This window comes from Clostridium uliginosum (assembly GCF_900112485.1).
Taxonomy (GTDB): Bacteria; Bacillota; Clostridia; order Clostridiales; family Clostridiaceae; genus Clostridium; species Clostridium uliginosum.
The window spans coordinates 57,672-115,342 of record NZ_FOMG01000009.1 but is presented as its reverse complement, the minus strand read 5'-3'; the positions used below and the strand labels follow the sequence as shown (position 1 = coordinate 115,342).

Genomic DNA, 57,671 nt, shown 5'->3' with positions numbered 1-57,671 from the left:
TGGTTCAAACATATTTACTGATGTATAGTAACCTACACTTATAAATACGATTGCCAATATTGCAGATACAATTGATGCCTTAGGTGGCTTTTCTCCCTTATTTTCTGCCTTAAATAATTCAATTAATTGAAATCTATATGTTAAGCTATATCCATGCAATGATGCTACAATAAATATTATTGCAAAAACTAATATTGTTGCATAAATAGCCTTAGAACTTATACTAAAGTTTATTATGGCACTTATACCCATAATTTTTATAAGTAAATCACTAAATAGCTTTGAAAATATACTTCCTAATATAATACCTATTAGTAAAGCTAAAGCTCCCATACTTATAGTTTCATAAAACAGCATTCTACCTATTTGCTTCTTTTTTACACCCATCATTGAATATAAAGCTACTTCTCTTTTCCTCTTTTTAATAAAGAAAGAATTAGAATACCAAATAAATATAGTTATAAATATTATAAGAATTACTGAAGCTGCATGGAAAGCCGAACTTATTTTTTTTGACCCACCAACCATTTTTTCTATTTGATCATTATACTGTATAGATTGAAATATAAAATATATTATTACGTTAAATACCATTGATAAAAAATATATAAAATAGTTATAAAAATTTCTTTTAACATTTCTTAGTGCTATCTGAAACATATTCACCAGCTACACACCTCCTTCGTAAATTTGATTTATAAAATATCACTCGCTCCACCTAAAGTCGATAAAACATCTAATATCTTATGGAAAAATTCTTTTCTTGAACCACCTCTTACTAACTCAGTGAATAATACTCCATCATTTATAAATATAATTCTTTTACAATAGCTTGCTGCAAAGGCATCATGAGTTACCATTAATATTGTTGCCTTATTACTATTATTAAGCTCAGTTAAGCACTCTAAAAGTTCAGTTGATGACTTTGAATCTAAGGCTCCTGTAGGTTCATCTGCTAATACTAACTCTGGGCTAGTTATAATTGCTCTTGCCGCAGCTACCCTTTGCTTTTGTCCACCTGAAATTTCACAAGGATATTTATTTAATATTTCATATATTCCTAACTTATTTGCTATTTCATTCACCTGTTTTTCTATAGATTTATGATTTACCTTTGATAAAGCTAATGGAAGCACTATATTTTCCTTAACATTTAATGTATCTAACAAATTAAAATCTTGAAAAATAAACCCTAATTTATTTCTTCTAAACTCTGATAATTTATCTTCATTTAGCTTAGTTATATCTTGTCCGCCAATTTCTATAACACCTGATGAAGGCTTATCTATAGTTGAAATGATATTTAAAAGAGTACTCTTTCCAGCTCCTGAAGGTCCCATAATCCCAACAAACTCGCCCTCTTTAATCTCTAAATCTATTCCATTTAATGCAGTATAAGAATTACCTCTTGCACCGTAAACTTTTTTAGCATTTTTAGCTACTAAAACATTTTTCATAATTTTCTCCTCCTAACAATCAACTTTTTTTCCTAAGTATAATACTATTATAAAATCTATTTTCCTAAGAATGGATGAAATAACTTATATCCTTTAAATTCTTTAGTTATTTGATTTACTCTGCCTTCAATCTCTTGATTATCTAACTCATTACCCTCTTTAACATTTCTAACCACCCAAGACTTAATTGCATCTTCTGAATTTTGTTTATTATAAGAATTAGATAAATACCAAGCCTCCATTTTAATACTTAAATCAGTTTTTAGAATGTCCTTATCTTGAAAATCACTTAAATTCATTTTTTTAGCCCAATCAGCAGCAGTATAATCTCTAACTTGTATTAGTCCATTTTTCCCATCTTTAGTATAATCCGTAAACTCCCTAAAACCACTTTCATTGTTTATTATAGCCGCCATTAACTTTGGATCTACCTTGTATTCCTCTGCATATTTTTTTATAGTATCTTCATTTTTTAATGAATATATAACCTTGTTCCCAACAATAAATCCGCCTGCTAATATTATTATTAAACTAGTAATAACTACTTTTAATTTCTTATTCATAATCTTATCCTCCTAAAATTCATATTAATTTTCTTCTTAAGTACAATACTATTATAAAATCTATTTGACTCTTTAACCATCTATTTAACTTACATATTAAACCCTTAACCTTACATTGTTGTCACCTTAAAGTTTATGATTCTATTTTTCATAAGGCTATGTTTTAAGTAAATGTTGATATTGTAATATAAACACTATTTTAAAACATAGCCTTTCATAAAAATAATAAAGATCAAACTATGATTTTATTCCATTATCATAGTCTGATCTTTATTATCTATATTTATTAATTAAATCTATAATAAGCATTAAGCTTAGGGAAGCTTATAATTACCTTTGTATATTTGCCATAAATTGATTCTATAGATATATCATGTCCAAGCTTTTTAGCCAAGGTTTTAGCTAAATAAAGTCCCATGCCAGTAGATTTATATCTGTCCCTACCATTTATTCCTGTAAAACCTTTATTAAATACTCTACTAATATCCTCTTCTTTTATACCTGTACCATTATCCTCTATGCTTAATTTCTTTTGACCATCATCATTAACCATGTTTATTTTTATAATCCCACCATTACCTGTATACTTTAAAGAATTAGTTAAAATTTGATCTATAATAAAACTTAACCATTTCCCGTCACTACTTACAGTTGACCTCTCACCTGTTATTTCTACCCTTATCTGTTTATTAATAAAAGTTTTAGCTTGTTTTTTTACTGCTACTCTTACTAATTTATTAATTTCTAAATCATTTATTAAATAATCACTAGAAAATGAATCACTTCTTGAATAATATAGAGATTGCTCCACATATCCATCTATCTTATCTAATTCATCTTCTAAGCTATCTAAAATATCTGTTATGTATTTGCCTTCACTATTTTGCATTATTAATCTACTAACTGCTATAGGATTTTTTATTTCATGTACCCATGATGTAATAAACTCTTCATTTTCCTTTTTATCATCATATAACGCATTAAGCTTTAATCTCTGCATTTCGTATAAATTTTTAATTAACTCTATATATAACTTTTGCTCATAGTTATTGGGGGTTGGTAAACTAAATACCATATCTTCATCTTCATCTTCTAATAACTTTTTAAGTTCTTTATAATATCTTTGATTCTCTACATAATTCATCAATAAATATATTATAAATAAAACTAATGTAAAGAAATTCATATATATTAAGTTATACAAATTGACATTGTTAGTTTCATATAACTTCACGCTAAAAGATATGAACCCCATAAGGATTAAATAAAATATAATTAATGATGTCTTATCCTTAAAATATTGCTTTATGCTCATATTGTTGTGTACCCATACCCCTTTTTAGTTTCTATAAAGTTATATATACCTATTCCTTCTAATTTTTTTCTTAATCTATTGATGTTAACAGTTAAGGTATTATCGTCCACAAAGCTTTCATCATCCCACAAACTTCTCATTATTTTTTCTCTACTTACTACGTTTCTGCCATTCTTCATAAGCATATGTAAAATTTTAAATTCATTTTTAGTTAATTCTATTTTTTCATCCTTATGAAGTACCGTGTATTCTTTTAAATTTAAAATTACACCTTTATATTCTATAACATCAGATTCTATACTAGTATATGAATAAGTTCTTCTTAATGTAGCATTAATTTTAGCCATTAAAACCTCTATAGAAAAAGGTTTTTGAATAAAGTCATCCCCACCCACATTCATGGCCATAATAATATCCATATTAGTATTTCTTGATGAAACAAATACTATTGGGACCTTTGATACTTCTCTTATTTTATTACACCAATAAAACCCGTCAAAAGAAGGAGTGTTTATATCCATTAGTACTAAGTGAGGCTTCTCCTTTACATAATTATTAAATACATCTGAAAAACATTCTACACAAAATACTTCAAAACCCCACTTAATAATATTCTCACTAACTATTTCTCTTATCTTTACATCATCTTCTACTATCATAATTTTAAACATATAGTCTCCACCTCTTAAAAATCTAATTGCATACTATATTTATCGTATAAAGTGTGATTACTTTATAGCAATATTGTATCATATGATAGGATATTTTATTTCATCTGCTGATACTTGTCAATTGTCTATTTTCTTTAAGATAATTCGTTCACTAACTCATCTTTTTATTTTATTATTAATTCTTCTTATATTTAGTAAAAGTAAAATAAACAAAAGAGAAATTATGAATATCCAAATTGATTTTGGAAGATTAAATTTTAGTGATGCTCCCCCTAATTTCAGTTTATATATACATCCTATTCCTCCATCTAAAATATAAATTGCTCCATTTGAATATTTTATTCCTTTAATTTCGCTTTCATCTCTAAGCTTTAATAATCTATATAATACTCCTCTTTCATCTATAGAACAGATCATATTATCTTCTTTATCATAAAATACTTTCGAATCTTTATCTAATATTGTACCCTCTTTATCTATAGCTAAATTTTCTAAACCTCCTATTTTAGAAAATTGATATAATGGTGCTGAAACTACTTTGTTTGGGGGATTTAAAATAATTGGTGATAATATATTTTCTCCTTTAAATCTTGGCGAAGTTATAGGATCTCCGCCACTAAAATCTGGCCATCCATACCAGTTGCCTTTTTCAAGTTTATAAATATAATCAAAATCTCTTGCTACTGGTCTTACTCCAGTATTTTCAATTCCTCCAGTTATCGCAATTAAATTATTTTTACTATCTATATCCCACCCCTTTATATTTCTTATACCACAAGCATATAGTGAATTTTTATTAGTATTTAAATCAATTTCAATTATTGAAGCATTACCTAACTCTTTTGCACTTATTTTTTGTCCCTTTGTACTAGATTCTTTATATGACATAAATGCACCTGTTTTCTCCTTTCCGTAGTTCTCTCCGCTTAATGTAATATTAATTGGCGTCTTATCATAAGGAATATTCCTTAAAGTAGAATTATCATCTTTTTCTGCTACTCCTGAATTTGTAGCTGCTCCAATAGATAAAAGCAATTTTGAATCTTTAAGTATTAAATGTCTATCTAAGTACTTTCCTTGAGTTGGTATATCTTTTAAAATTACTTCTAAAAATTTATTTTGTGTATTATAATGATAAATTTCTCCCTTTGATATAAAATATAAATTTTCATCATTGCAAACCAAACTTTCTATAGATAATGATTTATCTTGAACTAATATCTCTTCTCTTCCATCTTTTTTTAATACTTTTATAGAATTCTCATAAGCTACATATGTATTGTCATCTTTGTCTTTGTCAAATGTTAATGCATCATTACAATTTTTAGCTACAATGCTCCAATCTATATTATCTTTTAAAAGACTTACTCTATATATTCCTGAAAATTTAAACACTAAAAAAGCTGCACTTACTATAACTACTGAAATAATTAAAAACTGACAAAATCTTTTCAACTTTATATCCCCCTCTATATGCCCTAATGATTAGTTTATCCAATTGCTACCTGTAATTTTATATAATCCCTTGTTAAATTTATATTTCTAATAATGCAAAATATTCCATTTAACATAACCTTTTATTTTAGACTATGTTTTAAAATATCAACATTCACTTAAAACATAGCAAAAAAATAAATTTGTATAAAAAAATAGAGGTATGATTTACTCCACATACTAAGGCACATTCAAAAAATAACAAGTCAGTACACTAGTATATTTGACTTGTTATTTTCTTTCATGTGCCTAAGTTAGAGTTTAGGCATATATCTATTTTTATTGTTATTTTTTTAAGTATACCTTAACTTTTAATCTGGAAAGTTCATATTTAACTCTCAATTCGAATATGATTTATAGTAACTTAAAGGAGTGAATGAGCTTTGAATAAGGACAATTTTGTTAAGAATTCTTTTTTGCTAACAGCATCTAATATAACAACTGGCATACTTGGATTTATATTTACAATATATCTTTCCAAAATTCTAGGTCCTGAGGGCATGGGGCTTTATAATTTAGTAATGCCTATTTACAATTTATTTATATGTCTTATGACAGCTGGTGTAGTTGCTTCAATTTCTAAAATGGCCGCTATCTATAGTCAAAAAGGTCAGCATAATAACATAGTTAGAACAATCCGAGTTGTTGCAATTTTTAACATAACTTGGGCCATACTAATAGGAATTATGGTATTTTTTTCAGCTCCCTTTATAGGTAAATATGGAGTTAATGATCTAAGAACAATAGATGCACTTAGAGTAATATGTCCTGCTATGGTGTGTATTGCTATATCTAACATTTTTAAGGGATATTTTTTAGGTACTTCTAAAATAACAGTCCCTGCTATAATAGATATTTCGGAAAAGGCTATGAGAATACTTACTGTAACTATTCTTATTTTCTTTTTAAAAGCTAAAACACTTCAAAACATGGTTACATTAGCAACAGTGGCTTTATGTATCGGTGAGTTCCAGAGTTTATTTTTTCTTTACATCTATTACAAATATTCTATAAATAAAATGCCTATATCTTATGAAAGACCTGAAAATAGAGCGCAGCTTTTATTTGATGTGGTTATTATGTCAATACCTTTATGTTTAAATGGTTTTTTAACTAATATATTATCAACACTTTGTACATTAATTGTTCCTAGACGTCTTGTTACCGCTGGCTTTAATTACACAGAAGCTTTAAGCATGATAGGTAAATATAACGGAATGGCGCTGACTTTAATAGGAATTCCTTTAATCGTAGTTTCTACAATTAATACACTATTAATTCCTGATTTATCTCAAAGCTTAAGTCAAGGAAATCAATATAAAGCTTCGTTAAGAATTAGGAAAGTTATGAAAGTCGCCTTTTTGCTTGGTATTGCAACTACAATAATTTGTAATGTAATTCCAGATTCTTTAGGTGAAATGTTTTATGGAAGAAATGATTTAGGTGTTTATATTAGATTTGCTTCTCTCTCTTCTCCAATATTTTTTACTGCATTTACTATGTTTGGCATACTAAATGGACTTAATAGACAAGGGATAATTCTTAGAAATTCATTAATAGAGGCTGTAATTGAATTGATATGCTTATATATTTTTACATCTATTCCTTCTATCAATATACTTGGACATAGCCTTACAATGTTTATGTCCTCAGGAATTGGATTAATTCTTAATCTCCATGAAGTTAATAAGCATGTTAATCTTAATATAAATAAATCTAATGTAATAATTTATTCACTGCTTGGAATTTTAAGCTTTTTAATTATAAATATATTTGCACATAACATTTTTAATAACTTTCCAGTTTTAAAAAATATTTCAGTTATGGTACTAACATTTTTAATATTTATATACTTAGGAACTTTTGGAGAAAGTGAAAATTAATTTACTGTTTTAAAATACAAATTTAAGAATTAAGCACATTCAAAAAAATAACAAATCAGTATGCTAATCTATTTTGTGTAATATTTCATTGCCATTACATAAAATAGACATAGCATCTTTGACTTGTTATTTTTTTATATTCCTTATTATTTTTTATCTTAATCTTTTTCTTAAAAATCTTGGTAACATATTATACAGTCTAGGAGAAAATGAATTAACATCATTTTTTCTAATACCGCCAAGTACTATCATTAAATATAAATAAACAAATCCCGCTATTCCAATCATAATAATAGTTGTAATGCCTGTTATTATGCCGCCTACATCAAATAATATAAGTAATACTTCTAAAGGCTCTTTAACTAGATATATCACTGCAACCATTCCTAATGAAGAAATGATTGGCTTTAATGTATGTTTAAAAATTGGAAGTTTCATTTTTAATGTTTTGCTAATCTTACGTTGGTTTAATATAAAAGGAATTACAAACCATAAGAAATTTCCAAACACTGCACCTAAAACATTTATATCTTTTATTCCAACTAATATATAATTTGCAGTTATCTTTGTTATTATTCCAATCATAAATGTTCCTAAAACATAATAAAGCTTGTTCATACTTTGTAATATAACATTTTGTATTTGAACTACTGCCATAAAGATTACTACTACAGATCCATATATCATGAGTTCATATCCTCGCTCTGAAGCATATAGTAACTTATAAATTTCTCTGCTTAAAATTGCAAGACCTACTGCAGCTGGTATTGTTACTGCATAAGTTATCCTAAACGCAAAATTAACTTTTTTCTTAACTTCTTTTTTATTTTTTAAAGCAACTGCACTTACTATTGCAGGAAGCACTGTAGTTGCTAAAGCTGTTACTATTACTAAAGGAACTGATAATAATGTTTTATATGTACCTAAAACTCCATAAAGTTCATTTGCTGTACTTTGAGCAAATCCTGCAAAACTTAATCTATTCTTTACATTTACCATATCAACAAGGCTACCTAAATTTTGAAGTCCTGCACTTAAAGTAATAGGAACACCATACTTAACTAATTTTCTAACAATCCTTTTGTTGCTCATTCTTTTTGTAGGAACTTCTATATTTAATGCTTCTTCTTCATAATTTTTCTTGTAATAAATATATATCATATAAAGGCAAGCAATAAATGCACCTAAGGTAGTACCTATTGTTCCTCCTGCACTTCCATAAGGAACACTTATCTTAACTAGTATATATGCAAATATTAAACTTGTTGCAACATTTATAACTTGTTCTAACACTTGAGAAACAGCTATAGCCGTCATATTATTTCTGCCTTGAAAGTATCCTCTATAAGCAGATAATATTGCTGTGACAAATATACTAGGTGATAAAAATAAAATTCCATATGATGCTTCTGGAGTTCCTATAAGATCCCCTATTTTGAATGCAAAAATCATTAAAAGAATACTAAGCACGCCTCCAATGACAGCATAAATTGCTCTTGATATTCTTAATGCCTTTATAGCATCTTTTTTATTTTCTAAAGCTGAAAGTTCAGCGACAACCTTTGCAACTGCAGGCTGTGCTCCTAAAGTAGTTACTGCATATACAAAAAGAAATACTTCATAACACATTTGATATATGCCTAAACCTTCAAGACCTATTGTTCTTCTAAGGAAAGGCACATAAAATACTGACATTAATTTAGCTAATATCCCTGCTGCTGAAAGAATTACAAACCCTTTAGTAGATGATTGTTCTTTCATTTTTGACCCCTATCTAAGTGAAAATTTAAACGCATCCTGTTTTATTTTCTTTAACATTGGAGGTAATGCTTCCACTATAATTTTATTTCTTAAATACTCTAATTTTCCATTCATTTCTTTGAAATTTAATTTATAAGCATATAAGAATTGATAATCTAAGCCATATTTATTTTGGAAGAATGAATTTAACTTCTTATCTCCATATTTATTATCACCAATTATTGGATTTCCAAGTTGTGATAAGTGTGCTCTTATTTGATGACTTCTTCCTGTAATTAAGTTTATTTCAAGTAATGAATAAGCTCCATTTGTTTGTATAGTAGTTACTTCCATTGCTATTTTTTTAGAATCTGGTACTTCTTTATCATATACTTTTGATATATTAGTATCTTCATTTTTTAATATGTATCCTGTATATAAATCATCTCTTATTTTACCCTTAGCTAAAGCTATATAATACTTCTTTACTCTATTTTCTCTAATAGTTTCATTAATCAACTTCAAGCCTTCAAAGTTTTTTCCAAACATAACTATTCCTGATGTATTTCTATCTAATCTATTACATGGAGCTGGCGTAAATGTTATTTCATTTTCTGGTATATATGCTCCTTTTTCATTTAAATAAGAAAGTACATAATCTGTTAATGTTGCTTCCTTTCCATCTTGATCTGCATGAACTAAAAGACCTGGCCATTTTTCAACAACCAACAAATTTTCATCTTCATATGTAATCTTCATTCCAGTAGCATCTACTTTAATGAACTTTTCTTTTTTCTCTGGATTACTTTTAATATATTTTATTTCTACTATATCCCCTTCTTGTAAAAAGTATTTTTCGTTTTCCTTTTTACCATTAACTCTTATATCCTTTTTTCTTAAAGCTTTGAAAATTGCACTTAAAGGTACATCCTTTAATAACTTTCTTAAAAATTTATCTAATCTTTGACCAGCTTCATTCGAACCTATTTCGATTTTCAAATATTATCACTCCTAGTTTTTCTTTTGGTTTAGGCATTGTAGCTTTTACTTGCTATTTTCTTTCATATGCCATAATTTTATAACATTGGTTAGATTAATCTTATTTTGTTACTTTGTCAAGTAATTAAATGCAGATAAACATTGTACTGCTACTCCAAGTGGTATGCAATCTTCATCTATATTGAACAAATTGCTATGTGCAGGTTCTGTAGTTTTCTTATCCTTATTTCCTGAACCTAAAAAATAAAATGCTCCTGGCTTTTCCATAGCAAAATATGCAAAGCTTTCAACACCCATATGAGGTGCCTTTTGCTCTAATACATTGTCTGCTCCCAAAATATGACTTGATGATTCTCTAACTAAACTAACCATATCATCATTATTATAAAGACAAGGATAACTTTCTTCTATTTCTATTTCAGCTTTGGCTCTTGATGCTAATGCAATTCCATTTACAATTTCTTTTAATCTGTCTATTGCAAATTGCCTATCTTCTTTAGTCATCGTTCTAATTATTCCACTTAATTTAACTTCTCCTGGAATAATGTTTTGAGCTGTTCCTCCATGAATAGTTCCAACAGTAATAACAGCTGGGTTTACAGGAGATATTTCTCTACTTACAATACTTTGAAGTGCTATAACTATATGACTTGCTATAACTACAGGATCAACAGTAGTATGAGGTGATGCACCATGTCCCCCTTGACCAGTTATTTTTATAGTAAATGGATTTGATGCTGCATTAACCACACCTTTTTTTATCTCAATACTTCCAACCTTTACGCTTTCATCAACATGAAGTCCTAATATACAGTCAACTTTAGGATTTTCTAAAACATTTTCTTTTATCATATACCTAGCTCCACCAACTGTTTCTTCAGCTGGTTCAAATATAAATTTTATATTTCCACTAAATAAATTCTTATACTTATTTAATATTTTTGCAACTCCAAGAAGTATTGTGGTATGTGCATCATGCCCACATGCATGCATTTTACCACTCACCTTTGAACTATAGTCACAAATCTTTTTATCTTGGATAGGAAGTGCATCCATATCTGCTCTTAATGCTATTGTTTTAGTATCCCCTTCTTTTTCCCCTTTTATAATTCCACAAACTCCAGTTTTAGATACTTCAGTATACAAAATTTCCTGTTTTTTTAAAAAGCTTTTAATAACTTCTGAAGTTCTAACCTCTTCAAATCCAACCTCTGGATGTTCATGCAAGTCTCTTCTTATTTCTATTAACTCATCTTTTATTGCATTTGCTTCTTTATTAAAATCTATCATTATATAGTCCTCCCCAATTAATTTGACCAAAAAATTTCTATAACATCACCCTCATTTATTTTAGCTGTATATGCTGCATTTTCTCCATTTAACTTCACATTTATTATTCCTTTTGAAACTGTTAAATCAAAATCTATATAATCAAATACATCTACAAATACATACTCACTTTTGCCCTGTAATATTACTTCTTTACCATTTACAATAACTTTCATCTTAGAGACTTCTTCTTTAAATTCTTTACTTTTATCATACTTGGTGCTGTCAATAGCTACTTCTAATTTATCTTCATCATCAATTACTATATCTTTATCATCTAAATCCTGTTTAGAAGAATCATAATCTTCTAAATTTTCATCCAAACAAATATTATCTTGTATGTTACCATCTACATAAGTATCACCTTGTATATTATCATCTACATAAGTATTATCTTTCTTAATGATTTTATCCCCTTCTTCAAGTTCATAATCATCTTCTAATAATATATAATCTTTAAACAACATTACGTTTTCTTCATTTAATACATACCTTTTTATATTCGCAATCTTATTAGGTATAAATACATTGACTTCATCACCATTTTTTAAAAATTCACTTATATCTTTTTGTTCTTCATTTACTGTTACTACAGGATCTAAATTTATAAGTTCATCATTAATATAAATTGAAATAGAATTTATATTACTAATATAATCTGCAATTTCAGGCTTAGCATTATTTCCATTTTTAGCATATTCTACAATTAGATTGTCATTAGCCTTAACCTCTGTTTCTAATGTAGCCTCATTTCCATTTATAATTATCTTAGCACTAACTCCATATTCACCAAAAACAATTCTCTTACGTCCATTATATTTAAATCTTACACTCTTTCCATTCTTACCTATTAATAGTGCTGGATTTATTCCTGATTGAAGCAATACATCCATTACGGTATGCTTATGTGAATTAAATAAACTAACAGGTGAATCATTTAATATAACATCAATAAAATCAGTACCTAAATTTCTTAAAGCTATTAATCCTATACCAATAACTGTTACCCCTGCACTTCCTAAATTATTATCAGCTACACATTCTGTAATAGATTTTCTATCCTTAATTGCAATTCTTTGAGCTGGTAAATTTAAATTAGTAGCAATTGCATTTAAAAGTCCTGGAGTATGTGCTCCTCCTCCAACTAAAAATACAGCACTAGGTGACTTATTACCATTTAGCTCTAATATTTTACTGGCAATCTCTTCTGATATTTTTTTAACGATAGGATTAACTAATTTTAAAACACTTTCTGATGGTATTATATTTTCAAGACCTAACACATCCATATATGAAACTTCTTTTGATTCATTTACAGATCTTTTAATAACTTCAGCAGTGTTAAAATCCACTAAATACTCTTGTGCTATAATTTCAGTAACCTCATCGCCAGCCATTGGAACCATTCCATATGCTGATATTGCTTCTTTGTAACTTATAGCAATATCCGAAGTTCCAGCTCCAATATCAACTAAAGCTATATTTAATAATCTTAAATTTTTAGGGATTGCAGCTTCAATTGCTGCAATAGGCTCTAACGTTAAATTAGTAACTTTTAAATTAACCTTATTCATTACTGAATAAAGAGAATCCACAACGGATCTTGGCAAAAATGTTGCAATTACATCACTTTCTATTTTCTCTCCCTTATGTCCTATTAAGTTAGATATAAGAAAACCATTTAAATAAAAACTTTTAACCGAATATCCAACACAATATAGTTTTCCTTCTGTTGCATTATTTATTTCTTCTTCAGCATTTTTTACTGCACTTAGTTCAAGACTCCTTACAAGTTCTTTATCTATCTCTTGATCTGCATCTAATTCAATTTCTGCTTTTGCATTTACAGTTCTTAAAAATCTACCTGCAGCTGCTATAGATACTTCATTTAAATTAATTCCTATTTCTTCTTCAATTCTTTTTTTAACTTTTTCAACAACACTTGCTACTAAAGTAATATCATGAATCTGGCCATCTATCATCGCCCTTTCTTCATGCTCCATATATTCTTCATATACAACTTCAAATTTTTTATCTCTTATTACTCCAACAGTTCCTATAATGGATCTTGTTCCTATATCTAATGAAAAAATTATATCTTTTGGATTAAAATTTTTTAATTCCATCTAAACACAACCTTTATCTTTTAATCTAATATTTATTAACATTTTATGCATCTCTAAATAAATAACTAGTCAGTCTTCTTGTCTTTTTTGTACTATTTTACAATGACTTACACAAATCTACTTTAAATTATATATTATAACGTACTTACATTCAATTAAGGCATATAAAATAAAATAACAGACCAATTATTATCCATCTAATTATACTATATATTTTACTATAAAAAGATTAAAATCAAAAAAGAGTAGATTATTTATTATCATGATTTAAGGCACATTCAAAAAAATAATAGACCAGTATGCTTGTCTATTTAGTATCATACTATGTTGGCAAATTTAGCTAATAGCCGCTATTAACTGAACTTGCCTCCTTGCCCTTACACTAAATATACGACGCATCTTTGATCTATCATTTTCTTTCATGTGCCTAATAATAAATAACCTACTCTTTACATTTAGGAATATGAAATATTTATTTATCAACTTTATCATTTTTTTTAGGGTTAAAAATACTTCTAAAAACACCAAGTATAGCTACAGTTACTACTAATATAATAATCTCTTTATTCATATCCTCACCTTATCTTTCTTAGTATATATATTCTAATTAATATAATTTATTATTTATATGGTTAACCTCTAAATAAATAATAAAGATACTGAATAAATTCAAATAAACAATGATTTCTAGAATATATATATTAAAATTATGTTTAATATTTTTTAAGGTTATATAAAATTTGTAAATGTTTTCACATTCTTCTAAATAATATAATTCTATAAATATTAATCAATCCCTTCTTTTATTCATAAATTCATATAAGACATTTTAATTTATGCATTGTAGTAGTGAACTGTAAAATCAGAAATAGGACAAATAATTGTGAAATAAGCATTGGAAAATCATGCTTAGTATTTCTTTATTTGTAGTTGTTCCAAAATTGTTTGTCCAAAGTTATCTTTGGAGCAAACTGTTTTGGGTACAACTTCAAATATTAGAAGTACTTAGTATGATTTCCCTAGTTTATTGAGCAATATTTGTCCTATTTCTTAATTTATTTATTATATACTATTATCGTTATTATTTTATATAAAAAAGACATCTACTTTGCTATCTCTCAACTTATTAAATTTAGCATGAGATACTTACTATAAAAATGCAAAATGTTTTAATGCTTCTTCATTTATGATAATAATATTTCTATATTCTAATGCAATCCAATTTTCTTTTACAAATTTATTTAATATTTTGGTTACTGTAACTCTGCAACACCCAATAAGCTGTGCAATCTCTTCATGAGTATAATCAATCATATAAGACGTATCATTTTTATTTTTCTTAAAATTAGCACCTAATCTTAACAGTAATTGTGCAACCTTTTTATCTGCTTGTAAAAAGGCCATACTATTAACTTGAATAGATAAATTATGAACCGTCAATGACATAAAATAAAACATTTGAACCATTATATTTGGATATTTAGTTAAGTATGGCAGTAGCTGTTCTAAATCTACCGATACCAACTCTACATCGGTAACTGCATTAACAGAAGTTAGTCGTGATGCATAACTAAAATAAGATGATTCACCAAACAATTTACCTTCTCTTAAAATTTCAATTGTTAATTCAGTTCCTTCTTTAGAAACTAAAAAGATTCTAACACGTCCCGATTTAATAATATAAAACTTTTCTGCTGGATCTTCTTGAAAATAAATAATTTCATTTTTTTTATATCTTTGTATGGTACCCGCTTTTTCAAATATTTCATATAGATTAGAATCAATATGCATAGACGCTTTATGTGAATGTTTATAATGATTAAACATAGCACAACCCCCTTTTTAGGCAAATTCAAAAAACTAACAAGTAAATCAGCTAGTTTCTTTCATGTTCCTTAACTTGTGAATAGATTGTAGCATGGACTACAATCTATTCACAAGTTTAATGTTAAAATCGATAGTGAAATTTTACAATCTAAGGAGATACCTAGAAATGCAACAAAAAGAAAAATTATGGGCTAAACATTTTATATTGGCTCTTATTATTACTATTGGAGTTAACTTAACTTGTAATTTATTATTATCAACTATATCTATTTATGCAAAGAAAATAACGCAGGTTGATTCATATGCAGGATTAATGACAGGTGTATTTACACTGTCTTCTTTAATTATAAGATTATTTGCAGGAAAACTATTAGATAAACTTGGAAGAAAAAAAATATTATTATTAGGTATATTTATTACTGCTTTTGCAACTATTTCTTATGCTTTTACTGACCAAATTTTTTGGATTTTAGTTTTTAGAGCATTACAGGGAATAGGATTTGGTATATCATCCACTGCTATAGCAACTATTGTGACTGATGTTACGCCTGAATCCAGGCTACTTGAAGGAATAGGATATACAGGGGTAGGTCTTACAATAACTACTGCTATAGGTCCTTCTATTGCATTGAAAATTGTAGGAAATGATTATGAAGATTTTCATTTATTATTTATCACCACGTTTATTGTATCTATAATTACACTTGTAATATCTTTTGCTCTTTCATATGAAAATAAAACAAATACAACTATTTACAAAAAGCAAAAAGATGATAAAATAACCATTTCTTCTTGGGGAAGAAAAATAATCATTCCTGGATTAATTCTATTTTTAGCAGCAGTTGCAGAAAGCACAATTCTTTCATTTACTGCTTTATATGGAATTTATTTAGGATTTGGAAGTATTGGACTATTTTTCACTATTAATGCATTAGGAATATTAGTATCAAGATTGTTTATTAATCAGATTGTTAATAGATTAGGTATGAATACAGTATTATTCATTGGATTGCCTGTATTTTCAATGATGATTTTAGGCATATCAATGGTAAAAACCACTTCAATGTTGATTACGTTTGGATTCTTCTGTGGGATTATGATGGGAACTTTATTACCTATTATTAATGTGATGATTATAAATACAGTAAGCAAAGATATGAGAGGCATGGCAAATGCCATCTTTTATGCTTTATTAGATGGTGGATATGGTATTGGATCAATTATGTGGGGAAGTGTTGTAATTAGTTATGGATACCGATATATTTACTTTGGCGCAAGCATTGTTTTAGCAATTGCATCTTTAATTTTCTCTATAAAATTAATATATTCAAAAATAAAAACAAATAAAAGTAAAATTAAATTTAATAATAACTGTACATCTTCTAATAAATTAGGATAAAAAAAGGTAGCATCTCAAAATGTAAATACGAATTTTATATTTTAAGATGCCACATTTTAATTTATTTATATAATACATATTATTTATATTATTGCATTAAATTTTCTTTATCAAATTATTTTCAACTAACACCTTCAAAGAAAAACTTCTATTAACCCCATCATTAAATTTCACACTTATCTTCTCATCTTCAAGAGATTCTATTTCTCCTGCTCCATAAGTGCTATGCATTATCTTATTTCCCACATCGTATCCATAAGTATCCTTAGGTAACTTATCAAATCCTGCTTCCCCTATGAATCTTGAAATCTCTTTTAAATCTCCTCTTCTATTCCTTGGTGCAAATAGATATAAATTATTTATTGCTCTAGTTATCCCAACATAAAATAATCTTCTCTCTTCTTCTAAGTTATCTTCTTTACTAGAAGAATGAGGCATGGTATCTTCATTGCAGTTTATAACATAAACATTTTTAAACTCCATTCCCTTTACACCATGTATTGTACTTAATATTACCCCTTCTCTTTTTTCCTTCCTTTTGCTTAATTCTATTTCTTCTTTAACGTCTTCAATATGAGCTAAAAATTCAAAAATAGTCTTAAATCCTTCAGCTGATAATTTAAAATCTTCTACCACATTTTCCAAATCCTCTAAACTTTGATTAAATTTTTCTCCATAAGATTTTAAGTAATCTATATACTCTAAATCCATAACTATATATGAAATTGCTGAGCCAAGAGAAATTTTATTTAAATAATTAAAATCCTTCTTTAAATAATCAAGCTTCTTTCTTTGGAAAGGGGGTGTATCGTCTTTATCTATTATTATGTCAAAAGGATCTTCTTCAAACTTATATTTCCTTATATAATCTAAGTTACTTTTACTTATATATCTAAATGGCTTATTGATAACTTTCAAAAAGCTCTCTCTATCAAATCTATTTATTGACAATTTCAAATATGCTATTAAATCCTTGCATATAAAATGTTCAAAAAAATTATATTGTCTATCTAATAACGTAAACGGAATATGTCTTTTAGTTAAAGCATCAATTATGCTCATAGATTCCATATTCGTTCTATAAAGAATTGCATTTTCTTCATATTTAGCATCATACTTCTTTTCTTCTTCAATCAATTGGGATAAAATATCACCTTGAGATTTTTCATTATATGGAGTAAATAATTTAATTATTCCCTCTTCTTCTTTGTTTGATAGGATTTCTTTACTATTTCTTTCTTTATTAAATTTTATTAGCTCTTTAGATTTTTCTACTATATTTTGCTTGCTTCTATAATTAACTGATAAATAATGTTTTTTCCCCTCTTTAAAAATCTCGTTAAAAGTAACCATGTATTTAGGTCTTGATCCTCTAAAAGAATAAATACACTGATCTTCATCTCCAACTGCAAAAAGTGAATTATTCTCTCCTTCATTTATAAGTTTTAAAAAGTCAATTTGTAATTCATCACAATCTTGAAATTCATCAACTAGCATATATCTAAATAACTTTCTGTAACTTAAAAGGATTTTTTCATTTTCTTGCAGTAAATTTAAAGCCTCTATTGCTAAATCATCAAAATCCATTTTTCCATTTTCTGTTTTATATTCTTCATATTTTTCGATAGCATCTTCAAAAATCTCTCTTGATATAGATGGCTTAAAATCATTCATTGATGTTCTGGATGTTTTATATAATGAAATATTATTTATAACTTCTTTTATTTTATCTTCATTAATATCATCAAAATATTTACTTAAAACATTGCTTATTATTTTATGAGTTATTCCTCCCTCCAATATTTCTATCTTTATTCCTGTCCTTAAAAGAATTTTATAAAATAGTCCATGAAATGTCCCAAAAAAAGGAGATTCATTTCTATTAAAAGTTTTTTCATACCTATGCTTCATATTTTTTGCTGCTGCTTTTGTAAATGTGATTATTATAATATTCCCATTGTTAATTCTCCTATTAACAACTAAATGATTTACTCTATTAATTATAACTGTAGTTTTTCCCGAACCAGGTGCTGCAACCACTAAAGCATTTTTATCTTTTGCAACTACTGCTTTGGTTTGATATTTATCAAGATTATAATTCACTAAAATCCCCTACTTTTTCTATTATTATAGTACATTAGTTATTAAGACATATGAAAGAATATGCCTAAGACAATATACTATCAAATAACTATATTGTAATAATTATATTATAGATGTACAATGGTTTTATTATATTCATTTATAAAAAACTTGCACAAACTAGCAAAATATAATCGCTAAAGGCACATAAAAGAAAATAATAGACGAAAGATGTGTCGTATATTTGGTCTTAATATAAGTTCAACTAAATTCATATGGAGTGTAAAACTCCACCTGAAAAGTTTCACTTTATGTAAGGGCAAGGAGGCAAGTTTAGTTAATAGCAAACTATTAGCTAAATTTGCCGACGTGAGTAGAGAACCAAAAGTGAGAATCGAAAAGTGATAGTCCAAATTTTATATTTGGAAACATGAACTTTCTCTGTGAGCATTTTATATTTCGTTCTTCGAACTTTCACACCGTGCAATCTATGATTTTGTGTGAATCACTTACTCAGCGAGTGTATACGAGTCGAGCTTCCTTATGACGCAAAATAGGCAAACATACTGCTCGATTATTTTTTTGAATGTGCCTAAGTACAGGTTTTGTTGCATTTTATTTAAAGGAGATTACTCATGAATAATAAGTTTAATTTTAATGTTAGAGAACAAAGAAATCTAACAATGTTAGTTGATTTTTATGAATTAACTATGGGCAATGGTTATTTTGATAAAGGACTTAAAGATAAAATTGCGTATTTTGATATGTTTTTTAGAAGAGTTCCAGATAGTGGTGGATACTGTATAGTAGCTGGTGTTGAACAACTATTAGAATATTTAAACAACTTGAAATTTACGGATGATGACATTGACTATTTAAAAAGTAAAAATACTTTTTCTGAAGAATTTTTACAATATTTAAGAGACTTTAAGTTCACTTGTGATGTTTGGGCTGTTCCAGAAGGAAACCCAGTATTTCCAAATGAACCTTTAGTAACTGTTAGAGGTCCTGTAATTCAAGCACAATTTATTGAAACAATGATACTTTTAACTGTAAATCATCAAACATTAATTGCTACAAAAGCTAATAGAATTTGTAGAGCTGCAGGAGATCGTCCTGTAATGGAATTTGGTTCAAGAAGAGCTCAAGGTTACGATGGTGCTATTTATGGTGCCAGAGCTGCTATAATCGGTGGTTGTAGTTCAACAGCTTGTACTATATCAGATAAAATGTTTAATATCCCTGCAATAGGTACTATGGCTCATAGTTGGGTACAATTATTTGATACTGAATACGAATCATTTAAATCTTGGGCAGAACTTTATCCCGACAATTGTGTTTTACTAATTGATACATATAATGTTATAAAATCTGGTATTCCGAATGCAATTAAAGTTTTTGATGAAATTTTAAAACCAATGGGTAAAAGACCTAATGGAATTAGGATAGATTCTGGTGATATTACTTATTTAACAAAGCATTGTAGACAAATGTTAGACGAAGCTGGATATGAAGACTGTAAAATAGTTATCTCTAATTCTCTTGACGAACATATAATAAGAGATGTATTAGAACAAGGAGCTTGTATAGACTCTTTTGGTGTTGGAGAAAGACTAATAACAGCAAAATCCGAGCCTGTATTTGGTGGTGTTTATAAATTAGTAGCAATAGAAAATAATTCTGAAATTATTCCTAAAATTAAGATAAGTGAAAACGACGAAAAAATAACCAATCCAGGTTTTAAGAAAATAATCAGAATATTTGATAAGACTTCTCATAAAGCATTAGCTGATTTAATTGTTTTAAATAATGAAAAGTTAGATGAAAGTAAACCATTAACTATTTTTGATCCTGTTCATACATGGAAAAGAAAAAAACTTAAAAATTATTATGCTAAAGAACTTCAAGTTCAACTTTTCAAAAAAGGGAAATGTGTTTATGATTGCCCTAGCGTACTAGAAATCAAAGAATTTTCTAAAAATGAAATAAACAAACTATGGTCTGAAGTATTAAGATTTGAAAATCCTCATAGTTACTATGTTGATTTATCTGAAAATTTATGGGCATTAAAACAATCTCTTCTTCACAAATATACAAAGTCCTATGAATTACAAGATTAACACGGTAGTAACAAAGAATTAGTTTAAATAAAATTTTCACTAAAAAATTTGAAAGAACATAATAAACCATGTAACTTGAAAAATATCTGAATTAAAGCATATCAAAGAAAATATTTAATCCCGTAACTAAGGTATAAAATTTCAATCTTAGTTACGGGATTAATTTAAATATAAATTATTAATTTATATTTAGTAATACTATTTATAAAAGTTTTATATTTTTAATATTCAATATTATTATAAATAGTATTTTTTAAAAAACTATAATCCTCTTTTGTTACATCTTTAAAGCTCATTCTGCTTATTAATAAATATTCTTTAAAAATACATTGTTCTTCTTCTAATTCTAAACTACTTTCTAACATTGGACATGAATCATAACATTGATGATGCTCTTTACCCGTAGACCAAAACGGACATTTACCCATAAAAATCCCACCCTTTTTTTGTAAAAAATTGATTTTATTTACCTTATTATATTATAAATTTTCATAAAGATAAAGTTCTTTTCATTATAATATAATAATTAGTTTTATTTCCTTATTCTTTTGTTTAGTATAAAGCCTCATGAAAGAAAATAACAGCCCAAAGATGCACAGTATATTTGGGATCAAACAAGTATGCAAGTTTCTTATGTATCAGTAGAGCTTGCCGACGCAGTATGATGCAAAATAGACAAGCAAAATGGTCTGTTATTTTTTAAATTCGCCTAATATTAATGCCTATATAGAAGAGAATGATTTAATGATGCAATCTCTTTTATATAGGCATTAATAATTAATTTATATACTTTTAATTTAACTGTTCTTATCAACTGATATATTAATTATTTCATTTTGAAATGCTCTTAATAAAGCTTTTTCTAAAACTTTTTGATTATCAAAGTTCTCAATATCCTTACATACTGAAAAAACTTTATTTTCTTCACCTTTAAAGTTTATATAAGTTAAGGTTACATTAGGTTTATCATATTTTACATCTACGATTTTAACCCCCCATGATATTTGAGCAAAATCACCATCTACTGTTAAATGGGTTAACTCTTTTAACTTATCATTCTCCTTACCTGGATCATTAACTATTATCAATTCATCTCCAACTTTATACTTAGCCATAAAAATACGCCTCCTTAACTATTTATATATTGTATTTTTTTTATCATTGGCTATATAATTTTTAATTCTATAAATATATATTTATAGAATTACTTTCTAATTGTTTGTTAATTAATTAACAACTTGTCTTATTTATATAATAGCAGACTTTTCTAAAGTATACAATGTTTTTTTCACATTTTAAATAATTAGTTATTAACTAAAACTTATTTCTAAGTAATAATAAGATTATTAAGTAATAATAATTGACTTTTAGCAATTATCATATTATGCTTGAAGTATAATATGATAATTGGGGGTGTTTACAATTAGTGATATAGCTCTAATTTTTAAAGAAAAAAAACTTAAGCTAACACCACAAAGACTTGCAGTATATAATTACTTATTGAGTACTTCTTGTCACCCTTCTGCTGAAGTTATATATAAAGCTATTAGTGTTCAATATCCAACAATGAGTTTAGCAACTGTATATAAGACTTTAAAAACTTTAGTTGAAGTAGGACTGATTCAAGAAATAAATGTTGGAGAAGGTAACTTTAGATATGATAGGAATGCAAAATCTCATCCTCATATACAATGCATGTGTTGTGGGAAAATAGCTGACTTTGATAATTTGAATTTAGATAATCTGAATTCATTAGCTGAAAATAATTCTGATTTCAAAGTTCTTTATAACAAAGTTTATTTTTATGGTTACTGTAAAGATTGTCAGCAATCACAAAAGCTTAACTAATATTAAAGGCATTTTTTAAAAATAGACTAGTAAGTATGCGATCATATATTGGACTGTTATTTTTTAATATGTCTTAATGTAAAAAAATACTCATTTTGAGATAAGTATAAAAATACTCATCTCAAAAATGGGTATTTTTTTATATAAAAATTCGAATTAAAATTAATTATGTACATATAATTAACTGAGGTGATACATAATGAAAGTACTAATAATTAAAAGAAAACTTATAAAAACTATTTTGATTATAATGCCAATATTAATTTTAATAGTTATTGGTTTATCTATAAATAGAAATAAATCATATCAAACCATTTCCCCTATCAACTTATCTAAAAATATACAATTTGATTTAACTGGAGATGGTCAAAATGATAGCATAGAACTTGTTAAAAGGTATAATGCTTTTGATTTAAATATTACTTATCACAATAATAGTATATACCTTTCTAATAAAATTAAAGATAATATACTTTTTACTCTTAATGATCATTGGCCTCCTAAAATATATCTAAACGACATTTCTAGAGATATAACTCCAGAAATTATTGTACAAGGTTCAAAAAACAATAGTAGTATGTGCTATGTATTTAATTGGCATGAAGGAGAATTTTTTAATGTTTATTCAAGTGATAAAAATATTTTTGGTATATTAGATTCTAAAAATACTAAAACACCTCAGTGCTATTCAGTTTCATCTTCTAAAGGAATTTCATCTTTAAATAGCTTTATGTTAATTAATAATAAATTATTAGATACTACCAAAGAAAATTTTGATCTTCCTTCTTTAGGTAACGTCACTGCTTTTATTAACTTAGTAGAGACTCCTTATGAACTAAAAGACCTTCCTGATATATTTTGTACTTCTATAAACAGTACTGAATTGCCTATATTATGGAATTTAAATAAGGAAATTTATTCTTACTCTTTTCAAGATGCATTTTTTTATGATTATGAGTGGGATTCATCTGCTGACCCTACTTCTTTAAAATGGAGATTAACATTTGAAAAAAGTAAACTTAACGGAGATGAAAATGACAAAGAGGAAATAATCTTCTATTTGGATTGCAAACTTGAAAATTCTTTATATAAAATTTCATCACTTCAAAAGTTAAAATAATATATTATTTATCATATTTGTAAAAATCAAGATAATTTAAAAGGCCGCAATTTGCGGCCTAAAAGGGGGATGGGGGGTGCTTAATAAAATCAATATTTTCTTTTATTAAGCTGTAGGAGAATACTTTCTCCGTTACATTAGTATTATTAACAAAATTATTTTTTCTTATACATTTTATTTTAAATATCTTTAAAAGCACCACTTTTATATAATTCTATCATCTTATCGATAAAATTTATCTTACTTGGATGAGCAAACCCCCTTAAAGATATCAACATTTGCAAATTACTATCATCTGTATTTTCATTATGATTTACTTTTCTACTAGGGTTATTGTTCATATTATTCATATTGCTCATATTATTCATGTTATTCATATTATTCATGTTGTTCATGTTGTTCATGTTATTTTTATTGTTCATATTGTTCATGTTGTTCATGTTGTTCATGTTATTTTTATTGCCTTTATTAAAATTCCCTGCACTTCCCAAATCACCTAAATTTAATCCTGCCATATTAGCTAAAGGACCTAAATTACTTAAATTTAATCCATCTATATTCATTGAGGATAAAAGATTATTTATATCAAAATTCCCGCCTAACATTCCCATTAGTTGAGCCGGATCTATTCCAAATGGATTTCCATTATTTCCAGTATTGCTTCCCACATCATTATCCAAAGGTTCTTGTTCTCTATGTTTGTGTTTAGCCATTAAAAATCCTCCAATTTATAGTTTTCCTAATTTTAATATATGTATTATATAAGGAATTTGTTTATGTTTTTGAGCATTTTTTTGGAGGGCATTATTTATACCCTCCATCCACTATACTAACAACATTGATTAGCTCCTGCTCGACAGTTTCCTAATGAGTTAACAAAATTACCACCGCATAATAAGCATAGTAAGATAATTAAAAATGATTTATTATTGTTTAACAATCCTGAGCCACATGCAATTAATAAGAATATAATTGGTGTGCATCCACCAAATCCTCCACGGCTATTGTTTCCACAGTTATTGTTTCCACAATTGTTTGTACAACAGCAAGAATTATCTTCTTTCTTCATTTCAGAACAACAACAACAACAACATTTTTTCTTCTTCTTAGACATATCATTCTCTCCTTTCTAAAAATTAAGAATTTTAACAGTTAGCAATAGTGTTACAACCTCTATTACCACAACCACTATTACAAAGGAATAAAAGTACTAATAAGAACAAGTATGATGAGCAATTACCAGATCCTCCATAATTTCCACCATTGCCTCTATTGCAGCAACAGCAGCAACTTTCACATTTGTTTTTAGCCTTAGCGCAAGGATCACAGCAACAACAACAATTATTATTATTATTGTTATATCCATTACCTAAGAAACCACTTCCGCCACAGCCTCCACAGAATAATATTAATAAAATCCAAATCCAACTACCAAATCCGCCACCGCCAAATCCACAGTTGTTGCCACTTCCACAGCCATTGCCAAATCCACAACCATTGCCAAGTCCACAACCATTGCCAAGTCCACCGCAGTTATTATTTATTCCACTACAGTTATTATTAAAGCCTCCACAACAGTCTGTTCCTTCATCACAGCAACTATCTCCACATGAATTTAAACCATTTAGGATATCATTCATTTCCATATTTATTCCTCCTTGGAAATATTTTTTTCTTCTTGATACTATATACTATTCTATGCCAATCGATTTGACACAATTTTTATAATAAAATAAAACCCTATCAAAAAATTAATTTTGATAGGGTTTTAAGGCATATAAAGTAATGATTCAAAGATGCCTATGTCTATTGTTTAAGGCACATTCAAAAAAATAATAGACCAGTATGCTTGTCTATTTCGCGTCATACTGTATTGGTAAGTTCAGCCAATAGCCCGCTATTAACTAAACTCACCTCTTTGTCTGACACGAAATATACGACGCATCTTTGCTCTAGTATTTTCTTTCATGTGCTAATCAATATCAGTTGCTAAATCTAAAAAGAGATTATCTATAAGTTCATCTTTTCCTTTTTTTGTTAATGAAGAAAAGAAATATAACTTATCTTCTTGTGTTAACTTTAAGGTTTCCCTTATTATCACTTCACTCTTTTTTAAGTTGTTTTTAGTTAACTTATCGCTTTTAGTTGCTACAATAGTAACATCATATCCAAAGTGTTTAATCCAAGTATGCATAAGAATATCATCTTCAGTCGGTTTATGCCTTGAATCTACAAGTAGAACAACTCTTTTAAGTTCTTCCCTACCTGTTAGATACATTTCTACTGTCCTGCCCCAACTTTCTTTTTCTTTCTTTGATACTTTAGCATATCCATATCCTGGTAAATCTACTAAGTGGAAATCATTATTTATCAAGAAAAAATTAACTAATCTTGTTTTTCCAGGTGTTTGACTAACTTTAGCTAATTTTTTTCTATTAGTTAGTGAATTTATTAAAGAACTTTTACCTACATTAGATCTACCTACAAATGCAATTTCAACTCTATTATCTATAGGATATTGATGTCTTTGCACTGCTGAAATAATAAAGTCTGATTGTTTAATTCTCATTAGTATCCTCTCCAATTAACGCATTTTTTAATACTTCATTCACTTGACTCGCAGAAATAACATTTAATTTATTTCTGATTGAATTAGGTATCTTTTCTATATCTTTCTCATTTTCCTTTGGAATTATTATAGTATCTATACCTGCCCTAAATGCAGCTAAAGATTTTTCCTTTAATCCCCCTATTGGCAATACTCGTCCTGTTAAAGTCACTTCGCCTGTCATTGCCACATTATGCTTAACTTTTTTTCCTGTTAAGGCTGATACAAGTGCTGTTACCATTGTAACTCCAGCTGATGGTCCATCTTTAGGTACTGCTCCTTCTGGTGCATGTATGTGTATGTCCTTTTCTTTATAAAAGTTTTCTTGAATCCCATATTGGTCTGCATTGGCTCTAACATAGCTATATGCTGCTTTTGCTGATTCTTGCATTACCTCTCCAAGTTTTCCTGTAAGTTGTAATTTTCCTGTACCCTTCATAACCATAGCTTCTACTGGTAATGTATCTCCTCCATAGGCTGTCCATGCCATTCCAGTAACAACTCCAACCTTGTCTACTGTATCAATTTTATCAAAATCAAATGTTCTTTTTCCTAGAAGCTTTTCCACATTTTTTTTATCAATTGTAATAGTTTCTTGATTTTTATTTAAAATTTCAGCTAATCCTTTTCTTATAAGAGAGCTTAATTTTCTTTCAAGTCCACGAACTCCAGATTCTCTAGTATATCCTTCTATAATTTCTTTAATAGCAGAATCATCTATAGTTACTTTTTCTTCTGGAACATCTATTTCTTTAAATATTTTAGAAACCAAATGATTCTTAGCTATATTAAATTTTTCTTCGTAAGTGTATCCAGATACTTCAATAACTTCCATTCTATCTAAAAGTGGTCTTGGTACTGTCTCTAATGTGTTTGCTGTAGCTATAAACATAACTTTTGATAAATCAATATCTACTTCTAAATAATTATCTCTAAATGTCTTATTTTGCTCACTATCCAATACTTCTAATAAAGCATCAGATGGGTCACCCTTATAATCCGAGTTAATTTTATCTATCTCATCAAACAAAATTAATGGATTTAATGTTTTGGCTTCTTTAAGGGAATATGCGATTCTACCTGGTATAGCTCCAACATATGTTTTTCTATGCCCTCTAATTTCAGCCTCATCTTTCATACCACCAAGAGATATTCTAGCATATTTTCTATTAGTGGAATGAGCTATAGATCTTGCTATAGAGGTCTTTCCTACTCCTGGAGGTCCTACTAAGCAAAGAATAGGTCCTTTTTGAGTTTTACTCATTTGCTTTACAGCTAAATATTCTATAACCCTATCCTTAACATCCTCTAGTCCATAATGCTCTTGATCTAAAATTTTTCTTGCTTCAATAATATCTATATTTTCCTTTGTATGCTTATTCCATGGTATATCTAAAATCCAATCTAAATACCCTCTTATAACATTTCCTTCTGACGAGTAAGAATTCATATTTTTAAGTCTTGATAATTCATAATTAGCTTTTTCCTTAACTTGTTTTGGAAACTTTGTTTTACTAATTAACTTTTGATACTTATCTATTTCTTTCTTCTCTTCATCATCTTCTCCTAGTTCTTCTTGTATAGCCTTTAATTGTTCCCTTAGATAAAATTGTTTTTGTTCTTCATCAATACTTTTTTTCACCTTATTAGAAAGAGTGTTTTGAATTTTCGCTATAGATATTCCTTCTTTTACTTTCTCTAAAACCAATTCTATTCGCTCTTTAATTTCTAATGTCTCTAATATTTCTTGTTTCGTTTCTTCTTCTGTAACTGAGTATGAAGCTATCATATCTACAAAAGAACTTGGATTATCTAATGGATTTATTGACTTTATTACATCTATGTAATTATCTCCTACTGTTTTTAATAACTTCATAAATTCTTTATCTAAACATTTAACATATGCATCTATTTCTTTACTTTTTTCTATTTCTGTTTTTAATTCTTCTATAGATGCTTTAATATATTCTTCATCGGCTATATATTCAACTATCTTTGCTCTTTTTTCACCCTCAACGAGTACTCTAATTGTATTGTCAGCCATCTTAAGAATTTGTTTTATTTTACATATTGTTCCAATTTCATATATTTCTTCTCTTTCCGGCTCCTCTATTGCTGGATCTTTTTGTGCAACAAGAAAAACTTCTTCACCATTTAACATAGCTTCTTCAAGTGCCGCTACTGATTTTTTTCTTCCAACGTCAAAGTGTGCTACTACACTTGGAAAAATAGTCAATCCTCTTAAAGGAATTAACGGAAGTGTATATAACTTTTGCATCATCCCAGTCCCCTCCATCTTGATTACTTCATTTAGTATACACATAATAAGCACACTTTTCAATAAATATACTTAAATTAAGGATTAGTACTAATTATAAAAGGCCTCCATCTAAATTATTATTGCCTTTTGCTGTTAATATCTCACTAGTGTTACTATTAATTTTCGAGTTAAGTGATTTATTGCATTCATCATGTTCTAATGCAACATTTATTACTTCTCTAAAATTTCTTACTGGTATTACTTCTATTTCACCAAGTCCTTTTAGTTTTTCATCCCAATTTTCATTCGGAATAATTACCTTTTTAGCTCCTGCTTTAATTGCTGCTAATATTTTAGCTTTTACTCCACCTATTGCTTTCACATTACCTAGTATGCTTATTTCTCCAGTCATTGCAATAAATCTATTTACTTTGTATCCCTTTATTGCACTATATATTGCTGTTGCAATAGTTACACCTGCTGAAGGCCCATCAACAGGCATTCCCCCTGGAATATTCACATGTATATCATATTGGTCAGTTGATAACTCAAATAAATTATCCAATAGTGTAAGCACATTTTGTACTGATGAATATGCAGTACTTTTCATTTTTATTTTTTTATTATTATTTGTGATTTCCTCTTCTTCAACAATCCCAGTAACTTTAATTTCTCCTCGCCTTTTATTAACCTTCTTACATGTAACCTCTAGCGGCATTAATATTCCTATATTAGCTCCGTATACTGCTAATCCATTAACTACTCCAACCTTAGACTCATGTGATATATAATTACTTATTATCTTATTATATTCACCATTTTCTAAAATCCATTCAATATCTTCAATAGCAATATGTTTTCTATTTTCATTAATTGCTAAACCAGATGCTAATTGTATTAAATTAACCACTTCTCTTCCATTCGTACAGTAGTTACTTATTAACTCTATACTCTCATCACTAATTTCTAAGCCAACCTTATTAGCTGAATTTAATGTAATTTTTTTAATTTCATCTGGAAGTAGTGATCTAAAAAATATTTCTACACACCTAGATCTAATTGCAGGTATTATCTCCTCTGGTGATCTTGTAGTAGCACCTATTAACCTAAAATCTGCTGGAAGTCCATTATCAAATATTTCTTTAATATAATTAGGCATATTAGGATCTTCAGTGCTATAATAAGCACTATCTAAAAATACTTTTCTATCTTCTAATACTTTTAAGAGTTTATTTAATTCTATGGGATGCAGTTCTCCAATCTCATCAATAAATAGTATTCCACCATGAGCCTTAGTCACAGCTCCAGGCTTTGGTTGTGGTATTCCTGCTGCTCCTAATGATCCTGCACCTTGATATATAGGATCATGCACTGATCCTATTAAAGGATCAGCTATCCCTCTTTCATCAAATCTTAAAGTTGTTGCATCTATTTCTACAAACCTTGAATTTTTAATGAAAGGAGATAAATTTGATTTTTGTGCTTCTTCTAATACAAGTCTTGCTACAGCTGTTTTTCCTACTCCTGGCGGTCCATAAATAATAACATGTTGAGGATTTTGCCCGCATAATGCTGCTTTTAAAGCTTTAATCCCTTTTTCTTGACCTATTATCTCATCAAAGTTAGAAGGTCTACTTTTTTCTGTTAATGGCTCTGTTAATGATACTTTTCTTAACTTCATTAATTTTTCCATCTCTTTTTTATTTTCTTTATCTAAAACTATTGTTTTACTTCTTTGGTTTTTAGTGCTATTTAATAATATTAATAACATAAAAATTAATACTATAGTTTGTAAAATTAAAGATATTTCTGCCATACATAGTCAGTATATACAAACGTGTATATACTTCTCTCCCTTCTATTTTAAACTATTAATAGTATTTCCTTAACATTTAATACATATTCTTCTTTAAATTAAATTTTTTATTAATTTTTATTGTATATATATTCTAAAAATCATTATTCATTTAGATTTATTCAGTGTACTTAGTATTTATCTAGAAGTTAATTCTGTAAATAATGAATTATATTAATTAGGGCTTATATATTATAAATAATATCAAAAACAACACTAAGTGATATGAAATAAAATAACAAGTCAAAGATGCAACGGACATTTTGCGTAATACAAGAAAAAAAGTTTAGCCCATAGTTTATTCTATTAGCTAAACTTATTAACACAGTATGACTAAAAATAGATTAGTATACTATCTTATTATTTTTTTAGGTTCTATTTTTAAACTATATAACAATATCAACACGCTTTTAAAACATAGCCTAAAATAAAAAAATACTGATATCTAAATAGATATCAGTAAAATTGATACAATTAAGCAGATTCAATGTCTTTTTTAACTCTAGTTGATATTAAAGTAGGTCTTTTTTTACCTTCTGGTAATCTTTCAATATCAGGTTTTTTCTTATCTATAACACATTCTTCTGTTATAGTAACTTTTGATATTTGTTCATCAGATGGTATTTCATACATGACTTCTGTCATCATATCTTCTATTATCGCTCTTAAGCCTCTAGCACCAGTCTTTCTTTCTATTGCTTCTTCAGCGATAGCTTTTAAAGATTCCTGATTAAATTCTAGCTTAACATCATCTAACTCAAATAATCTCTTATATTGTTTTACAAGAGCATTTTTAGGTTTAGTTAAAATATTGATTAAGGCATCTTTATCTAAAGATTCTAAAGTAACTATTATTGGAAGTCTTCCAACAAATTCAGGTATTAACCCAAATTTTAATAAATCTCCAGGCATAATTTCCTTTAACAATCTTCCGATGTCTTTTTCATGTTTTGCTTGAATTTCAGCTCCAAATCCCATTGAACTTTTTCTTGTTCTGCTTTCTATTATCTTATCAACACCATCAAAAGCACCGCCACAAATAAATAATATATTAGATGTATTTATTTGGATAAATTCTTGATGTGGATGTTTTCTACCACCTTGAGGAGGTACTGAAGCAACAGTTCCTTCTAATATTTTTAATAAGGCTTGTTGTACTCCTTCTCCAGATACATCTCTAGTAATTGAAGGATTTTCAGATTTTCTAGCAATCTTATCTATTTCATCTATATAGATAATTCCTCTTTCTGCTCTTTCAACATCATAATCTGCATTTTGAATTAATTTAAGAAGAATATTTTCAACATCTTCTCCAACATATCCTGCTTCTGTTAAGGTTGTAGCATCAGCTATTGCAAATGGAACATTTAAAAACTTTGCAAGTGTTTGAGCAAGCAATGTCTTACCAGAACCTGTTGGACCTAATAGTAAAATATTACTCTTAGATAGTTCTACATCTATATCTTCTTTGTTAGTATTAATTCTTTTGTAGTGATTATAAACAGCAACTGCTAAGGATTTTTTTGCTCTTTCTTGCCCAATAACATAAGAGTCTAAATATTCCTTTATTTCAGTCGGCTTTGGAACACTTTTAGTGTCAAATTCTACAGTTTCTTCAAATTCATCAGCTATGATCTCTGAGCACAAATCAATACATTCATCGCAAATGTAGACACCTGGTCCAGCAATTAATCTTTTAACTTGATCTTGAGTCTTACCACAAAATGAGCACTTCAATTGTTTCTTTTCATCATACTTAGCCATACATTCACCTCACTTAGCTTTAATAATTTTAAATTTACTTATTTATCTTTTCCAACTTCGTTCTTAGTTATTACTTTATCTACTAATCCATAAGATTCAGCTTCGTCAGCTGTCATGAAATTATCTCTCTCAACATCTGCTTCTATTGTAGCTAAAGGCTTACCAGTATTCTCGCTTAAAATCTTATTCAAAGATTCTTTTATTTTTATTATTCTTTTAGCATGTATTTCTATATCTGTTGCTTGACCTTGGAATCCTCCAAGTGGTTGATGTATCATTATTTCAGCATTTGGTAATGAATACCTCTTACCTTTTTCTCCGCTAGATAATAAAAAAGCTCCCATAGAAGCTGCCATACCTATACATATAGTAGATACATCTGGTTTAATATATTGCATAGTATCATAAATTGCCATTCCTGCAGTTATTGAACCACCAGGACTATTTATATATATATATATATCCTTATCTGGATCTTCACTTTCTAAGAACAATAATTGTGATACTATTAAATTTGCAGAATCATCGTTTACTTCGCCACTTAACATGATTATTCTTTCTTTTAATAATCTTGAAAATATATCGTAAGAACGTTCTCCTCTACTTGTTTGTTCTACAACCATTGGAACTAAACTCATATAATTCCCTCCTTATTTTCCCTTATAAACAATTTATGAAAACAATTCTTATTTAAATTATATAAAAGTTTTCTAAAATTGTTAATTATTATTTTAAATAATTGCCAGAAATACTTCTGGCAATTACTTTTTAACTATATAAGACATCTCTAAACAAATAACTAGTCAGTCTTCTTGTCTTTTTTAGTATACTGTGCCAGTAAAGGCAACTAATAACAGCAACATTAACTGTGTTTGCTTCTTTGTCTAGTTCAAAAAATTCTAAGAATCTTTGACTAGTCTTTTATTTTACAATGCCTAATTTTAGTTATATTCCTATTTACAACTTTCTTTAAGTAACTTAAGAGTATTTTCTATAACTATATCTCTTTCAATCATAGCTTTTTGAGATCTTATTAAGATATTAGCCATCTTCTTAGGATCTTTAGGTCCATAGATTTTTCCTAATTCTAATGCTCTAACATTTAATTGTTCTTCAGTAGCTTTTACATTTTCTGCTTTAGCAACTTCTTCAAGAATTATATCTGCCTTAACTTTTCTTTCAGCATTTTCTTTCATGAAGTCTCTCATTTTTTCAGTTGTGTTTCCTGTGAATTCCATGTATTGATCTAGACTTAATCCTTGATATTGTAATCTTCCTTCAAGGTCTTTCATCATATTATCAATTTCCTTAGTTAACATAACTTCTGGAAGTTCCATCTTTGAAGTTTCAATTATTGAAGTAATAACTGCTTCTTCAAATTCTCTTTCAGCTCTTGCTTCATTAGCGTCTGCTAAATTCTTCTTTATGCTTTCTTTATATTCTGCAAATGTATCGAATTCAGAAACTTCTTTAGCAAATTCATCATCTAACTCTGGTAATTCTTTAGCTTTGATTCCTTTAATTGTTACTTCAAACATTGCAGGTTTTCCGTTTAATTCTTCTTTACCATAGTTTTCTGGGAAAGAAACTTTTACTTCTTTCTTTGTTCCAATTTCTAAATCAATTAATTGATCTTCGAAGTCATCTATAAATGTACCTGATCCTATTTCTAATGGATAATCATTTCCTTCTCCACCTTCAAAAGCAGTTCCATCTATATATCCTTTAAAATCTATAACTGCTATATCGCCCTTAGCTATCTTTCCAGATTCTTTAGTTTCTATTCTTGCATTCTTTTCTTGTGCTTCTTTAATTTGCTTTTCAATTTCTTCTTCTACAACTTCATATGAAGGTTTTTTAATATCTAAACCTTTATACTCTCCAAGTTCAACTGTTGGGTATGTAGTAACTGTTGCTGTATAAACAAGTTCTTTACCTTCTCCAAGTTCAACTATATCAACTTGTGGTTGATCTACTGGTCTAATGTTTTGTTCTTGTAATGCCGCTGGGTAACTTGCATCAATAGCAAAATTAATAGCCTCATCATAGAATACTTCTACTCCATAGAATTTTTTAACCATTGCCATTGGAACTTTTCCTTTTCTGAATCCAGGGATGTTATATCTACCCTTATTCTTGTTATATGCTTTAGTTAATGCGGCATCGAATTTTTCTGCCTCAACTCTTATTTCTAACTTAACTACATTTGTTTCTATCTTTTCAACTTTAGCTTCCATTTTATTTATTCCTCCTAAAATAGTATACATCTAATTTAACTAGGTTATTATACCATAAATCCCTGTTTCTTATCAAATGATTTATTACAAATTATATCTTATTGAATAATATTACCATCTTGAGCTACATAATAAATATTACCATCTACCATAATTTTTATTCCTTTTTCTTCTCTTTTTTCAATTTCTATTTTGTTTGCAACCAGATTCCAATTTATTACATCAGTATTATTTACAATATTAGTTACCCATAAATATTGCTTAAGTGCTGATGTCCCAAAATACGGTCTATTACTAATAAAAACTATGCTTTCATCATTTATAAACTTTGGAGTTGAATTCCATAAATATTCTGGTTTATTTAAAAGAGTAGCTTCTTTTGTGAATACATCTCCTTTTTGAGAAGTATAATCATTCTTTGAAACTATCTTTGCATTTCCATCAACATTATATACAGTAATACTTTTATCTGTGTCTAATATTAATATTTGTTTACCCGTTGGACTAATATCAAACTCTACGGATGAATCTATACCTTCTAAATCAGTAAATTTTTTTTCTCCGTTTTCCTCAATGTAAATCCCTTTAGCTATAGTTCCACTTAATAAATTGATATCTAAGTATTTTTTTTCTGGTGTTTTGGGGAGCTCTTGTTCAGGCTCTTCCAGCACTTTAGATTTTTCTTCTATTATATCTTGTTTTTCATTTTTTGGCACAGTATCACTGTCAATCCAAGCTTGTATTTTTTGTTTAACATTAGTCTTGTCCATAGTTCTATAAGAAAGTTTAACTGTTGTTAATAATACTACTGTTAAAACTATTAAGAAAACTATTAAAATTTTTCTTCTTCTTTTTCTCATTCGTTTTTCATATTCTTTACTAAAAATACTTGGTTTCGCCAAGGCATTCCCTCCAGACCGCTTTTATTTATAACAATAAACAAATTCATTATATATTATTATTTTTTTTAAATCCACATTATAATTAATATTTAATATATTCTTTATAATTTAAGCTATTTTTTACAACAGTTTTTCTTTTTACAGTCTTTGCATCCACTATTTTCTTCATTTTTATTACAACATCCACCGCATTTTAACATTCCCATTTCTTTTAGTTCTTCAATGGATAAATTACAAACATTGTTTGAATATTCTTCATACTCTGGAGTAGCCTTCAATAAATTTTCTTTCTTTATATCAATCATTCAACATCACCTTTCTATAACTTATTTTGGTTCTTTTAATATTTACTATACCCCTAATTCTATAAAATTTATAAAAAATCAATACATAAATTAATTAAAATCGTATTTTTTGTTATTTAAATAAAATTTATGAAATATATTGTTTTTAATTGTTAATTTATTGTATAATTAATGTATAAATAATTCAAGCTCATAAAATTCTACTATAAAGTTTTATAAGTCCCACATATGTTCATTTATTCCCTTTCTTAAATGAACATAAATCTTTAATCTGCATTAATTTAAGTGCAGATTTTTTTTATTCTATGAACTAGGGCACATTAAATAAAATAACAAGTCAAAGATGCGACGTATATTTTCTGCCAGACAAGGAGGTGAAATTATCTCATAGCAGGCTATGGGCTAATTTTACCGACATGAGTAGAGAACCAAAATCTATGATTTTGTGTGAATCACTTACTCAGCGAGTGTATACGAGTCGAGCTTCCTTATGACACAAAATAGACTAGCATACTGACTCGTTATTTATTTTAATATGCCTAAGGCACATGACTAGTTATTTATTAGAAGATATCTTATAATAAATTAAAAAAGATTGGAGAAATAAAATGATATTTGATAGCCACATACATACAGAATTATCATCTGATAGTGATATGAAAATAACTGAAGCTATACTCAAAGCAAATGATTTAAATATAGGTCTTATATTAACTGAACATTTAGATCAAGATTATCCTGTTACAGATTTATTCAAGATAGATATTCCTAATTATTTTAATAAATATTTAAAGTATAAAAGTGATAATTTGCTTTTAGGCATAGAAATAGGACTAACCCTTCCTTCATTTGATATTATAAATGAAAAAGCTAATAATTTTGATTATGATTTTATATTAGGATCTGTACATTCCGTTTACGATGAAGACATCTATTTAGATTATTGTAAACGAAATGACTTACAAAAGAAAGATTACTTTGGTAAATATCTTGATTTTATGCTTGAATTAGTTTATAAATATGATTGTTTTGACTCTTTAGCTCATTTTGATTATCCTTGTAGATATGCTAATTTTTCAAATAATGAAATTACCTTAAAAGATCATGGAGAAATAATTGAAGAAATAATGAAAACATTAATATCTAAAGGAAAGGTAATGGAAATCAACACCCGAAGACTTAATGATATAGATGTATTTAATAATATGCTAATCTTATATAACAGATATAAGGAGCTTGGAGGAAAATATGTAACATTAGGATCTGATGCTCATTCCACTAATAATATATTTGCAAATTTTAAAGAAGCTTTATTATTAACTGAGAATTTAGGATTAAAACCTGTATATTTCAAAAATAGAAAGCCTGAATATTTTTAATATAATTCACATTAAACAAATTTATATATTATTAAGTGGATGTCTAAAATATAAATCTCAGGTTTATATTTTAGACATCCACTTTTTTTATTATAAGGCACATTCAAAAAAATAATAGACCAGTAAGCTCGTCTATTATTTTATTTCATATGCCTAATATTCTTTTAAGCATCTAAAAATAACACCTTATCTATTATTTCTTAAACATTATCTATATGTTTTCTCTCACCTTTAAAATTATTTATTTTCTCACTTCGCTTTTTTAACTCTAATTCTACATCCTCAATTGAGATATTAAGTTCTGCCATCAAAACAAGCAAATGATAAGTAAGATCACATATTTCATTTACTTGTTCTTCATTATTAATCCCTTTACTACTGATTATAACTTCAGTACACTCTTCCCCAACTTTTTTTAATATTTTATCTATACCTTTTTCAAAAAGATAATTTGTGTAAGAACCTTCTTCTCCATTATTTTTTCTATCTAAAATAATTTTGTATAAATTTTGTATTTCATTACTCATAAATTTCTCCTCCTAAAGATCTCTATAAAAGCAGCTCTTATTACCAGTATGGCAAGCTACACCATTTTGCTTAACAATAATTAAAATAGTATCATTATCACAATCTATTTTTATTTCTTTTACGAATTGAAAATGTCCAGACATTGCTCCCTTATTCCATAGTTCATCCCTACTCCTGCTATAAAACCATGTAGTATCTTCTTCTAAAGTCTTAGTCAAACTTTCCTTAGACATATAGGCAAGCATTAAAACTTCATTAGTTTCATAATCTTGAACTATAGCCGGAACCAAACCATTCCCCTTTTCAAAGTCAACTTGTTCTACCCTTTTGCAAATTTCCACATAGAAGCCCCCTTTTAAAAATTTCTATTATGTAATTATTTATTAAATAGAATGTATTTACAGAATCTTATATCAATAATTATTAAGCTTTTATATCATTTTAAATTTATATTTATATATATTTCTTAAAACTTTCATTCTCTATTGAAAATTAATAACTTAATCTTCATACTTCTTAGATGTTTAAAGAAACAGCTAAAGTCTTACAGGAATATTTTTATTATCTAAATATTTTTTAACTTCTTCAACTGTTAATTCGCCATAATGAAATAATGATGCTGCAAGTGCTGCATCTGCACTGTTATCTTTAAATACATCATAAAAATCATTTAAAGATCCACATCCGCCCGAGGCGATTACTGGCACATTAGTTATATTACTAACTGCTTTGGTAAGTTCTAAATCAAATCCTTTTTTTGTACCATCTGCATCCATTGAAGTTAAAAGAATTTCTCCAGCCCCAAGCTTTGTAGCTTCCTCAGCCCAAGCTAAAACATCTATACCTGTATCTATTCTTCCACCATTAACAACAACATTCCAACCACAATTATCAGCTCTCTTTTTTGCATCTACACCTAACACGATGCATTGATTTCCAAAATAAAAAGCACTTTCTTTTATAATGTTTTTATCTTTAACAGCTGCTGAATTTAAGCTCACCTTATCAGCTCCAGCTCTTAATATTGCTTTAATATCTTCTAATGTTCTTAATCCTCCGCCTACAGTAAATGGAATAAATATTTTTTCAGCAACTTGCTCAACAACTTTAAGCATTATACCTCTTTTTTCATGAGTTGCTGTTATATCAAGAAATACTAATTCATCTGCTCCTTGATCATTGTAATACTTCGCAAGTGTAACCGGATCTCCAACATCCACTAATCCTTCAAAATTAATTCCTTTAACAACTCTTCCTTCTTTTACATCTAAACAAGGAATAATTCTCTTAGTATGCATACAAATCCCCCTTCAATTTAGCACCTTATTCTTTACACATATTCAAAAAATAAGAAGTCAATATGCTAATTTATTTTGCGTCATACTATGTAAATAAATATAGCTAATAGATAAGCTATGAACTACACTTCTTTCCATTACATAAAATATCTGTCGCATCTTTGAATTGTTATTTTATTTCATATACCTTATTAAAATTTTATTACTGCAATTCTTACTTTTTACATACATCTATAGCTTCTTTTAAAGATAATGTTCCTGAATAAATTGCTTTACCAGTAATTGCTCCATACATATCAATATTCATCAAATCTTTAATATTTCCTATGTCACAAATTCCACCTGAAGCTGTAATATCTATATTTACAACCTTTTTTAGTTCTTTTAGCATATCAACATTAGGTCCTTCTAATGTTCCATCTTTGCTTATATCCGTAACTATTATATTCTTAACACCTATATTCTCCATATCTTTTGCAAAATCTATATAATTAAGTTTACTTCCTTCAAGCCATCCTCTACCATAAGCATATCCATTTTTGCAATCTATACCTACTGCAATCTTTTCTTTATAGCAGTCTACTGCTCTTTTAAGTAGCTCCTTATCTTCTATGGCTATAGTTCCAAGAATAACCCTAGATACCCCATTATTTATTAATTTCTTTATTGTTTCAAAAGTTCTAATACCACCACCAAGTTCAAGCGGAATATTTAATTTTTTAGCAATTTTTAATACTATTTCATGGTTGATGCATTTACCATCCTTTGCACCATCTAAATCCACCAAATGTAAATAATCTGCTCCTAAACTTTCAAAAGATTTAGCTATATCAAAAATATCCTCTGCAACTACTTCCTTTTTATTATAATCACCTTGATATAATCTAACTGCTTGACCGTTTATTATATCAATTGCTGGTAATATTATCATTTAATCAACTCCCCAAAGTTTTTTAATATAGCAAGACCTACGTCACCACTTTTTTCAGGATGAAATTGAGCTCCTATAACATTCTTCTTTCTAACTACACCTGCTATCTTATTTTTACCATATTCTGAATAAGCCACTAAATCTTTATTGTCATATCCATGTGCATAATAAGAATGAACATAATAAACAAATTTCCCTTCATCTATTGAATTAAATAACTCATCTTTCATATTATAAATAAGGTTATTCCATCCTATATGTGGAATCTTTATATTATTTTCTTTATCATCTTTCATTTTGACAATATTACCTTTTAGTAGTCCTAAACCTTCTCTTTCAGAACCTTCAAATCCTTTTTCAAAAAGAAGCTGCATTCCAAGGCATATTCCAAGAAGAGGCTTCCCTTTTTCAACTTCACTTTTTATTAAGACATCTAAAGACTTTTCCTCTATATTATCCATAGCATCCTTAAATGCACCAACCCCTGGTAATATTAAAGCTTTAGCATTTTTAATATCTTCTTCACTTGAAGATACTTTGCATTCTAAACCAAGACTTTTTAAAGCATTGTAAACACTCTTTAAATTTCCCATTCCATAATCTATTATGACTATCATCTTTACACACCCTTTAGTTACTTTATTATGAAACTCGACTCACATGCGTTCGCTGAGTAAGTTCGAATAACAAAATCACAGATTTTGATTCTTACTTATGAAAGTCGACTCACATACGCTTTGCTGAGTAAGTTCCAATAACAAAATCATAGATTTTGATTCTCACTTATAGCATTCCCTTAGTTGATGGAATTCCGTTTAATTTATCTCTATGTTTTGCTTCTTTAATAGCTCTACCAAATCCTTTAAATATGGCTTCTATCTTATGATGATCATTGCTTCCATATAAAACCTTACAGTGAAGTGTTATTCCCGCATTAAATGCAAAGGCTCTGAAGAATTCTTCAACCATTTCAGTGGAAAGCTCTCCTACTTTTTCTCTATTAAAATCACAATCAAACACTAAAAAGGCTCTTCCACTTATATCTAAAGATACTAAGGCCAAAGTTTCATCCATTGGCAGATGAAATGTTCCATATCTATTTATTCCTTTTTTATCTCCTATTGCTTTTTTAAAAGCTTCTCCAAGTGCTATTCCTACATCCTCAACAGTATGATGATCACATACTTCTAAATCTCCATTTGCTAAAAGTTTAATATCTATTTTACTGTGAAATGAAAATAAATTTAACATATGATCAAAAAAACCAATTCCTGTATTAATTTCATTAATTCCAGTACCATCTAAATTAATCTCTAATTTAATACTTGTTTCATTAGTATTTCTTTCTATTTTTGAGGTCCTATCTACCATTGCTACTCTGCTCCCTCATATATAAAAATTTCTTTTAATCCATCTATCAACTTTTTATTTTCTAAAGGAGATCCTATTGTAATTCTAAATGTGTCATCTGGAAAATCTCTAATCAAAATTCCCTTATCACTTAATCCATTTAATAATGCTTCTTTATGAAGTGTTCTTCCAAAAATAAAATTTGCTTTAGAAGAATAGAATTTTATATTCATCGACGCATTTTTTTCTAATAATTTTAACTCTTTAGATAATATTTCTCTTTGCTCTATTATTTGTTTTGAATTCTTTATAACTCTGTATGGATATTTTAACGCTGTGATTACCATTGCTTGAGAATACGAATTAACAGTATAAGGTATCTTCTTTTCTAATAATTTTTTAACATTATCTAAATTTGATATCAAAAACCCAACTCTTAAAGCTGCTAATCCCCATGCTTTTGAAAGTGTTCTTGTTACTATCAAGTTTTTGTATGTGTTAATATATGGAATCATTGACTTTCCATAAAATTCATAATAAGCTTCATCTACTACAACAGTTTTATCTGGAAATGCTTCTAATATCTTAATTATTTCTGTTGGCGCTAGTGCTAATCCTGTTGGATTATTAGGATTCGAAAACATAATCAAATCAACGTCTTCTTTTATGCCTAATTTAATAAAATCATCTAAAGTGAAATTTATATTGTTATTTAATTTATACTTTTTAACTTCTCCCCCAAATAATGAAACATAAAAATCATACATTACAAAATCTGGGCTTAAGGTTAACATCTTTTTACCAGTTCCCATTAAAGAGCTTATAATAAGCTCAAGCATTTCATCTGAACCATTTCCTACAATTATATTTTCAGCTTGTGTATCAGCATATGCACCATATAATTCTTTAATTTTAAGCATATCGTTTTCTGGGTATCTATGGAGTTGTATATCTAGTAAACAACTTTTCATTTCAATCATTATCTCTTTGTTCATATCTATATAACTTTCATTACTATTTAATCTGATATCATATTTTTCTTTAATACCGATGTAATCCTTCAATTAGCTAAGCCTCACTTTCACAGAATTTGCATGAGCAGTTAATCCCTCTTTATTGGCTAAAGTTATAATTTTTTCTCCATTTTCTAATATTGCTTCTTCTGAGTAATATAAGAAAGATGATTTTTTAATAAAACTATCTAAAGATAACGCTGAAAAAAATCTAGCTGTTCCATTTGTAGGAAGCACATGATTTGTACCACCAAAGTAATCCCCAATAGGTTCAGGGCAATATCTTCCTAAAAATACAGACCCTGCATTTCTAACTTGCCCTAAATATTCCATAGGGTTATCCACCATAAGTTCCAAATGCTCTGGTGCAACTAAATTAGAAATATCAATACATTCTTTAATATCATTGCAAATTATTGCTCTACCAAAATTTTTAAGTGAAGTTCTTATTATTTCTTCTCTTTCAAGTTCTTTAACCTGTAATTCCAACTCCTTCTCTACTTCCTCATATAATTTTTTTGAAGTTGTAACTAATATAGATGAAGCTAATTTATCATGTTCTGCTTGAGACATTAAGTCTGCTGCAACAAATCTCGGATTAGATTTTTCATCTGCCACTATTAAAATTTCACTAGGTCCTGCAATCATATCTATGTCAACAGTCCCAAATACTAATTTCTTTGCAATAGCAACAAATATATTTCCAGGTCCTACAATCTTATCAACCTTCTGAATTGTTTCAGTTCCATAAGCTAGTGCTCCAATAGCTTGAGCACCTCCTACTTTATAAATTTTATCTACACCAACAATCTTTGCAGCTACTCCTATATATGGATTAATTCCACCTTGTTTATCTGGAGGTGTAACCATAATTATTTCATCTACACCAGCAACCTTTGCAGGTATAACATTCATTAAAACAGATGATGGATAAGCTGCTGTTCCTCCTGGTACATAAACTCCAACTCTTTCAATAGGAATGACTCTTTGTCCTAAATAAACACCTTTTTCCTTTGTTATAAGAAATCCTTTTGTTTTTTGTTTTTCATGATATTCCTCTATATTTTTTTTAGCTTCTTCTAATGCTTTAATAAACTTTTCTTCAACCTTATTAAAACATTCTTCTATTTCTTTATCTGTTACTTCTAGATTTTCAATCTCAACTTTATCAAACTCCTTAGTAAAATTTAATAAAGCCTTGTCACCATCTTTTCTAACCTCCGATAAGATATTAGTTACATTTACTACTAATTCCCCTTGTACTTCCTCTGCTCTTTCATTAAGTTCCTTAATTAATATCTTTTTATTTTCATCATTAAGTTCCATTAACTTTAACATTCAATCGCCCCCAATTACTATTGCTTACATTGCTTAAACATATCCAAAAAATAACATGTCCGTATGCTAGTATATTTAGCATCATACTGTATCAGATATTTAACTAATAGCTTTTTATTAGTCAAACTTATCTACTTGCCATTACAAAAAGTATACAGCGCATATTTGACGCGTTATTTTCTTTTATACTTCTTATTAGTCCTATCTTAACTACTCTAACAAATCACCTAAAATATTGTAATTAAATAACTTTTCTTATTCTTTCAATAAATGATTGTATTTCCTCTTGTTTCATTTTAAAACTTGCTTTATTAACAATTACCCTAGCACTTATAGAACAAATTGTATCTAAAACAACCAATCCATTTTCTTTTAAAGTTGTTCCTGTTTCCATTATGTCAACAATTCCATCACACAATCCTAAAATTGGTGCAAGTTCTACAGACCCTTCTATTTTAATGACCTCAACATCCATTTCTTTCTTTTTAAAATATTCTTTTGCAACCTTTGGATATTTACTACCTATCTTTACGTGCCCAACTTTTTTAAAAATATCATTATTAGGTAAAGAAGCAACTATAAAATTACATTTGCCAACACCTAAATCTAATACTTCATAGCAATTATTGTCACTTTCCAATATAGTATCTTTACCAACCACCCCAATATCTGCAACACCATGTTCTACATAAGTTATAGAATCAGCTGCCTTTACTAAGAAATACTTTATATCTTCTTTACCATCTTTAAAAACAAGCTTTCTGCCTTTATTTTTTAACTCTGTTGGATCAAAATTAGCTTTATCTAGAATTTTAATACTTTCTTCTTCTAATCTTCCTTTAGTTAGCGCGATACTTATCCCCATTTTATATTTCCCCCCACATTTAGTTATTTATTCGAAGATACCTTAACTACTTTAATCTCTTCTAAATCTGCCTTAGGCAATAATTCAACTATCTTGCCTTCATTTCTAAGTTCTTGACTAATTTTAATAGCTTCCATAATAGTTTTATCACTATAATATAATTTATACTCTTCTTGATTTGATATCATTATATTAGTATTTTTTATAGTGTTTATTACCGAATCAACATCTATTGAAAATCCAACAGCCGGTAGATCTATTCCATAAGATTTGATTAATTTATCATATCTCCCACCTCTTAATACTGAATCTCCTATGCCTTCTGCATAACCCCTGAAAATTATTCCTGTATAATAATTAAGCCTTGGTACCATCCCCAAATCAAAAGTTATATTTTCCCCATAACCTAAACTTTCTAATTGTTCATGCAAATCTTCTAAGTACTCTATGCTCTTTATAAGTTCATCATTAAATGCTAATTTCTTACCTTCTTCAATCACTTTTTTATTTCCAAACATCCAAGGTAATTTATTAAAGAAATTTCTGTACTCTTCTTTAATATCTAGTCCTTCTAAAAAGTCTTCTAAGTTCTTTAAATTCTTATCTTCGATTAGTTGTGCTATTTTTTCTTTATCTATTTCATCAATATCCAAATTTTTAAATGCTGAATTAAAGAAACCAATATTTCCAATTTCTAATTTAAATTCATTTAAGCCTAATTTCTTTAGTGAATCTAATGCCAATACCAAAATTTCCAAATCTGATTTTCCTGCTTCAAGCCCTATTAATTCTACTCCACAATCAGTATACTCATTCCTCTTTCCCCCAAGACTCTCATACACTCTGAAAACATTTGAGGTATATCTAAGTCTAATGGGGAGACTTTCACCCTTAAGCTTAGTAGCAACTAATCTAGCTATTGGAATTGTCATATCTGGTCTTAACACTAATATTTTCCCTCTATTGTCAAAAAATTTATACATATCTTCTTCTTTTAAACTTTGAGAATTACAACTAAATGTCTCATAAAATTCTAAAGTAGGAGTGATGACTTCTTTATAACCCCATTTATTAAAACAATCATCTATACTTTTTTGTAACCATCTTTTTATAACACATTCTTCTAATACTAAATCCCTAGTACCATCTGGAACCATATTCCTTTTATTCATTTTGCACCTACCTATTGCTTTATTCTTTGGATATGTTTTAGTATAAGGCACATGATAAACAAGTATACTAGTCTATTATTTTTTTGAATGTGCCTAATGTTGATATTGTAATATAAAACTCATGGACGATGGAATTCACTTCGCTCTTATATTCCAATATCAACATTTAATTAAAACATATCCTACTATTTTTTTGTTTTTGTGTCGATTTATCGTTCTATCACTTTATCGCGTTAAATCATTATTGTATTTATAATACGTTAATATACTTATATTGTCAATAGTTCTTATTAACTATCTGAAAAAATAAAAGTACTATATTCTATGTATATTTTGTTCCCAATGAGGAAATAAAATTCACTTATAATGCTATTATCAGTTGATTTTATGGACAAAATATAGAACAAAATAAATTAGCATAATGACTTTAAATATATCTAAATACAATATAGATATTAGTTTAATTAAAAAGGTAATATAAAGCATATAAAAATGAAGCTATCAGAAATCTAATAGCTTCATTTTTATATATTTTGAGAAAATATCTTTTTAATGTATTGTAAAATAAGGCACATGAAAGAAAATAATAGACAAGCATACTGGTCTATTATTTCTTTGAATGTTCCTAAATACTAAGAGAATTTATCCAATGCATTTTTATCTAATCTATAAGTTGTCCATTCATTTAATGCTTGTGCCCCTAAACTTTCATAAAATTTAATAGATGGTTCATTCCAATTTAAACAAACCCACTCCATTCTTTCGCACTTATTATCTTTTGCAATATGCACTAATGTTTCAAATGCTTCTTTGCCTATACCATTACCTCTATACTTTGGATCTATATAAATATCCTCAAGATATAATCCAGCTCTACCTATGAAAGTTGAAAAATTAAAGAAATATATAATATATCCTATAACTTCATCATTAAATTCTATCAATAGAGCTTTTGCTCTATTATTTTGAAATATAGATTCTTTTAATGTATCTTCTGTTGCAACTACATCATTTAGCATTTTTTCATATACTGCTATTTTTTTAATAAATTCTAATATAGTTGATGCGTCTTCTTCTGTAGTTTTCTTAAATCTAAGTCCTTGTATTTTTGTTTCAATATATCTCATTTCTTTCTCCCCATCCCTTACTGATATTATTAATTGCTTTTTCTATCTTAGGCATATTAAAATAAATAACAAATAAGTCAGCTAGTCTATTTTCTTTAATATGCCTTATTCCTTAATACACCTTATAATTATACTACATTAATTTAGGCTTTGTTTTTAAACCGTGTTGGTATTATTATATAAAGCTCATGGATGATAAAATTTATACTTGGTATTATATTCGATATTTACTATACTAAAACGTATATACAGAACTAGAAATAAATTTGTATATTTCTTGCTATCTACTAATTAACCTTTATTGTAAATCTGTCATCATTATAAACTTCAATAGATTTTGATACATCTAGACATTTAATTGAAAAGTCTTCTCCCTTTAATTCTTTATCACAAACAATTACATATTCATCACTATCATTTAAATAAATAATATCTTCCTCTTGCTTTCTCCTATCACTTGAATTATCAATTGCTAATATCTTTTCACCAGTTTTATTATTTATTACTTCAATTGGTGCTACATGAACTCCGTATTTTGATTTATAATAAATTTTTGTTTTTTCATTTTCAGTTTCAATTCTTGTAATAGTAGCATATTCTGTACCATCATCAGAATATAATTTTGTTTCGGCTTGTAGATTGAGTTTAACATTCATATATTTATTATTTGCATTACACGTATATTTATATGGTATAAAGGTTAGACTTTCTGTATTATCATAAAGTTCTTTAAATTGATTGTTAAAATAACATACGTCATTTCCATCTTTACCTCCAGATGCTCGATTTGACTTATTCGGAATATTTCTTCCTTTATCATCAATCATAACAAATGATAAACCAGGATGGCTACCACTGAAAGGATATCGTCCTTGTATAGCTGTATTTAAAGGTGTTGTAATCACTTTATTTATATGATATCCATCAACTATTCTACTTAAATCTATATCACAATTTTGTTCTTTACCTTTTCCTAAAACTTTTTCACTAGTTACAGGAATATCAAAATTCCAATTTCCCTTTATAGTACTATAGTCTGTATATAGTATTTCAGTTATATTTAGATTTATAACAAATTTGTCTGGTATTTCATCATCTCCATTATAAAACATCTTATTTTGAATATCTTTTGAGTCTGTATTTTTTTTCTTTCCCACATTATATTCTGTAACTCCTACAAAGGTCTTATTATCATCAATGAACTTTCCTGTACCTCCACCAGTAGAAGTAGTTTTCTTACCATTTATTTTCAATTCTTGACTTGAGAACATTGGTTCTGATTGCATTTTATTTTGACTTTCAACAGTATAAAATACTGATAATTCTATTTCATCATAAACTACTTTATTAACAGTCACCTTTAATCCATTACTTTCTTTAGTTATGTTTAAATCTGAAGCATACTTGTCATAATTTTCATAAGTTTTGTAATTGAATTTCTCAAGTATACTTCCTATAATCGGGATATTACTTGCATAAGTTGGCATAGTTATTCCAAACAACAATGTGCCTACTATGCAAATTGCACATATGCTACAAATCTTTTTCACATTAACTCTTCTTTTTCTTATTTTTTTAATTGCTTCATCAATTTTTTCATTAATGTCATCTGGTACACAGTTAATTTCATTTTTTATTCTTTCTTTTATTTTATCATCAAATAATTCATCATCTATATCACGCATACCTACACCTCCACCATTACTTCTCTAAGCTTCGTTCTTGCTCTTGTAAGTCTAGATCTAACAGTTCCTTCTGGTATTTTCAATAATTTTGCAATATCCTTAAGACACATATCTTCAAAGTAAAATAATACTGTAGTTACCCTTAGCTCTTCACCTAGGGAATTTATTGCTCTTGTTAAATCCATATTTTCATAACTATCGCTGCAAATTTCAATATTATTATTTTCATCTAAAGAAATCACCCTTTTACTTTTTCTTAATATTGCATTACACTCATTAATTAAAATTCTTATTATCCAAGTTCTGAAATATTCATCCTTTTTTAATGAATTTATCTTTTCAAATGCACATATCACTGTATTTTGAAGTGCATCTTCAATATCTTCCTTATCTTTTATAATCCCTCTTGCTACACTATAAAGGTTCAACCTATTTTCATCTATAAGTGCTAAAAAAGCTTCTTTGTCGCCTCTCTTTGCCTTAGATACCGTTGACTTTTTTCTATAATTAAAAAATGATATCAACTCCATCTTTTTCCTCCTTAATTTATACTACCTAGCTAAGTATTACAATTATTAGATGCCTTAGTAAACTAAAATGCTCACATGAATTTAAAAATAATTTATATATATGTTCTAATTAAGTTAATACATTTATAAACTTTTATTTAATTTTTATAATAGGCTCTGTTTTAATATAGTGTTGATATTGTTACATGTTTGTTCAGTTGGCATTAGAATTGGACTTTTAGAACTCTTAATGAGTATTGTCACATTAATTACTTGTCCAAAACTTGTTTTTGGAACAAGCTGGAATGGGACTATACTCTTTTAGATGTTCTTAAGTTTAATTCTTTAGCCCACTTAACAATATGTAACAATATCAACACGGTTTTAAAACAGAGCCTTATATTAAGGCACATGAAAGAAACACCGACAATATTATCTCTAATACTGCCGGTGTTTAAAAACTTATTTGTCTATGTTTTAACTAAATGTTTATGTTGTAATATAATAGCGAACTGGCATTGGAATTTGCTTTGTAGAACTCTTAATGAAGATTTGTCATATTAATTGCTTGTCACAATCTTTGATTGGGAGCATGCATTAATGACTAATATTCATTTTAGAGTTCTTAAAGTAAATTCTACTGTCCATGAGCTTTATATTACAATATCAACATTATTCTAAAACTTGTTTAAAATTTATTTAAAACTTGTTCTTCTAGTTGTATTTTTCTTTGCTCCAACTGTAGTTTTAGATGAATTTTGATTTCCTGTTGCTTTGGCTTTAGGAGTATTTCCGAATTTAGTTTGATTTCCTGCTGTTTTAGCTTTAGGAGTACTTCCAAATTTAGTTTGACTTCCTGCTGTTTTAGCTTTAGGAGTATTTCCATGTTTATTTGCAGTTCTAGTTCTGTTTCCTGTTGCTTTAGTCTTAGACGATGGTTTTAAATTCACCATTGGATATTCATGTTCTTTAACTACTTCTATTTCTTTTTTAATTAACTTTTCTATATCTTTTACATACGGTATTTCATCTACATCACTAAATGATATTGCTGTCCCGCTTAATCCTGCTCTTCCTGTTCTTCCGATTCTATGTACATATGTTTCTGGTATATTCGGTAAACTATAATTAATTACATGTGATAATTGATCAATATCAATTCCTCTTGCTGCTATATCTGTAGCTACAAGTATTTGTATTTCTCCATTTTTAAATGTTTGTAGTGCTAATTGTCTAGCATTTTGTGATTTATTACCATGAATTGCTTTTGCACCTATGTTTGATTCTTCTAAATACTTAACCAATCTATTAGCATCACTTTTAGTTCTTGTGAAAACTAAAGCCGAATTAATTCCTTTTGCTTTTAGTAAATTTATCAATAACTTTTTCTTATTAGATTTATCTACATAATAAAGTGATTGTTCAATTTTATCAACCGTTGATGCTACAGGTGCTACCTCTACTACAACTGGTTCTACTAAAAGTGTACTTACTAATTTTTTAATTTCGTTTGGCATAGTTGCTGAAAAGAATAAAGTTTGTCTTTTTTTAGGAATACATCTTATTATTTTTTTGACATCATTTATAAATCCCATATCTAACATTCTATCAGCTTCATCTAGTATAAACATTTCTATTGCACTTAAGTCTATAATTTTTTGGTTTACTAAATCATTTAATCTTCCTGGTGTTGCTATTAATATATCTACACCATTTCTTATTATTGTTTCTTGTGGTTTTTGTGATACCCCACCAAATATTACAGCACATTTTAAATCCAAGTTTTTACCATATGATTGAAAGCTCTCATGTATTTGTATTGCTAACTCTCTAGTTGGTGTTAAAATTAATGCTTGTATTTTCTTTTTATTTTTATTTCCATTATGTAATAACTGTAATGTAGGTATTGCAAAAGCAGCAGTTTTACCTGTTCCTGTTTGTGCACATCCTAACAAATCTTTTCCTAATAAAATTGATGGAATTGCTTCTTCCTGTATTTTACTAGCTTCTTTATAATTTTCATCTTTCAATGCTTTTAAGATTGGTTCTATTATGTTTAAATTTTCAAATTTCATATATTATATTTCTTCCCTCTTCTTCTTAGTACAACAAAAATGGCTATTAATAATAGCCATTTTAGGCACATGAAAGAAAATAATAGACCAAAAATGCACCGTATATTTTGTCTTAATACGAGGTACTCCTTGAAGATATAAGTTCAACTAAATTCATCTGGAGTATAAAACTCCGCCTAAAAAGTTCCCTTTATGTCAAACAAGGAAGCAAGTTTTACTCATGTCATGGGCATCAGTAGAACTTGCTGACGCAGTATAGCGCAAAATAAACAAGCATATTGGTCTATTATTTTTTCGAACGTGCCTTAAATCATACTTCAATCTATTTTAATAAGTATAACATTATTTACGCTATATAGATAGCTTTATTATTTATTCGCTATGTTTTAGAAGAATATTGATATTGTTATATTCCAACCTTTCACCTTTTAAACACAATATCCTTCATCTATACATCATTTGATAATGTTTGTATTATATTACACAGCTTTAATAATTTTTATTGACAATCTAGAAGTAAAAATAGTATTCTCTATAATAGACCGGTTATTATAATTTAAGATAGAAGGTGCAATTAAATGACTAATAAAATTAATTCAAGAGAAAAAATACTTACTACCGCCTCCAAGCTTTTTCAACTTAAAGGTTATAATGCCACAGGCTTAAATGAAATCTTAAAGGAAAGTGATTCACCTAAAGGTTCTCTATATTATTATTTTCCAAATGGTAAGGAGGAACTGGCTGTAGAAGCTATTAAACTAGCAAGTGAAGCTATAGAAAAAGGTATACGAAATGCATTGGGAAAATATTCAGATCCAGTCAAGGCGATACAATACAATATAACAAACATAATAAAGGAATTGAATAGTGAAGGTAAGCTTCAGGATATTTCCATTAGCTTATTATCTTTAGAAACATATCTTTTAAGTGAACAGTTAAGAGAAGCTTGTAAAAAAGCTATTGTAGTTATGGAAAATGTATATGCAGAAAAATTAATTAAAAGTGGATTTAATAAAGAAAAAGCGGAAGAGTTAAGTATAGTTATTACCTTAATGATTGAAGGTGCAATTACTGTATCTGTAACCAAAAGGGATGTTTCAGCACTTTTAGTAGTAAGTAAGCAAATAGAAGTATTATTAAGCAATTAAATTCTTGTAGCACATATCTTATGTATGACTTTTTTTCGCCCAAAATATATAGACTGGTCTAGCCGCAAAAAGGATGCTAAAAAGTACCAGACGTCCTAATCATTGAGTCTATTTTGCTTCTGTTAATTTAAAATACTATGACAATTCATTAATATGAGTATTGTGCCACACCTGAATAGTTGCATTTTTTATTAGTACCAAATTATGATATACTACTTTAGTTATCTAAAATAGGGCATATAAAAGAAAATATGCCTAAATAAAAGGAGGATAGACAATATTACTACATTGTCTAAATTTATATGAATAAAAATAAACGTACTATTGTAATTGCAATAATGATTGTAATGTTCTTGGTAGCCTTTGAAGGTACTGTTGTAACTACAGCAATGCCTACTATTGCAAAAGATCTCCAAGGATATAATTTAATAAGTTTAGTATTTGCTGCTTATCTTTTAACTTCCGCAGTATCTACTCCTATTTACGGAAAATTTTCTGACCTCTATGGCAGAAAAAAAACATTATCTATCGGTATAATAATTTTTTTAATAGGTAGTTCCCTTTGTGGATTATCTCAAACAATGATTCAACTTATTATATTTCGAGCACTACAAGGAATAGGTGCAGGATCTATATTTACAGTAACTTATACAATTGTTGGAGATATATTTGAGCTCTCTGAAAAAGCAAAAGTTCAAGGTTTTTTAAGTACAGTTTGGGGAATAGCAACTTTACTAGGTCCTTTTTTAGGTGGATTCTTAATCGACTACCTATCTTGGCATTGGATTTTCTTTATTAATATTCCATTTGGATTGTTATCTATTTTTATGTTAAAGAAAAATTTAGAAGAAGTTATTGTACCTAACAACGCAAAAACAGATTATTTAGGTGCACTATTCTTAACTATAGCTATAGTTTCCATATTGTTAACCGCATTTTCTAATTCAATTAATTATAAAATTATATTTTTAATATTAGCTATAATTTCTATTATAATATTCTATTTTGTAGAAAAAAAATCTGATGAACCTATAGTTCCTTTTGATATTTTTACAAGAAATATTGTATTAGTAAACTTAATATGCTTCTTTATTGCAGGTTTACTTATGGGAATAGAAGCATATACACCTATATTTACGCAAAATATATTAGGATATAACCCAACAATTTCTGGACTTACCATGGCTCCTATGTCAATTTCATGGATATTGAGTTCATTTATATTATCTAAAGCACTTCCTAAATACGGTGCAAAAAATATTATTCAATTGTCTTTATTAATTTTAATTTTAAGTAGTGTATGTTTAAGCTTTTTAAAGGTTAATACATCAATTATATTTTTAATAATTCCATTAATATTTATGGGATTTAGTTTTGGAGGAATATTCACTACAAGTACTATAGCTGTTCAAGATGATGTTAGTGCTGATAGAATAGGTGTCTCTACTTCTACTAATACTCTAATCCGTACTTTAGGACAAACTATTGTTGTTAGCATATTTGGTGGCATTTCAACTTCAAGTGTAACAAATTACTTTAACGCTATAGGTATGAACGGTATTACATCTGAAAATGTATACTCTTCTAAAGCAACCACAATTCAAATACAAAATGCTTTCTATAATGGAATTCACAATATCTACTCTATTTTATTTATTATAGCAATTGCGTGTTTAATAATTTCTTTAGGCATAAAAAATACACAGCTTAAAAAATAATTGTATATAACTTGTTAATTACTTGATTTTAAGCATTAAAAAAAGGGCTGTCTTAGAATTATCAAGTGAAGTAATAACAAAGAAATAGAAATAACATTTATTAAAGAAGACTAGAAAAATAAGCTAAGGCTTATTTTTCAATACTTCTTCCACAAATGTTATTTCTATTTCTTTTTTGAATATACATCATATCATTAAATTACTTGTATTATGATACAGCACCTTTTTTGAATATTCCTTGACTCTTGAAATCAGTAAAATAGCGAGGTTTCCCTCGCTATTCCATACCAACAAATTCAACTTTTTCTACATTATTAACATTAAGCAAGCCATCCGTCAATGTTTTTATATCTCCATTTACAGTGGACAAATCTATTGTTATGCTTAAATTTGCATATCCATTAAGTGGTATACCTTGATTTATTGTCAAGATATCTCCTCCTTGCTCTGATATATAGTTACTAATATTAGATAAAACACCTTTTTCGTTTTTAAGTATAATGTTATAAGTAACTTTTCTTCCTTCTGAAGTTTCTGAAAAATCAAATACAAAATCTTTATACTTATAATATACACTTCTGCTTATCTCTGCTATTTTAACAGCTTCTGTAATTTCTTTAACTTTTCCATCTTTTAATAGCTTCTTTGCAAAGAGAACTTTTTCATAGACATCAGGTAAAACCCTCTTATCTATAACTAAGTAATTTCCACTCATTAATACCCACCTTCTAATATAGCTGTCCCTTCATTATCTAAAGATAATTCTAGTATATCCCATTCTAATCCTTTTACTTTTAAAAATTCTTTAAGCTTATTGCTAAAGCGCATATCCTTTTCGTCGATAATCGCCATGATTGTTGGACCTGCTCCACTTAGGTAACATCCTAGTGCTCCCAATTCATAGCTCTTATTATACACTGCATCAAAACCATTAATCAACCCACTTCTAAAATTTTGATGAAATGCATCTTTACATGCATGTTTTATTAGTTCATACCTACCACTTGAAAAACAAGCTACCATAAGAGCTGCTCTTGAAACATTATAAACCCCATCTTTTAAACTAATCTCTTTTGGAAGTACACTTCTTGCTTTTTCTGTGGATAATCTGAAATTAGGAATTATTGAAACAAACTTAATTCCTGACTTTACATCTACCTTATCATAAAAAGTCTTATTTTCTTCAACTATTGCAACAACCATTCCCCCCAGAAGTGCTGGCGCAACATTATCTGGATGACCTTCAATCTCTACAGCCATCTCTAATAATTCATCGTTTGAAAATTTCTTGCCTAAGATTTCGTTAGCTCCTACTAGTCCCCCAACTATACATGTAGAGCTACTTCCAAGACCTCTTGATATAGGTACATCTTGTTTTATTTCACTTATTTCTAATCCTTTTATTTTATAGCCCGCTTTATCGAAGCAATATTTCATTGCTTCATATATTATATTCTTTTCATTACAAAACTCTTCTGGTATTCCCCTAAATTTTAAACCTTCATTTATTTCTTTAAATGAAAATTCATTATATAAACTTAATGCAATTCCTAGTGAATCAAATCCCGGTCCCATATTTGCTGATGTAGCTGGTACTCTAACCTTAATCATAGCTTTACTTTTCCACACCTAAGTAAGAAAGAAGAGCTTCTCTCATCTCTAACTTATCCCAAACTTCATCATGAAGAACTTTCTCTTGTGATAAAGTAGCCAAGCTATTAGGTATTTCATTTTTTGTATTTTTAGATAATTCTTCTAATACTTTAAAATCATCAATTTTATCTACATCAATTTTTAATGCGTTACAAATACTTCTAGGAAACTTAAATGGACTTGCAGTTGAAGCTATTAATACTTGTTTAAAATCATTAGTTTCTTTTTGATATTTATTTTTTACTACATACCCAACAGCTGTATGAGTATCCATTAAATAATTATCTTTTTCATATACTTCTTTTATTGCGTCATAAACTTCTTCTGTAGTTGCATATTCCCCATAAAATTCTTTCAAGAATTCTTTAATCTTATCATTTACTTCATATACTCCATCTTTACTTAATGAATTCATTAATTCATTAATCACTTCTGAATCTCTGCCACTTGCTTCAAATAATAATCTTTCAAGATTAGATGATACTAAGATATCCATTGATGGTGATTCAGTTAAAACAAGTTCTCTTCTTTTATCGTAAACACCATTTTTGAAGAAATCTGTTAATACTTTATTCTCATTTGATGCACAAATAAACTTATCAATAGGTAATCCCATTTGTTTAGCATAATAAGATGCTAATATATTTCCAAAGTTTCCTGTTGGAACTACTACATTAATTTTTTCATCTTGTTTTATAACCCCTTGTTTTACCAAGTCAAAGTATCCATAAAAATAATATACTATTTGAGGTACTAATCTACCAATATTAATTGAGTTAGCTGATGATAAAGTAAATCCCTCTTTAGATAACTTTTCTTTAAAATCATTATCTCCAAATATTTGTTTTACTGCACTTTGAGCATCATCAAAGTTTCCGTTGATTCCAATAACCTTAACGTTATTCCCCTTTTGAGTTGACATTTGTCTTTCTTGTATAGGACTAACTCCATTTTTAGGATAATATACTACTACCTTAAATTGATCAACATCTTTAAATCCTTCTAACGCAGCTTTTCCAGTATCTCCTGATGTTGCAGTTAATATTACTATTTCTCCTTCTTTATTACAAATCTTCTTAGCCCTTTTCATTATTTGTGGAAGGAATAATAATGCAGCGTCCTTAAATGCACAAGTTGGTCCATGATATAATTCTAAGAAATTATTCTTTACTTCAACACTAAATCTATCATTATAAGCTTCGTTTATTGCTTCCATTAATTCCTTATCATCTATATCTGTAAAATATTCATTAATAATCTTAAATGCTAATTCTTCATAACTAAGGTCATTTTCTTTCTTTAAAGAATCATATACTTTAGGAAATTCTTCTGGAACATATAGCCCTCCATCTTTAGAAATCCCATTTATTATTGCCATTGCAGAGACTACACCATTTTCTAAACCCCTAGTACTTATAAAATGCATTTTAATCACCCCCGAGTTTTTATTTAAGTTGACATATCTTAGGTATATGAGTGAAACTATTTTATCTTTTTTATATATTAACATGTCTTCGTCAAAAATACAATTGTTTTTATATAAAATACATATTTTTTTGCATATTTTTTTTAAAATGTTTGCTTTTACTCATCTTAGGCATCTTAGAAATTAATTAGTTAATACGTTCTAAGCATAATTAAATAGAAATACTCAATGGCAGTATCTGTATTGCGTTCTCTTCTATCTTACAGCATGGCATTTCTGGAATTATTATTCCATTTTCTTTCAAAGAATCTAAAAGAAAATTACAAGATGATAAAAATTCCTCATAAAACTTATCTTGCCCAGTTTTTCTTAAAAAATTTATGCATTCACCATTAGCACATGTTTTAATAACTTTTCCTATAACCTTACAGTCACAGTTTATTTTATCAAACATATTACATTCACTATTCATGAAGTTTTTTGTATTTACAGTTAATATCGCTGTACATTTACCCATTGACATCATTAAGTCTTGAGTATTATTTAATATTA

General features: G+C 28.0%; 51 protein-coding genes (2 of these 51 cut by a window edge). 8 read left to right on the top strand and 43 right to left on the bottom strand.

Going from position 1 to position 57,671, the window contains the following annotated elements; all coding sequences use genetic code 11:
• The 6 genes from BM027_RS08115 to BM027_RS08090 form a co-directional block, all read right to left on the bottom strand.
• A protein-coding gene (locus BM027_RS08115; protein WP_242943300.1) for an FtsX-like permease family protein crosses the window boundary here: on the bottom strand, positions 1-660 show its 5' portion. Its footprint begins 1,272 nt before the window's first position; 660 of the gene's 1,932 nt are visible here — the first part of the coding sequence; it begins with the start codon at positions 658-660; the stop codon falls past the left edge of the window.
• 35 nt (positions 661-695) lie between these two features.
• The gene (locus tag BM027_RS08110; RefSeq protein WP_090090671.1) at positions 696-1,457 is read right to left on the bottom strand and encodes an ABC transporter ATP-binding protein; all 762 of its coding nucleotides are present in this window, start codon (positions 1,455-1,457) and stop codon (positions 696-698) included.
• A 56-nt stretch (positions 1,458-1,513) separates the two neighbouring features.
• Positions 1,514-2,020 (bottom strand): transglycosylase SLT domain-containing protein, encoded by a 507-nt coding sequence (locus BM027_RS08105; protein WP_090090670.1) that lies wholly within the window; start codon positions 2,018-2,020, stop codon positions 1,514-1,516.
• 286 nt (positions 2,021-2,306) lie between these two features.
• The gene (locus BM027_RS08100; RefSeq protein WP_175559956.1) at positions 2,307-3,254 is read right to left on the bottom strand and encodes a sensor histidine kinase; all 948 of its coding nucleotides are present in this window, start codon (positions 3,252-3,254) and stop codon (positions 2,307-2,309) included.
• A gap of 77 nt (positions 3,255-3,331) precedes the next feature.
• Complete coding sequence (locus BM027_RS08095) at positions 3,332-4,006, bottom strand: response regulator transcription factor (RefSeq protein WP_090090668.1); 675 nt, start codon at positions 4,004-4,006, stop codon at positions 3,332-3,334.
• A gap of 156 nt (positions 4,007-4,162) precedes the next feature.
• Positions 4,163-5,461: a PQQ-dependent sugar dehydrogenase family protein gene (locus tag BM027_RS08090; RefSeq protein WP_090090666.1), complete on the bottom strand. Its 1,299-nt coding sequence runs from the start codon at positions 5,459-5,461 to the stop codon at positions 4,163-4,165.
• Between the two features lie 422 nt (positions 5,462-5,883).
• Between BM027_RS08090 and spoVB the strand changes: the two genes are divergently transcribed.
• The gene (gene spoVB, locus BM027_RS08085) at positions 5,884-7,383 is read left to right on the top strand and encodes a stage V sporulation protein B (protein ID WP_090090664.1); all 1,500 of its coding nucleotides are present in this window, start codon (positions 5,884-5,886) and stop codon (positions 7,381-7,383) included.
• Between the two features lie 153 nt (positions 7,384-7,536).
• On the opposite strand, the gene BM027_RS08080 is transcribed toward spoVB, so the two are convergent.
• From BM027_RS08080 to BM027_RS08060, 5 genes are all read right to left on the bottom strand, one after another.
• Positions 7,537-9,144 carry a putative polysaccharide biosynthesis protein gene (locus BM027_RS08080; RefSeq protein WP_090090662.1) on the bottom strand — a complete coding sequence of 536 codons (1,608 nt, stop codon included), beginning with the start codon at positions 9,142-9,144 and terminating at the stop codon, positions 7,537-7,539.
• 9 nt (positions 9,145-9,153) lie between these two features.
• Positions 9,154-10,122 (bottom strand): RluA family pseudouridine synthase, encoded by a 969-nt coding sequence (locus BM027_RS08075; RefSeq protein ID WP_090090659.1) that lies wholly within the window; start codon positions 10,120-10,122, stop codon positions 9,154-9,156.
• Between the two features lie 108 nt (positions 10,123-10,230).
• Entirely contained in the window at positions 10,231-11,412 is a 1,182-nt protein-coding gene (locus BM027_RS08070; RefSeq protein WP_090090656.1) for a M20 metallopeptidase family protein, read from the bottom strand.
• A 17-nt stretch (positions 11,413-11,429) separates the two neighbouring features.
• Entirely contained in the window at positions 11,430-13,577 is a 2,148-nt protein-coding gene (locus tag BM027_RS08065; protein ID WP_090090654.1) for a cell division protein FtsA, read from the bottom strand.
• A gap of 1,149 nt (positions 13,578-14,726) precedes the next feature.
• Positions 14,727-15,404 (bottom strand): Crp/Fnr family transcriptional regulator, encoded by a 678-nt coding sequence (locus BM027_RS08060; RefSeq protein ID WP_090090651.1) that lies wholly within the window; start codon positions 15,402-15,404, stop codon positions 14,727-14,729.
• Positions 15,405-15,570: 166 nt separating this feature from the next.
• On the opposite strand from BM027_RS08060, the gene BM027_RS08055 reads away from it, so the two are divergent.
• Positions 15,571-16,803, top strand: coding sequence for an MFS transporter (locus tag BM027_RS08055; protein WP_090090649.1), 1,233 nt, complete (start codon positions 15,571-15,573; stop codon positions 16,801-16,803).
• 96 nt (positions 16,804-16,899) lie between these two features.
• On the opposite strand, the gene BM027_RS08050 is transcribed toward BM027_RS08055, so the two are convergent.
• The gene (locus tag BM027_RS08050; RefSeq protein WP_090090647.1) at positions 16,900-18,906 is read right to left on the bottom strand and encodes an ATP-dependent helicase; all 2,007 of its coding nucleotides are present in this window, start codon (positions 18,904-18,906) and stop codon (positions 16,900-16,902) included.
• Positions 18,907-19,520: 614 nt separating this feature from the next.
• Here BM027_RS08050 and BM027_RS08045 point away from each other — a divergent pair.
• The gene (locus tag BM027_RS08045) at positions 19,521-21,005 is read left to right on the top strand and encodes a nicotinate phosphoribosyltransferase (protein WP_090090645.1); all 1,485 of its coding nucleotides are present in this window, start codon (positions 19,521-19,523) and stop codon (positions 21,003-21,005) included.
• A gap of 221 nt (positions 21,006-21,226) precedes the next feature.
• Here BM027_RS08045 and BM027_RS08040 read toward each other — a convergent pair whose 3' ends face one another.
• Entirely contained in the window at positions 21,227-21,433 is a 207-nt protein-coding gene (locus tag BM027_RS08040) for a hypothetical protein (RefSeq protein ID WP_090090642.1), read from the bottom strand.
• Between the two features lie 369 nt (positions 21,434-21,802).
• Positions 21,803-22,120 carry a hypothetical protein gene (locus BM027_RS08035; RefSeq protein ID WP_090090630.1) on the bottom strand — a complete coding sequence of 106 codons (318 nt, stop codon included), beginning with the start codon at positions 22,118-22,120 and terminating at the stop codon, positions 21,803-21,805.
• 307 nt (positions 22,121-22,427) lie between these two features.
• On the opposite strand from BM027_RS08035, the gene perR reads away from it, so the two are divergent.
• Together perR and BM027_RS08025 are read left to right on the top strand one after the other, a co-directional pair.
• On the top strand, positions 22,428-22,853 hold the full coding sequence (gene perR / locus BM027_RS08030; protein ID WP_090090709.1) for a transcriptional regulator PerR: 426 nt from the start codon (positions 22,428-22,430) through the stop codon (positions 22,851-22,853).
• 199 nt (positions 22,854-23,052) lie between these two features.
• Entirely contained in the window at positions 23,053-23,973 is a 921-nt protein-coding gene (locus tag BM027_RS08025; RefSeq protein ID WP_090090627.1) for a hypothetical protein, read from the top strand.
• Positions 23,974-24,152: 179 nt separating this feature from the next.
• Here BM027_RS08025 and BM027_RS08020 read toward each other — a convergent pair whose 3' ends face one another.
• The 11 genes from BM027_RS08020 to BM027_RS07970 form a co-directional block, all read right to left on the bottom strand.
• Positions 24,153-24,686 (bottom strand): hypothetical protein, encoded by a 534-nt coding sequence (locus tag BM027_RS08020; RefSeq protein WP_090090624.1) that lies wholly within the window; start codon positions 24,684-24,686, stop codon positions 24,153-24,155.
• A 116-nt stretch (positions 24,687-24,802) separates the two neighbouring features.
• The gene (locus tag BM027_RS08015; protein WP_090090621.1) at positions 24,803-25,087 is read right to left on the bottom strand and encodes a hypothetical protein; all 285 of its coding nucleotides are present in this window, start codon (positions 25,085-25,087) and stop codon (positions 24,803-24,805) included.
• Positions 25,088-25,118: 31 nt separating this feature from the next.
• Positions 25,119-25,619 (bottom strand): hypothetical protein, encoded by a 501-nt coding sequence (locus tag BM027_RS18505; RefSeq protein ID WP_242943298.1) that lies wholly within the window; start codon positions 25,617-25,619, stop codon positions 25,119-25,121.
• A gap of 326 nt (positions 25,620-25,945) precedes the next feature.
• Positions 25,946-26,542 (bottom strand): ribosome biogenesis GTP-binding protein YihA/YsxC, encoded by a 597-nt coding sequence (gene yihA, locus BM027_RS08005; protein ID WP_090090618.1) that lies wholly within the window; start codon positions 26,540-26,542, stop codon positions 25,946-25,948.
• Positions 26,532-28,862 (bottom strand): endopeptidase La, encoded by a 2,331-nt coding sequence (lon, locus tag BM027_RS08000; protein WP_175559955.1) that lies wholly within the window; start codon positions 28,860-28,862, stop codon positions 26,532-26,534. The genes yihA and lon overlap by 11 nt, the downstream gene beginning before the upstream one ends.
• A gap of 91 nt (positions 28,863-28,953) precedes the next feature.
• A complete protein-coding gene (gene lonB, locus BM027_RS07995; RefSeq protein ID WP_090090616.1) occupies positions 28,954-30,657 on the bottom strand; it encodes an ATP-dependent protease LonB in 1,704 nt (567 codons plus the stop codon).
• Between the two features lie 513 nt (positions 30,658-31,170).
• Positions 31,171-32,460 carry an ATP-dependent Clp protease ATP-binding subunit ClpX gene (gene clpX, locus BM027_RS07990; RefSeq protein ID WP_090090613.1) on the bottom strand — a complete coding sequence of 430 codons (1,290 nt, stop codon included), beginning with the start codon at positions 32,458-32,460 and terminating at the stop codon, positions 31,171-31,173.
• 38 nt (positions 32,461-32,498) lie between these two features.
• Complete coding sequence (gene clpP, locus BM027_RS07985) at positions 32,499-33,098, bottom strand: ATP-dependent Clp endopeptidase proteolytic subunit ClpP (protein ID WP_090090610.1); 600 nt, start codon at positions 33,096-33,098, stop codon at positions 32,499-32,501.
• 315 nt (positions 33,099-33,413) lie between these two features.
• Complete coding sequence (gene tig, locus BM027_RS07980; protein WP_090090607.1) at positions 33,414-34,697, bottom strand: trigger factor; 1,284 nt, start codon at positions 34,695-34,697, stop codon at positions 33,414-33,416.
• A 98-nt stretch (positions 34,698-34,795) separates the two neighbouring features.
• A complete protein-coding gene (locus BM027_RS07975) occupies positions 34,796-35,599 on the bottom strand; it encodes a hypothetical protein (protein WP_090090605.1) in 804 nt (267 codons plus the stop codon).
• 113 nt (positions 35,600-35,712) lie between these two features.
• Positions 35,713-35,904 carry a hypothetical protein gene (locus BM027_RS07970; protein ID WP_090090601.1) on the bottom strand — a complete coding sequence of 64 codons (192 nt, stop codon included), beginning with the start codon at positions 35,902-35,904 and terminating at the stop codon, positions 35,713-35,715.
• Between the two features lie 608 nt (positions 35,905-36,512).
• On the opposite strand from BM027_RS07970, the gene BM027_RS07965 reads away from it, so the two are divergent.
• Positions 36,513-37,283, top strand: a complete 771-nt coding sequence (locus tag BM027_RS07965; protein ID WP_090090599.1) for a histidinol phosphate phosphatase — start codon at positions 36,513-36,515, stop codon at positions 37,281-37,283.
• A gap of 200 nt (positions 37,284-37,483) precedes the next feature.
• Here BM027_RS07965 and hisE read toward each other — a convergent pair whose 3' ends face one another.
• From hisE to BM027_RS07895, 14 genes are all read right to left on the bottom strand, one after another.
• Positions 37,484-37,810 carry a phosphoribosyl-ATP diphosphatase gene (gene hisE / locus BM027_RS07960; protein WP_090090597.1) on the bottom strand — a complete coding sequence of 109 codons (327 nt, stop codon included), beginning with the start codon at positions 37,808-37,810 and terminating at the stop codon, positions 37,484-37,486.
• 12 nt (positions 37,811-37,822) lie between these two features.
• Positions 37,823-38,152, bottom strand: a complete 330-nt coding sequence (gene hisI, locus BM027_RS07955) for a phosphoribosyl-AMP cyclohydrolase (protein WP_090090595.1) — start codon at positions 38,150-38,152, stop codon at positions 37,823-37,825.
• 195 nt (positions 38,153-38,347) lie between these two features.
• Entirely contained in the window at positions 38,348-39,109 is a 762-nt protein-coding gene (gene hisF / locus BM027_RS07950) for an imidazole glycerol phosphate synthase subunit HisF (protein ID WP_090090593.1), read from the bottom strand.
• Positions 39,110-39,323: 214 nt separating this feature from the next.
• The gene (hisA, locus tag BM027_RS07945; RefSeq protein ID WP_090090591.1) at positions 39,324-40,040 is read right to left on the bottom strand and encodes a 1-(5-phosphoribosyl)-5-[(5-phosphoribosylamino)methylideneamino]imidazole-4-carboxamide isomerase; all 717 of its coding nucleotides are present in this window, start codon (positions 40,038-40,040) and stop codon (positions 39,324-39,326) included.
• Positions 40,037-40,657, bottom strand: a complete 621-nt coding sequence (gene hisH, locus BM027_RS07940; RefSeq protein WP_090090589.1) for an imidazole glycerol phosphate synthase subunit HisH — start codon at positions 40,655-40,657, stop codon at positions 40,037-40,039. The genes hisA and hisH overlap by 4 nt, the downstream gene beginning before the upstream one ends.
• Positions 40,658-40,823: 166 nt before the next feature.
• A complete protein-coding gene (hisB, locus tag BM027_RS07935; protein ID WP_090090587.1) occupies positions 40,824-41,411 on the bottom strand; it encodes an imidazoleglycerol-phosphate dehydratase HisB in 588 nt (195 codons plus the stop codon).
• A gap of 2 nt (positions 41,412-41,413) precedes the next feature.
• Positions 41,414-42,454, bottom strand: a complete 1,041-nt coding sequence (gene hisC / locus BM027_RS07930; protein ID WP_090090585.1) for a histidinol-phosphate transaminase — start codon at positions 42,452-42,454, stop codon at positions 41,414-41,416.
• Positions 42,455-43,741: a histidinol dehydrogenase gene (gene hisD / locus BM027_RS07925; RefSeq protein ID WP_090090582.1), complete on the bottom strand. Its 1,287-nt coding sequence runs from the start codon at positions 43,739-43,741 to the stop codon at positions 42,455-42,457.
• A gap of 241 nt (positions 43,742-43,982) precedes the next feature.
• Positions 43,983-44,606, bottom strand: a complete 624-nt coding sequence (hisG, locus tag BM027_RS07920) for an ATP phosphoribosyltransferase (RefSeq protein ID WP_090090580.1) — start codon at positions 44,604-44,606, stop codon at positions 43,983-43,985.
• Between the two features lie 23 nt (positions 44,607-44,629).
• Positions 44,630-45,778, bottom strand: a complete 1,149-nt coding sequence (gene hisZ / locus BM027_RS07915) for an ATP phosphoribosyltransferase regulatory subunit (protein WP_090090578.1) — start codon at positions 45,776-45,778, stop codon at positions 44,630-44,632.
• A 632-nt stretch (positions 45,779-46,410) separates the two neighbouring features.
• Positions 46,411-46,905, bottom strand: coding sequence for a GNAT family N-acetyltransferase (locus BM027_RS07910; RefSeq protein WP_090090576.1), 495 nt, complete (start codon positions 46,903-46,905; stop codon positions 46,411-46,413).
• Positions 46,906-47,192: 287 nt separating this feature from the next.
• Positions 47,193-48,590, bottom strand: a complete 1,398-nt coding sequence (locus tag BM027_RS07905) for a DUF4179 domain-containing protein (protein ID WP_090090574.1) — start codon at positions 48,588-48,590, stop codon at positions 47,193-47,195.
• A 2-nt stretch (positions 48,591-48,592) separates the two neighbouring features.
• On the bottom strand, positions 48,593-49,120 hold the full coding sequence (locus BM027_RS07900; protein ID WP_090090572.1) for a sigma-70 family RNA polymerase sigma factor: 528 nt from the start codon (positions 49,118-49,120) through the stop codon (positions 48,593-48,595).
• Positions 49,121-49,794: 674 nt separating this feature from the next.
• Positions 49,795-51,174: a DEAD/DEAH box helicase gene (locus BM027_RS07895; protein ID WP_090090571.1), complete on the bottom strand. Its 1,380-nt coding sequence runs from the start codon at positions 51,172-51,174 to the stop codon at positions 49,795-49,797.
• A gap of 578 nt (positions 51,175-51,752) precedes the next feature.
• On the opposite strand from BM027_RS07895, the gene BM027_RS07890 reads away from it, so the two are divergent.
• On the top strand, positions 51,753-52,322 hold the full coding sequence (locus BM027_RS07890; protein ID WP_090090569.1) for a TetR/AcrR family transcriptional regulator: 570 nt from the start codon (positions 51,753-51,755) through the stop codon (positions 52,320-52,322).
• A gap of 302 nt (positions 52,323-52,624) precedes the next feature.
• Entirely contained in the window at positions 52,625-54,040 is a 1,416-nt protein-coding gene (locus tag BM027_RS07885; RefSeq protein ID WP_090090567.1) for an MDR family MFS transporter, read from the top strand.
• 277 nt (positions 54,041-54,317) lie between these two features.
• Here the strand turns inward: BM027_RS07885 and BM027_RS07880 are convergent, their stop codons facing one another.
• The 4 genes from BM027_RS07880 to BM027_RS07865 form a co-directional block, all read right to left on the bottom strand.
• Positions 54,318-54,755, bottom strand: coding sequence for an ACT domain-containing protein (locus BM027_RS07880; protein ID WP_090090566.1), 438 nt, complete (start codon positions 54,753-54,755; stop codon positions 54,318-54,320).
• Positions 54,755-55,651 (bottom strand): homoserine kinase, encoded by an 897-nt coding sequence (gene thrB / locus BM027_RS07875; RefSeq protein WP_090090564.1) that lies wholly within the window; start codon positions 55,649-55,651, stop codon positions 54,755-54,757. The genes BM027_RS07880 and thrB overlap by 1 nt, the downstream gene beginning before the upstream one ends.
• A 4-nt stretch (positions 55,652-55,655) precedes the next feature.
• Positions 55,656-57,119 (bottom strand): threonine synthase, encoded by a 1,464-nt coding sequence (thrC, locus tag BM027_RS07870; RefSeq protein WP_090090562.1) that lies wholly within the window; start codon positions 57,117-57,119, stop codon positions 55,656-55,658.
• Between the two features lie 211 nt (positions 57,120-57,330).
• Positions 57,331-57,671, bottom strand: partial view of a hypothetical protein gene (locus BM027_RS07865; protein WP_090090560.1) — the end only. It continues 598 nt past the right edge of the window; 341 of the gene's 939 nt are visible here — the last part of the coding sequence; its start codon lies off the right edge, out of view — the gene reads right to left on this strand; it ends in the stop codon at positions 57,331-57,333.

What these genes read in the sequence shown, in the direction of transcription:
- BM027_RS08110 (WP_090090671.1), bottom strand. Translation starts at nt 1,457, where the DNA reads ATGAAAAATGTTTTAGTAGCTAAAAATGCTAAAAAAGTTTACGGTGCA.
- BM027_RS08105 (WP_090090670.1), bottom strand. Translation starts at nt 2,020, where the DNA reads ATGAATAAGAAATTAAAAGTAGTTATTACTAGTTTAATAATAATATTA.
- BM027_RS08095 (WP_090090668.1), bottom strand. Translation starts at nt 4,006, where the DNA reads ATGTTTAAAATTATGATAGTAGAAGATGATGTAAAGATAAGAGAAATA.
- BM027_RS08080 (WP_090090662.1), bottom strand. Translation starts at nt 9,144, where the DNA reads ATGAAAGAACAATCATCTACTAAAGGGTTTGTAATTCTTTCAGCAGCA.
- BM027_RS08070 (WP_090090656.1), bottom strand. Translation starts at nt 11,412, where the DNA reads ATGATAGATTTTAATAAAGAAGCAAATGCAATAAAAGATGAGTTAATA.
- BM027_RS08065 (WP_090090654.1), bottom strand. Translation starts at nt 13,577, where the DNA reads ATGGAATTAAAAAATTTTAATCCAAAAGATATAATTTTTTCATTAGAT.
- BM027_RS08060 (WP_090090651.1), bottom strand. Translation starts at nt 15,404, where the DNA reads ATGTTTAATCATTATAAACATTCACATAAAGCGTCTATGCATATTGAT.
- BM027_RS08055 (WP_090090649.1), top strand. Translation starts at nt 15,571, where the DNA reads ATGCAACAAAAAGAAAAATTATGGGCTAAACATTTTATATTGGCTCTT.
- BM027_RS08045 (WP_090090645.1), top strand. Translation starts at nt 19,521, where the DNA reads ATGAATAATAAGTTTAATTTTAATGTTAGAGAACAAAGAAATCTAACA.
- BM027_RS08040 (WP_090090642.1), bottom strand. Translation starts at nt 21,433, where the DNA reads ATGGGTAAATGTCCGTTTTGGTCTACGGGTAAAGAGCATCATCAATGT.
- BM027_RS08035 (WP_090090630.1), bottom strand. Translation starts at nt 22,120, where the DNA reads ATGGCTAAGTATAAAGTTGGAGATGAATTGATAATAGTTAATGATCCA.
- BM027_RS08025 (WP_090090627.1), top strand. Translation starts at nt 23,053, where the DNA reads ATGAAAGTACTAATAATTAAAAGAAAACTTATAAAAACTATTTTGATT.
- BM027_RS08020 (WP_090090624.1), bottom strand. Translation starts at nt 24,686, where the DNA reads ATGGCTAAACACAAACATAGAGAACAAGAACCTTTGGATAATGATGTG.
- BM027_RS08015 (WP_090090621.1), bottom strand. Translation starts at nt 25,087, where the DNA reads ATGTCTAAGAAGAAGAAAAAATGTTGTTGTTGTTGTTGTTCTGAAATG.
- BM027_RS18505 (WP_242943298.1), bottom strand. Translation starts at nt 25,619, where the DNA reads ATGGAAATGAATGATATCCTAAATGGTTTAAATTCATGTGGAGATAGT.
- yihA (WP_090090618.1), bottom strand. Translation starts at nt 26,542, where the DNA reads ATGAGAATTAAACAATCAGACTTTATTATTTCAGCAGTGCAAAGACAT.
- lon (WP_175559955.1), bottom strand. Translation starts at nt 28,862, where the DNA reads ATGATGCAAAAGTTATATACACTTCCGTTAATTCCTTTAAGAGGATTG.
- lonB (WP_090090616.1), bottom strand. Translation starts at nt 30,657, where the DNA reads ATGGCAGAAATATCTTTAATTTTACAAACTATAGTATTAATTTTTATG.
- clpX (WP_090090613.1), bottom strand. Translation starts at nt 32,460, where the DNA reads ATGGCTAAGTATGATGAAAAGAAACAATTGAAGTGCTCATTTTGTGGT.
- clpP (WP_090090610.1), bottom strand. Translation starts at nt 33,098, where the DNA reads ATGAGTTTAGTTCCAATGGTTGTAGAACAAACAAGTAGAGGAGAACGT.
- tig (WP_090090607.1), bottom strand. Translation starts at nt 34,697, where the DNA reads ATGGAAGCTAAAGTTGAAAAGATAGAAACAAATGTAGTTAAGTTAGAA.
- BM027_RS07970 (WP_090090601.1), bottom strand. Translation starts at nt 35,904, where the DNA reads ATGATTGATATAAAGAAAGAAAATTTATTGAAGGCTACTCCAGAGTAT.
- BM027_RS07965 (WP_090090599.1), top strand. Translation starts at nt 36,513, where the DNA reads ATGATATTTGATAGCCACATACATACAGAATTATCATCTGATAGTGAT.
- hisE (WP_090090597.1), bottom strand. Translation starts at nt 37,810, where the DNA reads ATGAGTAATGAAATACAAAATTTATACAAAATTATTTTAGATAGAAAA.
- hisF (WP_090090593.1), bottom strand. Translation starts at nt 39,109, where the DNA reads ATGCATACTAAGAGAATTATTCCTTGTTTAGATGTAAAAGAAGGAAGA.
- hisA (WP_090090591.1), bottom strand. Translation starts at nt 40,040, where the DNA reads ATGATAATATTACCAGCAATTGATATAATAAACGGTCAAGCAGTTAGA.
- hisH (WP_090090589.1), bottom strand. Translation starts at nt 40,657, where the DNA reads ATGATAGTCATAATAGATTATGGAATGGGAAATTTAAAGAGTGTTTAC.
- hisB (WP_090090587.1), bottom strand. Translation starts at nt 41,411, where the DNA reads ATGGTAGATAGGACCTCAAAAATAGAAAGAAATACTAATGAAACAAGT.
- hisD (WP_090090582.1), bottom strand. Translation starts at nt 43,741, where the DNA reads ATGTTAAAGTTAATGGAACTTAATGATGAAAATAAAAAGATATTAATT.
- hisG (WP_090090580.1), bottom strand. Translation starts at nt 44,606, where the DNA reads ATGGGGATAAGTATCGCGCTAACTAAAGGAAGATTAGAAGAAGAAAGT.
- hisZ (WP_090090578.1), bottom strand. Translation starts at nt 45,778, where the DNA reads ATGAATAAAAGGAATATGGTTCCAGATGGTACTAGGGATTTAGTATTA.
- BM027_RS07910 (WP_090090576.1), bottom strand. Translation starts at nt 46,905, where the DNA reads ATGAGATATATTGAAACAAAAATACAAGGACTTAGATTTAAGAAAACT.
- BM027_RS07905 (WP_090090574.1), bottom strand. Translation starts at nt 48,590, where the DNA reads ATGCGTGATATAGATGATGAATTATTTGATGATAAAATAAAAGAAAGA.
- BM027_RS07900 (WP_090090572.1), bottom strand. Translation starts at nt 49,120, where the DNA reads ATGGAGTTGATATCATTTTTTAATTATAGAAAAAAGTCAACGGTATCT.
- BM027_RS07895 (WP_090090571.1), bottom strand. Translation starts at nt 51,174, where the DNA reads ATGAAATTTGAAAATTTAAACATAATAGAACCAATCTTAAAAGCATTG.
- BM027_RS07890 (WP_090090569.1), top strand. Translation starts at nt 51,753, where the DNA reads ATGACTAATAAAATTAATTCAAGAGAAAAAATACTTACTACCGCCTCC.
- BM027_RS07885 (WP_090090567.1), top strand. Translation starts at nt 52,625, where the DNA reads ATGAATAAAAATAAACGTACTATTGTAATTGCAATAATGATTGTAATG.
- BM027_RS07880 (WP_090090566.1), bottom strand. Translation starts at nt 54,755, where the DNA reads ATGAGTGGAAATTACTTAGTTATAGATAAGAGGGTTTTACCTGATGTC.
- thrB (WP_090090564.1), bottom strand. Translation starts at nt 55,651, where the DNA reads ATGATTAAGGTTAGAGTACCAGCTACATCAGCAAATATGGGACCGGGA.
- thrC (WP_090090562.1), bottom strand. Translation starts at nt 57,119, where the DNA reads ATGCATTTTATAAGTACTAGGGGTTTAGAAAATGGTGTAGTCTCTGCA.